The organism is Paenibacillus sp. FSL L8-0470 (assembly GCF_038008625.1).
Lineage (GTDB): Bacteria > Bacillota > Bacilli > Paenibacillales > Paenibacillaceae > Paenibacillus_AQ.
In genome coordinates this window covers 5,344,196-5,401,866 of record NZ_JBBOZM010000001.1, presented here as the reverse complement: position 1 = coordinate 5,401,866, position 57,671 = coordinate 5,344,196, and the positions used below count along the sequence as shown (strand labels likewise).

Genomic DNA, 57,671 nt, shown 5'->3' with positions numbered 1-57,671 from the left:
CTGGAGTTTGAATCGCCAGCTCCGGACCTGCCGGAAACGACATGGCCGCAGCTGCCTGCGTGCGATGATTTTGAAGGAGCAGAGCTGGCACCGGTCTGGAACTTCCTGCGCACGCCGCGCGGTGAATTCTGGAGCCTGAGTGATCATCCGGGCTTCCTGCGGCTGCGCCTGAAACCGGAGCGTCTCTCGGAAATAGGCAATCCCTCTTATGTCGGAAGACGCCAGCAGCATCTCAGCTTCAGGGCAGCGGTGGATATGACGTTCCAACCCGCCGCCGAAAGTGAAGTTGCCGGACTTGTGCTGCTCCAGAATGCGGACTACCACTTCCGGTGTGAATTGGGGCTGGAGGCCGGGGAGCCGGCACTGCAATTGATCGAACGCCGCGGCGGCAGTGAACAGCTGCTTGCTTCGGTGTCTTATCCGGGAGACAAGGTGCAGTTGAAGGTGGAAGCCAAGGGGCAGGACTACAGCTTCTATTATAGAAGCTCCGAAAGCGACAAGTGGACAGGACTATGCGGGAAAGCGGACGGAACAGTGCTCAGCACAGATCTGGCGGGCGGTTTTACAGGAGCCTATCTCGGCATGTATGCCAGTTCCCAAGGCGCGGAAAGCGCCAATTACGCCGATTTTGGCTGGTTCAGCTATGAAGGACTCGAATAGATTGGGAGGTACAGTTCAATGAGCGGCAATCGCAACAATGTCGATTATGCCCTGCCCGAGCTTCCGCAGATTCCGGCACGGACCTTCACGATTACAGATTATGGGGCAGAAGACGGCGGACTTTCGCTGTGTACCTCCGCTATTCAGGCCGCGCTGGACGCTTGCGCGTCTGCCGGAGGCGGCAAGGTGGTGATTCCTCCCGGCCTTTGGCGTACAGGGCCGCTTATGCTGCGCAGCCGGATTAATCTCTGTGCCGAGCGGGGCGCGCTAGTGCTGTTTGATCCCGATCCTGCCCTATACCCGCTGCTCTCTTCCCATTTCGAGGGAACATCCGGCTGGCGCTGCCAGGCCCCGCTGGACGGGGAGGGCCTGAGTGATGTGGCTGTTACAGGGGAAGGAATCTTCGACGGCAGCGGTGAAGGCTGGCGTCCGGTGAAGCGGTTCAAGATGACGGAGCTGCAGTGGAACAGTCTGACCGCCTCCGGGGGAGCGCTTGATTACAAGAGTGAAATCTGGTGGCCTTCCCGTGAAGCCATGGAGGGAGAGGCAGTCTGCCAAATGCTGCGGAAGAGCGGGGAGACGGGTATGGAGGCGTATCTGCCTGCCCGCGCGTATCTCCGTCCGGCGCTGCTCAGCCTGCGGAATTCCCGGCGGGTGCTGCTGGAAGGGCCGACCTTCCAGAATTCTCCGGCATGGTGTCTTCATCCCTTGGGCTGCGAGCACATTACCGTGAGGAATATCCGGGTGCGCAATCCGTGGTATTCGCAGAACGGGGACGGCCTCGATCTGGAATCATGCACGCACGCTCTTGTCGAGCACTGCAGCTTCGATGTGGGCGATGACGCGATTTGCCTGAAGTCGGGAAAAGACGAAGAAGGCCGCAGGTTGGGGATGCCCTGCCGGTATATTACGATCCGTCACTGTACGGTCTATCACGGGCATGGCGGAGTGGTAATTGGCAGCGAGATGTCCGGCGGTGTGCATGCAGTCAGAGTCAGCGACTGTGTGTTCATCGGCACGGACATCGGCCTGCGGTTCAAAAGTACCCGGGGAAGAGGCGGCATAGTGGAGGATATTGTCATGGAGAACATCCGCATGAGCGGCATACTCCATGAGGCCGTGTCTTTCCACATGTTCTATGAGGGTGTTGAAGGGTCGGAAGGATACAATGAGCAGCAATTCCCGGTTACCGAGGCGACCCCGCAGTTCCGGAATATTGCCTTGAAGAACATCGTCTGCCATGGAGCGGCAACCGCACTGCTCGTGAATGGACTGCCGGAGATGCCGCTTGCCGGACTGAGCGTCGAGAATTTCCATGCGGTGAGTGAGCGGGGAATTGTTCTTAGGCATGCTGACAGTCTTTCGCTGGACCGTATCCAGCTACAGACGGCTAAGCTGCCTAAGCTGCAAATGCATCAATGCAGCAATGTATCGCTTCTCCGATCAGAAGATCTGGAAATGGTGGAATGATAGTTATCCCTTGAATGGGGACGAAGGCTGCGATTTGACTTCTTTCCGATACTGCAGCGGGGTCAGCCCGGTCGATTTTTTGAACGTCTTATTGAAGTGGGAGAGATGCTCGAATCCGACGGCAGAAGCGATTTCCTGAATTTTACCTGCAGATCCCGCAAGGAGGCGTTCGGCTTCCCGGATGCGTATATGGACGATGTATTCACGAAAGTGAAACCCCGTCAGCCGATGGAACACCCGGCTCAAGTAAGAAGGGCTAATGAAAAAATGCCCCGCCGTCTCTTCTAGAGTCAGCGCTTCACGGTAGTGCTCGCGGATGTAAGTGGCGACATCCGTCACCAGATGATGAAGCGGATGTTTCGTCCCGCCGGTCTGCGAGGTACTCTCTGAACGCTGCAGCAGAATCATCAGCTCGGCGAATAGTGTGACTACCGAGATTTCGTAATACACCCTCTGGAGCCGGCATTCATCCAGCATCCGGTTCAGCAGGCTCTGCACCTCATCCTGCTCGCGCAGGGTCAGCCGGAACAGGCGGTATCTGCGGTTATGGAACCATTTGGATTCCTCCCGCAGCAGCTCCGGCAGCAGCTCCGGGTCGTAATTAATCAGCACCCGCTCAAACTCGGCGATTTCGGAGCTTGCGGTGGCATGAAGCTCCCGGCCTTGAATGAGAATAAGCTCACCCTTGTGCACCGTAACTACCCGTTCGTCCACAAAGTACACCCGTTCCCCCTCCGTCAGGTAGTACAGCTCGGTCAGCTCATGGCTGTGGGGGCGCGGCATAGCAGTGATGCCCTTGCGTTTCATGTGCTGAATACTGAACCGGCCTTCTTCAATATGATATTTGGGATTGGGGCTGCTCACGCTGTTCATGAATTTCCTCATCTCTCTCGAACCGTTACGGTTATTATAGAATAAACACAGGCTGATAGGAAAGGAGCCGCAAATGTTAATTACAGTATCGAAGAATGGCAATGAAGGGTACAGCAGTCTGCAGGAAGCGCTGGATTCCATTCCGAAGGGACATCCTTCGGAGGTAACAATCCGGATCAAACCGGGCATTTACGAGGGGAAAATAACAGTGGGTAAGGAATCGCCGCCGATTCTGCTGCTGGGGGAAGATCCCCATTCCACCGTCATCACCTGGTCTGACAATGCCCATACGCTGGGCCCGGACGGAGAGCCGCTGGGCACCTTCCGGTCCGGCACCCTGAATGTGTTCGCCGAAGGCTTCACGGCTGAGAATCTGACTATCCGGAATGCTTCTGGCCCGGGTACCGGTCAAGCGGTGGCGGCTTTCGTCGATGCCGGGCAGGCGGTGTTCCGGCGGGTGCGTCTGCTGGGCGATCAGGATACGCTCTATACCGGACAGGGCAGACAATATTATAACGAATGTTATATCGAAGGCGATGTGGATTATATTTTTGGTGCCGCTACGGCTTTATTTGATCACTGCCATCTGCACAATAAGCGATCCAGAGGTTATATTACTGCTGCTTCCACACCGGAGGGCGCCCCGTATGGTTATGTGTTCCTGGACTGTAAAATTACCGGCGGCGAAGGGGTAAGCGAAGTGTATCTTGGACGCCCTTGGCGGCCTTTTGCGCATGTTGCCTTCATCCGCACGGTCATGGATGGTTCGGTCATCGGGGAAGGCTGGCATAATTGGGGGCAGCCGGACCGGGAGATGAGCAGCCGGTATGAAGAATTCGGCAGCAGCGGAACAGGGGCGAATCCGGCAGCAAGAGCGCCGTGGTCCCGGCAGCTGACTGCAGAGGAAGCTGCGGAGTATAGGGTGTTGTCCGTACTGGACGGCTGGCATCCCGAAGGTTATTAAGCTATCCGCACACTGCGGATTGGATGAGGAGGATAACTTCGGATGGAACCACTGGAACAATACATGAAACAGCTGACCGATTCCGCACCGCGCAGCTCCGCTTTCCGTACGGACATTCCCTACGGGCAATGGCGGGCCGGGCTTGCCGCAGGCCTCGCCAGAAGGCTGGGCGGGTTCCCGGAGAGACCAGCCCAGCTTCAGCCCATTCTTATGGAGCGAACGGTCTGTAACGGCTATACAAGGGAACGGATTGAGATCACTACCTATGAAGGGCTGCGCATGCCGCTCTATCTTCTGATCCCGGAGCAGCCGCTGTCTTCTCCTGCGCCCGCCGTTCTTGCCATTCATGGTCATGGCTACGGCAGCCGGGAGATCACCGCCCTGCAGCCGGATGGCTCGGATCGTGAAGGGGATCCGGGGCTGCATAAGGATTTTGCCGTTTCATTGGTGAAACGGGGGTTCGTAGTCGCCGCACCCGAGCTGCTGGGATTTGGCGACAGGCGCCTTGTGGAGGACCTCACCAGCGGTGAGCCCGGGCGCAATTCCTGCTTCCGCCTGTCCTCGGCACTGCTGATGGCGGGTCAGACAATGGCTGGCTACCGTATCTACGAAACGATGAGGGCACTGGATTATTTGCAGACAAGGGAAGAGGTTAGGAGCAATAGAATCGGAATTATGGGCATTTCCGGCGGCGGATTGGTAGCAGGTTTCACCGCTGCGCTTGACGAACGGATTGCCTGTGCGGTTGTAAGCGGGTATGCCAATACGTTCGCGGACAGCATTCTGACGCGGAATCACTGCCTGGATAATTATATTCCCGCTATTCTGCTGGAGGCGGAAATGCCGGATCTGCTGGGCCTGATTGCGCCGCGCGGCTTATTCCTGGAATCGGGAGACGCTGATCATCTGTTTGGCCCGGACGGAGCAAAGCTGGCTTTGGCCAGACTGCAGCAGATTTACACTGCCTCGGGCAGGGGCGGTCAGGTCGAGGCGGACTTTTTTGCAGGAGGGCATGAGATTCACGGTGAACCGGCATTTGCCTGGCTGCTGAAGCAGCTTGCCGGAGCTGAAAGTCAAACTTAACTATATAGATTGAACTTAAAAACTTGAGATAAAGGAAAGGAGCAACGGAGGGGGATTTTGGAACTGGAGGAGTGGTAGCGTCCGCCTGAAAGCTTTCCGAAGGAAAGCTAGCATCGAAAGCATAAGCAGTCTTCGGATTTCTACCGCTACTAGCGGTTAAAATCAAGAAATTCTTACGACAAGAGCGGCCGGAAGTCCAAATATTCACCGTAGTTGCGACTGCTCCTGTACTCTAAAACCACAAGTTCAATCTATATAGATACACAAGCGACAGGAGGAATAGCGATGAGTATAACTGAAGCAACAACCGGACGTTGGTCCCGTAAAATCGCGGATACAATTCTCGGAGCCTGCAACGGGCAGGGGGAGAACGAATACGTGCTGGAACGCTGGGCCTATGTCCCAGGCATGCTGCTGATGGCTATGGCACGTGCCGGAGTCCAGCTCGCAGAGCCTGAATATCTCTCGTTTATGACGCGGCATATGGACAGCTTCATCCGGGAGGACGGCTCGATCCGTTCCTATACGCTGGAGGAATACAACTTGGACCAGATCAACCAGGGGAAAAACCTGTTCCGGCTGTATCAGCAAACCGGAGAGACGCGTTATGCCGAAGCAGCACACCTGCTGGCTGCGCAGCTTATCGGGCATCCCCGTACCTCCGAAGGCGGATTCTGGCATAAGAAGGTATATCCATTCCAGATGTGGCTGGACGGGCTTTATATGGCATCGCCCTTTCTTGCGGAATACGGCAAAGTTTTTCAGCGCCCTGAATTGATTGATGAGGCGGCCCATCAGCTGCTGCTGGTGGAGCGCAGAACCCGCGATCCCCGTACCGGTCTGCTCTATCACGGCTGGGATGAATCCCGGGAGCAGGAATGGGCCGACTCGTCCACCGGCTTGTCCTCCCATTTCTGGAGCCGGGCGATGGGCTGGTATGCGATGGCTGTGGTAGACTGCCTGGAGCATTTCCCGGTTACCCATCCGCAGCGGGGAACGATCATCGGGATCTTCCAGCGGATGTGCGGCGCACTAGCAGAGGTTCAAGACTCAAAGACCGGCCTCTGGTACCAGGTACTGGATCAGGCTGGACGGAAGGGTAATTATCTCGAAGCCTCCGGCTCCTGCATGTTTGTGTATGCGATGGCCAAAGGGCTGAGGCTGCGCTATCTGGAGCCCTCTTTTAAAGATGTCATGCTCCAAGGTTATGAAGGCATCCTGGCCCATCTGACCTCAGAGGATGAACAGGGTGTTCATTTGCACAAGATCTGCCATGGAGCGGGTTTGAGTAAGGACCGCAACGGCTCCTATGATTACTACGTTTCCGAGGCTATGGTGTCTGATGCCGCTATGGGAGTGGCGCCGTTTTTACTGGCTTCCCTGGAAGTGGAGGGGTATCGCGACAGCCATTAAAGTCCATCTGGAGGGAAGCTGCCGGTTACGCGCGGACAGCCGTCAAATCCCTGCATTATATGTGGGTATTGTTTTAGATATACCGGTACCATAATTATAGCTGCGGTCCAATCATTCGTGATGAATATGAATGGTTGGGCTGTTTTTTTATGATTTGGATATTACAAGGTGTCCCCAAGAGATTATTTTCCTTTAATTTGTCTAGTACATCTTTAATTTATCTCCTATGGGATTCAACATTATATTCGTTATATTAGATGTGCATCAAATCTAAAAAAGAGGTGATAAGGTTCAGGTTATTGTGAATGCGCTTGCAATTCCACCATTGCTGAATTAGGTGATCCAAGGATTAAACCAAAATGAGGAGAGTGGACAATGGTATCTTATGCCCGGACAAAAAAGCTTAAAAAACTGACCTCGGCGGTTGTAGGGGCAGCGCTTCTGGTTACATTGCTGCCGCAAACTGCCTTGGCGGGAGATACATGGCCGTTCAAGAATGAAAGCGCTCATGGCAAGAATCAACCGAGTGTTCACGGCTATACCAGCAATCAAATCGCGGACTGGAGTCCTGAAACAGATCCTTATGCAGCGCTTCTCAGATCCCGGGTACCCCTGCAGCAGCGTATTGCTCCATTTGCTGCTACACAGGCTAATCCCAAACTTAATCCCAAGGTGCAAATGATTACAGTCGCCGGGGATTATGGCAACGCCTTTATCGAGAATGCCCCTTACACCAACAAGTTTGCCCAGTATCACTTCAACTACTGGCAGTATATTGACTATTATTCCTACTGGCATGGCACGGCGACTGCCTATACACCGCCAGAATATTACGACGAACTGGCGCAGAAAGACTGGCAGCAGAAATGGTTTGAGTTCGGAATATTGAATATTCCCAACCCGACCTATACCGATGCGGCGCACAAAAACGGGGTGATGTCCCTGGCCGGGATATTTTTCTCCGACAATGACCGGGGACAGCAGACTTACAAGCAAATGCTTGTAAAGGATCCTACCGGAAAATTCCCGGTGGCGGAGAAATTGATCGAAATGGCGCATTACTTCGGCTATGACGGTTATTTCATCAATCAGGAGGAAATCAGCCCTAACAATGTAGCGCCAGCAGACATTTCGGATTACATCGCTTTTGTGAAGACGCTCCAAAAAAACGGGCTGTATATCCAATGGTACGATTCCCTCAATTCATCCACAGGTAAAAATGAATTTGCCCGAACGATCAATGACAACAACATCTCCTTTCTGTACGACAAAGCAGCCGGTGAGAACGTTGCAGATTCCTATTTCTTTGATTATGGCGTGGGAAATACACAGATTAACAGTGCGGCTGCGTACTTAAATAAACTGAATAGTTCGGCCGGAACTAACTTCAACTTGTTCGATGTCGGTTTTGCCGGTCTGGAAGCAGGCAGAGACCGGTTTAAAAGTGTTCAAGGGACGGCGCTCAATAATAAGCTGAACAACGGAATTCCCCGCCTAAGCCTTGCCACACTGGGGGCAGATTTCGTCCATGCCGGTCTGGATGAGGATATGGGGCTATCCTGGCCGGTTTCACACCGGTCGGAGAACAATTATCAATGGATGACCAACCTCCGGGAGCAGCTCTGGTGGTCCGGTCCGAATGTGGACCCAAAAAATACGGCGAAATCGGCAACAAACACCGTTGCAGATGTTTACGCGGATAACAGATACTGGCCGGGGATTGCTTCGGTCATCTCGGAACGTTCTGTGCTTAAGAATTCCAATTTCTACACCAATTTCAACACCGGGCACGGGCTGTCCTATTATGTGGACGGAAAGATCTCGAGTCCTGATGAGTGGTCCAACATGAGTCTGCAGGATGTGCCGGTAACCTGGCAGTGGTGGCAGGACACCAAAGGCAACCGGTTAACGGTTGATTACGACTACGGTACCAAATATGATATTTCGGGAACAAACCGCCTGAACTATCAACAGCTGGGAGGCTATAACGGGGGGAGTTCCTTGGCTGTGAACGGTAATCTCTCCAAAGAAAACTTCTTGCGTTTATACAAAAGCGAACTGATGTTGAACTCCGGCTCCAAAATGTCGGTCACGTACAATAAACCTTCTGCCGATGATCAGTCTGTAATGCAAGCAGGCATCATCTTCGAAGATCAGCCGGCGGTTGTGGTAAAAGTTCCCCTTCCGGACAGCGGGAAGAAAACTGCGGGCTGGGTGACCAAGGAGCTGGATTTAAGCGCATATGCCGGCAAAAAAATCGCCGCTTTCGGACTGGTCTTCACACCGGGTCAGAAAACCATAACCAACTATCAGGTGAACCTTGGCCAGATCCGGATTTATGACGGTTCGGCAGTCAAGCCTGCCCCTCCGGCCGGTCTGGAGATTACCCAACTGCTTCCCAACACGAATGAGATGTACGTGAAATGGAGTCTCAATTCTGATTATTCGAAGGTTAAGCAGTACAATGTGTATGTGAATGATGTCTATGTGGGCGGAAAGTACGACGAGACCTTTTATATTAAAAAGCTGCCTGCCAAATCCGGAGTGATTAAGGTGGTAGCGGTTGGAGCGGACGGACTGGAAGGTGAAGCCGCAACGGTATCCTTTGACCTGAATTCAGCAGTCTCGGGCATCGGAACAGAGGTCGGTGCTGACGGTAAATTCGTTGTCAAATGGACGAACCCGCAGCCGTCTTCCGGCAGTATTACAGTGACTGTGAATTCCATTAACCAGATTACGACTCCGCAGCCTGTAACCGCGCAAAAGGTATTGCCGGAGGGCAGCACGTCCGCATCTTTCGGGCAAATGCCGGTTAACGGTGATGAGTTTACAGTTACTCTGAAGACGGGTCAAACGAATACGGTTACTTATAACGGCAGGTTTACCGATACAATTTCTGAACCCTATGCCGCGAACTGGTCATGGACAGGAAATACACTGAACCTGCCGATGCCAAACAGCAGGGATTGGCGCTACCTTTATATTTATGAGGACGGTGTAGCCAAATCCTTCCCCACCACCTACAGTTCAGGAGATAAGCCGATGATTATCCGGGGAAGAACGACCAAAGCAAGCCTTTCCTTTACCTCGACCGCGCGTGTGGTAACGGCGGTTATGGAAGATTACAACGGCAACCGTTCAGAGCCGCTATATCTCCGGGGCAAATAGAACCTTGCCTTTGACGGGAATGGATTTTCTGAAATGAAGCAATCATCAAGGCGCTTGCCCCCCTGGCTTCAACAAGGGGAGGCGGGCGCCTCTTCAGTATCGAAGAAAGGGATATTTCTCCTGTGTTACAGAAAAAACGACATGATATACTAGACTTCGACAATATATACAGGAGGGTTGCTTATGCGGAGAGAAACCCTGTATCGCAGATATTTTAAAGATAATTTGTTTTTGCGTTTTACTCTGATTGTGTCCTGCATATTCGTTGCCAGCATTATAGTTTTTTCCTATCTCATGTTGATGCTGATATCACAATCTGCGGTGCAGAGGCAGATGGATATTCAACGAAAGACGATGGAGAGCGTCAGCAACTATGTGGAGCACAAGTACCAATCCGTCCAGGACATCATACGGGATGTATACCGGGATGGGGATCTGGCCAGCAACACCACCTTTCTGCTGGAAAATCCTTTCGGCGAATATGTCGAGCACCGCCTGGACCGTTTTTTTATCTCGAACCAGTCGAATTCCGACGTTGTGCAATATTTTCAGAATAAAATCGACGATGACCCGGATATCAGAAGCTTGATGCTGTATAGCGCCAACCAGCAGGTAATGTATTTTTACAGCAACCGCAGGCAGTTTGATATGGTGTCAACCAATGCCGCCCATTCGTTTATCCCGGATACGATGTATCTGGATGAGGCCAGCAATGTTTCCATTCCGAATATTTGGGTGCTTAAGAGCCTCGGTATGCAGCGGTCGCCGATGTTCTCGGTGCGCATTCCCATCAGCAATAAGGCATCGCTGCGTAATATTGGCCAGATGCTCGTATATTTTGATTCCGCTTCCATTTGGCAGAGCATGAAGAATTATCAGCAGGATTTCAAGGGCACCATTCTTGTGCTTTCCGCTCAGAACGATGTGCTATTTGATACCTCCGGCAAAAAATACGGTAAAAAATATCTGGAACTGCAAGAAATGACATCCGATGAGGATATTTCCCTTGACGGTATGGTGGCTACCCGCCTGACCCAGAGCCAAGCCGGTTATTCGGTAGTCAGCCTTATCTCCAAGCAAGAGCTAGAGGAAACGTACAGCAGTGCCCGCAATACGATCATTACCATAGCTGCCGTATGCATTTTGTTCGCGGTATTATTGCCGGCTATGTTCATTTCCAGTTTCGCCAAAAGGACACATCGCATTATCCGCTTTACCCGCAAGGTGAAGAACGGGGATCTCAATGCGCGAATCTCGGATAGCCGGGAAGATGAACTGGGGCAGATCGCCAAAAGCTTTAACGACATGCTGGACGAATTGAACCAGTATATTGATAAGGTGTTTAAAGCTGAAATCAAACAAAAGCGTACCGAAATCGCTACGCTTGAAGCGCGGGTGAATCCGCATTTTCTCTATAACACCTTGGAAGTCATCCGCATGCGTGCCGTTTCCAGCGGCGCCAAAGACGTGGGCGATATGATCTACAGCCTGTCCGTATTGTTCAAATCCTATGTCCGGCCCAAAGCCAGGTATACGTTCAAGGATGAACTGGAGGCATGCAAGATGTACCTGGAGTTGTTCCGGATCCGCTACACAGACCGCTTCGCGTATACCATCGAATGCGAGAAGGAGCTGGAGAATTTGCCGGTGCTGAAGATGACGCTTCAGCCGGTCATCGAAAATTATATTTTGCACGGAATGCGGACCGGGCAGAAGGATAACTGGATTAACATCAGCGTCTATCCACAGGAAGGAGTAATCCGTGCCGTCGTTAGTGACAATGGCCGGGGCATCGCGGAGGAGAAGCTGAGCCGGCTTCGGCTGGATCTGGAGCAAGACGACGGGCTATCCGAATCGGAGTCGTTTGGTCTGCGGAGCATTCATGACCGCCTCAAGCTAATGTACGGAAAGCCTTATGGCATTGAGCTTATGAGTGAAGAAGGAGCGGGAGCGGGTACCACAGTCATCATTACTTATCCCTATCCCGGCGAGGAGGAAATGAACCATGTATAAGGTGTTTATTGTGGATGACGAGCCGTTCATACTTACAGGCTTGCGCGACATATTGGATTGGGAGCTGCTCGGGCTGGAGATTGTCGGCCAAGCTGAGAACGGGCAGGAAGCGTTGGATATGCTTAGGGAAGTGCCTGCTGATATTCTGATTACCGATATCTCCATGCCTGTCATGTCAGGACTGGAGTGTATTCGTGCCGTAACGAAGTTCCGCCCGGAAATAAAAGTGATTGTGCTCAGCGGATATGATGAATTCATGTACGTCAAGGAGGGCTTGTCGCTGGGAATTGAGAACTATCTGCTCAAGCCGATCAACCTGGCAGAATTCCAGAGTACCCTGGAAACTGTCGTCGAGAAGCTGAATGTCTCCAGAGTAGATATGGAGTGGTCACAGTATACGGCATCCGTGCTCAAGGACAACATGCTGCTGCGCTGGATGCGGAATCAGATTGACCGGAACGAGCTGTCGGAGCGGCTGCAGCTGCTTGGCTTGCCGATCAATAAGCGGTTTATTCAAGTAGCCTTAATTCAGACAGAGATGGAAACGGAATCATTTCAGGTGAATACCGCTGCGCTGGCTGAGAGCAACCCTTGGTTCTTCACCTTCTGGGACGCCGATAATGATTTTGTGCTGGTACATAATTTTGAGGATAAAGACACCGGGCCTGCGGAAATGGATGCCCTTCTAAAGAGAATGATCGGCACCTGTCCTTCTGATCTGCGGATACGCGCTGCTGTTGGAGCGATAGAGGAAACGGAGACTGCTGCCCACCTAAGCTATGAATCAGCAAAACAGGCGCTGGAATTTTTGACCATCCATCCGGAGCGCAAGCTGATCTATTATGAACAATTGAAGGAGCGCAAGAAAGATTTAAAAGACAGCCTGCCGGAGGACTGGAACGAATATACGAAGTTAATCATCTCCAAGGATATGCCAGCGTTAATGGAGAGGATCGACTCGTATTTGTCAGAGGAGCGGATGGAAGGGATCACGCCTGACCTGCTTCAGGAGATCGCACTGGACTGGATTCTGTATTTCCGCATGCTGATCAAGGATATCCGAAGCGAGATGGAGCGGGAACTTATTGCGGATGTATTGACCTCCATCAGAACGGCGAATTCCCTTCCGGCGCTGTCTGTGGCTTTGAAGAATACAGCCAAAAAAGTCATTGAGCTGCTGGAGCGCGAGGTGAAAAGCCCGGTGGTCAATCAGGTGCTGAACTACATCGAGAAATCCTATGGCGAGGATCTGTCCCTGAAAAAGCTGGGTTATACATTCAATATTCATCCGGTGTATTTAGGGCAGCTATTTAATAAAGCGGTCGGTGAATCTTTTGCGGAATATCTGAATCGTTACCGGATTGAGAAAGCCAAGGAACAGCTGCGCTCGACGAACTGCAAGGTTCATGAAATCGCGAAAAATGTAGGTTATTGGGAGATGGGCTATTTTTACAAGCAATTTAAAAAGTATGTAGGCATTTCTCCGACTGAATTCAAAGGGCTGCTCTAACAGTTGCCCTTTATTTTCTTTATTTTATACATCAGTTTATATAGTTTATCTTCTATTTGAAAATGCTTTCATTCAATAAAATGAAGACAGAGCTTAAGGAAACAGGTTGCCGCTGATAACAGGCAAGACTGGATTCCCAAGCTAATAAAAAGGGAGGTACAGCAGATGAGCAAGAAAAAGAAAAGCTTCTCCTTATTGCTGACATCGTTGTTAGCGCTTTCTCTAACGTTAAGCGCATGCGGAGGCAATAACAACAACAAAACAACTGACACCAATGGGGAGAGCAAGGCGGGCAACAACACCGCGGCAGAAACGGGAAGTTCTGAGAAACCCGTAGAGTTGACCTGGTATACCATTGGAGCACCGCAGAAGGATTTGGACAAAGTGCTTGAGGAAGTTAACAAATACACGCTCGAAAAAATCAATGCAACCATTGATATGAAAATGATTGATTTCGGGGACTACACGCAAAAAATGCAAGTCATGGTCGCATCAGGCGAGCCTATGGATATTCTGTTTACTTGTTCCTGGGCTTTTGATTACGTGCAGAATGCACGTAAAGGTGCGTTTATGCAGCTGGATGAGCTGCTGGATAAACAAGGAAAGGGCATTAAAGATACGATTGATCCCGCCTTCCTTGAGGGCTCCAAAGTCGACGGCCATAATTATGCTGTTCCCGCGAATAAAGAGCTTCCCGCACAGGAAGTATACCGCTTCAATAAAGAATTGCTGGACAAATACAAACTGGATATCACAAACGTGAAATCGATGGAAGATCTGGAACCGCTGCTGAAAACGATCAAAGAAAATGAACCGGAAGTGACTCCATACGCAATGGTCAAGGACTTTATGCCGGTCATGCCTTTCGATTACATTATTGAGAAAATGCCTATGGCTGTATATATGGACACTAAGGACTACAAGGTTGTAAATATCCTGGAATCTCCTGAGATTAAAGAAGCCCTTAAAACGGTTCGCAAATTCTATAAGGCTGGTTATATCTCTCCAGAAGTAGCAACCACCTCATCGGTTGATGACTTGTACAAATCAGGCAAATGGTTCACGGACCGGGCGGCTACCCAGCCGTTGGCCGACAATCTGTGGTCCGCAAGCTACGGTTATCCGGTGGTCTCCACTCCAGCCGGTCAGCCTTACATCTATAACTGGTCCGTCATGGGCTCGATGCAGGCCATCTCCGCCAACTCCGAGCATCCTGAGAAAGCGATGGAATTCCTTAATCTGTTGAACACAGACCCTGTACTGCGCAATATGATTGATTCCGGTATTGAAGGCGTGCATTACGAGAAGGTCGGCGACAACATGGTCAAGAATCTGCCGGATGCGAAGAACTACGATATGCCTACTTTTTCACTCGGCAACATCATGATCAACTATTTGAATGAAGGCGACCCTGAGAATAAATGGGAAGAGTTCAAGAAATTTAATGATGCCGGCATTAATGCGCCGCTGCTCGGGTTCAACTTCGATACGTCGAAAATAACCAATGAAATCGCGGCGGTACAAAATGTTAAAGAGGAATTCTGGGCCCCGCTTATGACGGGAGCGGTAGATCCGGAAGAATATCTGGCCAAAGCCAATGAAAAGTTCAAGGCTGCCGGACTGGATAAAATTATCACTGAAGCTCAATCACAGCTCGATGCCTGGAAAGTAGCGAACAATAAGTAGAAACTTATTCAAGATCGGGCGGGTGATTAGACTTAGCCCGGTCTTTTGATTATGAAGACATTGATCTTTGCGGGATAGGAGGAATTAGTAATATGGGTAAAATTCGAAATACAACCCGAGATGTTGTGAGAAATAAAGTACTGCTGTTCATGGTTCTTCCGGGCACGTTATGGTTTTTATTTTTCTCCTATCTGCCAATGATCGGGACGGTCATTGCCTTTAAAGAATACCGGTTCAGCAAGGACGGGTTTTTGGCCAGCATCGTAAACAGCAAGTGGGTTGGCTGGGATAATTTCAAGTTCTTATTCACCACGAACGATGCGTATCTGATTACACGCAATACACTGTTGTATAACATGGCTTTTATCGTGGTGGGACTGATCTTATCGGTGCTGCTGGCGGTAGTGCTGTCTGAGATTGCCAATAAAAAGCTGGCCAAGCTGTATCAGACGGGAATGTTCCTGCCGTATTTTCTGTCCTGGGTGGTCGTGGGCTATTTTGCTTTCAGCTTCCTCAGCTCGGAGCGGGGATTGCTGAACGAAATATTCGGAAGCCACATTTCATGGTATTCAGAATCGAAATACTGGCCTTTCATTCTTATCTTCGTGTACTTGTGGAAGGCAGTAGGATATAACAGCGTAGTCTATCTGGCTGCGATCATGGGCATTGACAAGTCGCTGTACGAAGCGGCGATGATCGACGGAGCAAGCAAATTCCAGCAGATCCGCAACATTACGCTCCCCTTGCTCAGCCCGATTATCACCATTATGACCTTGCTTGCGATCGGGAAGATTTTTTATGCGGATTTCGGACTGTTCTATCAAGTGCCAAGAGATTCGGGGACGCTCTATAGCGTGACCAATGTTATCGATACGTATGTGTACCGCGGACTCAAGACGACCGGTGAGATCGGCATGAGCACAGCTGCGGGCTTGTATCAATCAGTGGTTGGTTTTGTTCTGGTCATTACCTCCAATTACATCGTGCGGAGATTCGATAAGGACAGTGCCTTATTCTAGGTCAATGAAAGGTCAATGAAGGAAAGTGAGGGAATCCTATGTCTGCAAATCCTGCTAAAGCGCGCAACTTCCATCAGCTGTCTAAAGGATGGAACATCATTTTTAATTGTATTGCCGGCGCTTTTGCTTTTCTTTGTATTTTTCCGTTTCTGTTTGTGGTGATCATCTCGTTCACCGATGAAGGAGCGCTCGCCCGGGAGGGCTACAAGCTAATCCCCTCTAAATGGAGCGTTGGGGCCTATCAATATATCTTTGATTCAGGTGACACTTTACTCCGCTCATACGGGGTGACTATCTTTGTAACGGTGATCGGCACCATTGTCAGCCTGCTGTTTATTGCGCTGTACGCCTATGCCATATCACGTAAAAGCTTTAAATACCGCAATTTCTTCGCCTTCTTCGCCTTCTTCACAATGCTGTTTAACGGGGGGCTGGTGCCGACCTATATTGTCGTGACCCAGTTTCTTGGATTGAAGGACAGCATTTGGGCTTTGATTCTGCCGTTGGCTGTCAATGCCTTTTATATTATGATTCTGCGTACCTTCTACAGCACCAGCGTGCCGGATGCCATTATTGAGTCTGGGAAAATCGACGGGGCCGGCGAATTCCGGGTGTTTCTTACCCTTGTTCTGCCGCTGTCTCTGCCCGGCCTGGCTACGATTGCACTGTTCAGCACGCTCGGGTACTGGAACGACTGGTTCAACGCCTTGCTTTATATTGATAATCCCGATCTGGTGCCGCTGCAGTCGATGCTGATGCGGATTGAGACCAGCATGCAATTTATCCTGCAAAACTCGCAAAACAGTTCGCTTAGTCTGGAGGCGCTGCGGTCGATGCCTCAGGATACATCGCGTATGGCCATGGTGGTGCTTGCCACAGGTCCGATCATTTTTGCATATCCATTCTTCCAGCGTTATTTCATCCAAGGACTTACCGTAGGTGCAGTTAAAGAATAAGACAGAACAGGAGAGCGGGTGTGGGGACAAAATGATTTACAAAGACCGTACGAAGCCGGTTAAGGAGCGGACAGCGCACCTGCTGGGGCTGATGACGCTGGAGGAGAAGGTGGGCCAGCTGATTCAGCTTTTCGGCTGGCAAACCTATGAATATACAGAAGGCAGAGTGGAGCTGGACGAAAGCTTTAAACGTCAAGTCCGGGAAGGCGGCATTGGCTCCCTGTACGGAACCCTGCGGGCCGACCCCTGGACCGGCGTTACGCTGGAGACAGGACTGAGCCCGCGTGCCGGGGCCGAGGCGGTTAATGCCATTCAGAGCTATGTGCTGGAGCATTCCCGGCTCGGAATTCCCATGCTGATCGGGGAAGAGTGTTCCCATGGACACATGGCCATAGGCGCAACCGTCTTTCCCGTTCCGCTGCTTCTCGGCAGCACTTGGAATGTGGATATTTACAGGGAGATGTGCCGGGCAACCGCGCTGGAGACCCGTGCCCAAGGCGGAACGATTACGTATTCGCCGGTGCTGGATGTGGTGCGTGATCCCCGCTGGGGCCGTACCGAGGAATGTTTTGGAGAGGACCCTTATCTTATCGGCGAGTTCGCCGCCGCTTCCGTTGAAGGGCTGCAGGGCGATGCACTGGATAGCGAATCCAGTGTTGGCGCTACGCTGAAGCATTTTGTTGCCTATGGCAGCTCGGAGGGCGGCAGGAATGCAGGTCCCGTGCATATGGGGAAGAGAGAGCTTCTGGAAGTGGATATGTATCCCTTCCGCAAGGCAGTCGCAGCCGGTGCCGTGTCAATCATGCCTGCCTACAACGAAATTGATGGAGTGCCTTGCACCAGCAATACTGAGCTGCTGCGGGACGTGCTGCGTGGAGAATGGGAATTCGACGGCATGATCATCACCGATTGCGGTGCCATTGACATGCTGGCTTCCGGCCATGATACGGCAGCGGACGGTGAAGAGGCTGCTGTTCAGGCCATTCGGGCCGGTATTGATATGGAGATGTCTGGCGAGATGTTTGGCCGTCATCTGCTGCAGGCCGTCACTTCCGGCCGTCTGGAAGAGTCGCTGCTGGATGAAGCCGCAGCCCGTGTGCTGGACCTGAAATTCCGGCTGGGCCTGTTTGAACAGCCGTTCGCCGATCCTGATCGGGCGGAGCGGGTCATTGGCAGTCCAGAGAATGCCGGTCTGGCGCGTACAATCGCTGCAGAAGGTATTGTACTGCTGAAAAATAACGGTGTCCTTCCGCTGTCCAAACGTGGAGGCACGGTCGCTGTCATCGGGCCCAACGCCGATGCCGGCTATAATCAGCTCGGCGATTACACCTCGCCGCAGCCTCCATCCAAAGTGGCAACCGTTCTGGATGGCATCCGGCATAAGCTCTCCGCAGAGCCGGAGCGGGTAAGATACGCGCCGGGCTGCCGCATCAAGGACCCTTCCCCCGAAGGCTTTGACTTTGCAGTGGAGGCGGCGGCCGGGGCAGATACGATCATCCTCGCACTGGGCGGGTCCAGCGCACGGGACTTTGGCGAAGGAAGTATTGATTTAAGAACCGGAGCCTCTAAGGTTACGCAGAATGTTCTCAGCGACATGGACTGCGGGGAAGGCATTGACCGGATGTCGCTTCAACTGTCCGGTGTTCAACGGGAACTTGTGAAGCGGCTGAAATCTCTCGGCAAACCTATAGTGGTCGTCTATATCAATGGCCGGCCCATCGCCGAGCCGTGGATAGATGAGCAGGCGGATGCGATTCTTGAAGCCTGGTATCCGGGACAGGAAGGCGGCCATGCCATCGCGGATATTCTATTCGGCGATGTGAACCCTTCGGGGCGGCTGACTGTATCCGTCCCCAAGGATGCAGGGCAGCTTCCCGTTCACTATCTGGGCAAACGGTCCCGCGGCAAACGTTATCTGGAGACAGATTCGCAGCCGCAATATCCCTTCGGCTTCGGGCTAAGCTACACCGAATTCAGTTATACGAATTTGCGGGCAGAGCCCGCTGTTATTCATGCGGACGGGACTGCCGAAGTGACGGTGGAAGTGGAAAATACCGGCCGGTGCAGCGGAGCGGAAGTGGTTCAGCTGTATATTTCCGATCTTGTCAGCAAGGTAACCCGGCCGGCCAAGCAATTGAAAGGCTTCCGCAAAATCCGGCTGGAGCCGGGTGAAAAGCAAGTGGTTGCTTTTACGGTCAACGCCGAGCACTTGAGCTATATCGGACCGGAGTACACACCAGTGGTTGAATCGGGAATATTCAGAATTGGAGTTGGCAGAAATGTCAACGATACGCTCAATATTGAACTTGCGGTGGTGGAGGAATAGACATGGAACGAATCAATCGGTTTATCCGCGAATTGGCCGAGCGGCAATGGCTTGAATACAAGGCTATTGAGGATTGGCAGGTGTATTCCACGGAATATCGGCAGCCGGGAGATTATGACACGCTGCAGGTGTTCCCGGGGAGTGAATCCTTTGGATTGTTTCCCAGTGTGCAGGGGACGACTTATATTCTCCGCACCACCTTGGAAATTCCCGCGGAATGGCCCGGGATGGGCATCGGACTCATCTTCAAATCCGGTGGAGAAGGCCTGCTGCGCCTTAACGGAAGGTCCTGGCAGGGACTGGACCGCAACCATACCTTCGCAACATTGAACCCGGAGGTGGCTGGAAGAAGTCCAAAGCTGGAGATCGAATTGTATGATCCCATTCCGGAGCCGGACGATCCGCTGAACAAGCAGGCGGTGATTCAGCCGCCGATCCGTTCCCTCACCACCGCGCTAGTGAGGATTAACCGGCCTGTGCAGTCCTTAATGTATACTGCGACCGTAATCCGTGATTCGGCGCTGCTGCTGCCGGAGCAGGATTTCCGGCGTGCCCGCTTAATGGAGGCGCTGAACCGGGCCATGGATTCATTTGTCCTGTTGCACCTTGAAGAGGTAAAGGACGGCAGCCTGATCTGCGGCATCGAACAAGCGCTGATCGAAAGTGTCCGGAAAGTCGGCGGCAACAGTGAAGGCTTGATTCATATGGTAGGGCAGTCGCACATTGATATCGCCTGGCTGTGGCCAAAGCGGGAAACCGTCCGCAAGGCCAGCCGGACCTTCTCGACCGTACATTCGCTGATGGAGGAATATCCGCATTACCGCTATGCCCAGAGCCAGCCCCAGCTTTTTGCTTATCTGAAAGAGAATGATCCTGAACTGTACAGCAAAGTGAAGGAGCGGATTCGGGAAGGACGCTGGGAACTGGTAGGGGGCATGTGGGTGGAGCCGGATTTGAACATTCCCAGCGGCGAATCCCTGATGCGTCAAATGCTCTACGGCCAGAGTTTCTATCAGGAGGAGTTCGGACAACACTCCGAGATTGAATGGCTGCCGGACACCTTCGGTTATTGCGCTTCGCTGCCGCAAATATTGAAACACGGCAGAGTGCGTTATTTCATGACGACCAAGCTCGGCTGGAATGATACGAACCTGTTCCCTTACGATTTGTTCCATTGGGTCGGTATTGACGGCACCTCAATGCTCTCTTATATGAACCATGGTGTGAATGAGAATACCCTGCCTAAGGATATCCATGACCACTGGCAGTCTTACCGTGAAAAGTCAGCCCACAGCGAGCAAATGCTGCTGTACGGGCATGGCGACGGAGGCGGCGGGGTTACTAGAGAGATGCTGGAATATATTGACCGTTCTGAGCTGATGGTAGGTCAGCCAGCTTCAGCTTACAGCACCGCAGCCGGATTCTTCGCGGGAATTGAGCAAGCCCGGCGGGAGCTGCCGTCTTGGCAGGGAGACCTGTATCTGGAGCTGCACCGTGGAACGTACACGACACACTCCCGGAATAAGCGCAATAACCGCAAAGCTGAAATTCTGTACCGGGAAGCGGAATTATGGCAGACCCTTGCAGGCAGCCTCCTTGAGCCGGACCGGTCCGGAGAAGTGGGACGTGCGCTGCATAAGGGCTGGAAGCTGATATTGCTGAACCAGTTTCACGATATTATCCCGGGCTCATCCATTCCAGAGGTCTATCAGACCTCGGTGAAGGAGTACCGCAGTATTTTCAGCCTAGGCGAAGGCAGCCTGGAGTTGGCTATGGAAGCGGTGATTGGCGGAATCGATACACGCGGGGAGGGCGCCCCGTATGTGGTGCTGAACAGTCTGGGCTGGCAGCGGGACATGATTGTTGACATACAGACTGGGATCAAGGAAGACAGCTTCCTGTCGGCCTATCAGGAGGATGGAACCAGGCTGGAATCGGAGACCCTTGTCATTGATGCTAAAAACATCCTTCGCATCCGTGTGCCTGAAGTTCCCCCGTTTGGGTACAAGACAGTCTGGTTGAGAGAAGTAGAACAGTCAGCGGAAATCGACCGGAACTGTGCGGCTTCCTTTGAAGATAGCTGGGAAACCGCATTTTACCGCCTGAAGTTCAATGAACGGGGGGAGATCGCCAGTCTATACGATAAACAAGGCGGGCGTGAGATTGTCAAACCGGGAGAGCAGGCCAACCGCTTTCACTTCTTCCATGACCGTCCTATTCTATGGGACGCCTGGGACATTGACAGCCGCTACGAACAGCAGCCGGCCGGAGAGGCCGTTCTGCTGGAGAAGAAGCTGATCTCCTCAGGGGAGATCTGTGATGTGCTGGGCTTCCGCTGGAGTATCGGCCAATCCGAAATCGAGCAGGAACTGGTTCTCTACCATCAAGACCCGCGGATTGATTTCAAGACCAAAGTGGTCTGGAACGAAGCCCATAAGTTGCTGAAGGTAGGTTTCCCGATAGATGTAATGGCCACCAAGGCGACCTATGAAATCCCATTCGGTGCGCTGGAACGGGTAACACACCGAAATACAAGCTGGGAACAGGCACAATATGAGGTGTGCGGGCATCGTTTTGTGGATGTGGCGGAGCATGGCTACGGCGTCAGTCTGCTGAACGACTGCAAATACGGGTATGACGTACAGGGCAGCACGATTCGGCTGTCGCTGCTGCGCGCGCCGAAATGGCCGGACAACACGGCGGATCTCGGCACCCACGAGTTCACCTATTCACTCTATCCGCATGCGGGAGATTGGCGTGAAGCCCATACCCTGCGCAAGGCTGCCGAGCTGAATCTTCCGGCACATGCGGCTGCATGTGCACCAGAAGAAGGCAAGCTGCCGGCTTTGGGCTCTTTGATCGGCTATAGCGGGAATCATGTAGTGCTGGACACGGTCAAATTGTCGGAAGACGGGAGCGGCAGCATTCTGCGGCTGTATGAATCAGCGGGTGGCCGTGAAACGGTTGAGATCAGCTGGCCGCTGCCGCATGCGAAGGTATGCCTGTCCAATGCACTGGAGGAAGAAACAGAGGTACTTCATGAACAAGCAGGGGGTCTCCAACTGGAATTTGCTCCTTTCGAAATCAAGACGATTAAAATCATTCATTCCTAGACTAGGCAGAAGGAGAGATTCATATTGGAACAATTCAGACTTCCTCATATTTTGATGCCGGAGCTGCCGCTGCCTCCGTCGATTGCGGCGGTACTGGCGGAAGCCGATCAGAAGCTGGCACACCGGCCGAAGCTGCGGCAGCTGTTCCGCAACTGTTTTCCTAACACTCTGGAAACGACAACCAAGCTGCTGGAGGACGGGACCACCTTCGTCATTACGGGTGATATTCCGGCAAGCTGGCTGCGTGACTCGGTCGAGCAGGTCATTCATTATGTGCCATTTGCGGGCAATGATCCCGAGCTCCAGCGTATCATCGGCGGGCTGATCAAGCGCCATATTCAATACGTTCTGATCGACCCTTACGCCAATGCGTTTAATGAAACGGCGAATGACTGGCATTGGAATGCCGGAGATGTGACGGAGATGTCGCCATGGGTCTGGGAGCGCAAATTCGAAATCGACTCGCTGTGCTTCGTGATCCGGCTGGCCCATGCGTATTGGGAAGAGACGAAACAGACCGGCTTCTTCACGGCGGATTTCAAAAAAGCGCTGCGGGTCATTACCGATCTGTTCAAGCGGGAACAGCATCACTTCGAGCAATCCCCGTACCGCTTCACCCGCAATAACGGGATTCCCGAGGATTCGATCCGCAACGGCGGACTGGGCATGCCGGTCAATTATACCGGGATGATCTGGTCCGGCTTCCGCTCCAGCGACGATGCCTGTGATTTCCATTACAACATTCCGGGCAATATGTTCGCGGTTGTGGCCTTGCGGCAGATGCAGGATTTCGCCGAATGGGTCTTCCGCGATCTGGATTTCCTGGCGGAGCTTAAGGCGCTGGAGCAGGAGGTCGACCATGGTATTAAGCTGTACGGCATCTACCGCCATCCGGAATTTGGACCGATTTATGCATACGAAACAGACGGATACGGCAACTACAGCCTGATGGACGATGCCGGAACGCCGGGCCTGATCTCCATTCCTTACCTTGGCTACGTGAAGAACGACGACCCGGTATACCAGAATACGAGACGTTTTGCGCTCAGCAAGGAGAACCCTTTCTATTTCGAAGGCAAGGTTGCCAAAGGCATCGGCAGTCCGCATACACCGCCGGGCTATATCTGGCACATGGCGCTGTCGATGCAGGGATTAACGGCAGACAACAAGGAAGAGAAGCTGGCGATGATCGAGATGCTGGAAGCAACCGACGCCGATACCGGATACATGCATGAAGGATTCCTGGCAGATGACCCGCATATCTTTACCCGCAAGTGGTTCGCCTGGTCAAACAGCCTGTTCTCGCAGCTGGTCTGGCAGGCGTTAAGAGAAGAAATCTTGTAACTGAAAAGGAGACATGATCATGACTACAATTATTGGAGACAAATTGTCAAATATCCCTTGGCAGGATAAGCCGGACGGCATAAATGCACCCGTATGGCGGTATAACGCCAATCCGATCATTGAGCGCAATGCCATACCGAGTTCCAACAGTGTATTTAATTCGGCCGTCATTCCCTTTAAGGACGGGTTTGCCGGCGTATTCCGCTGCGATTCCAAATCCGTCAGCATGGATATTTTCGCCGGCTTCAGCGAAGATGGCGTGAACTGGAAGATCAATCATGAACCCATCGTGTTCCAAGGAGACCCCGAAATAATTACGCGGGAGTACCGTTACGATCCCCGGGTTTGCAAGATTGATGACCGTTATTACATCTCCTGGTGCAACGGCTATCACGGGCCAACCATCGGGCTTGCCTATACCTTTGATTTTCAAACCTTTCACCAGCTGGAAAATGCCTTCTTGCCCTATAACCGCAATGGTGTATTGTTTCCGCGAAAGATCGGCAGCCATTATGCCATGCTCAGCCGTCCGAGCGATACGGGGCACACGCCTTTCGGAGATATTTTCTACAGTGAAAGCCCTGATCTTACCTTCTGGGGCAAGCACCGCTATGTAATGGGCACTGTTAATGGGGATGCATCCGCCTGGCAGTCCAAAAAAATCGGCCCGGGCCCCATTCCGATTGAGACCGACAAGGGCTGGCTGCTGATCTACCACGGCGTAATCAATACCTGCAACGGGTTTGTCTACCGAATGGGCTGCGCGCTTCTCGATCTGGACGAACCTTGGAAGGTAAAGGCACGTTCGCGCAACTATATTCTCGGCCCGGAAACCTTGTATGAATGTGTGGGCGATGTGCCGAATGTAACCTTTCCATGCGCGGCGTTGACGGATTCGGCCACGGGCCGGATCGCCATCTATTACGGCTGCGCCGACACCGTGACCGGACTCGCCTTTACCACCGTGGATGAGCTGCTTGAGTATATGGAGGAATTCCCATTGAAGGCTGAGGTGTAGCACACTTGAACAAACAACAAACGGCGCATATCATTTCACATACCCACTGGGACCGGGAATGGTATTTGCCCTATGAGCGGCATCATATCCGTCTCGTCCAGCTTGTGGACAGCCTGCTGGACAAACTGGAGCAGGACCCGGACTTCAAAAGTTTTTTCTTTGACGGTCAGACGATCATTATCGAGGATTATCTTCAGGTCCGCCCGGGCAACCGGGAGCGGCTGGAACGGCATATCCGCGAGGGGAGAATCTTTATCGGGCCCTGGTATATTCTCCAGGATGCCTTTCTGACCAGCCCGGAAGCCAATGTGCGCAATCTGCAGATCGGCCATAAGGACGCCCGCGTGTATGGGGAGGTTTCGCGGATTGGTTATTTTCCCGACACCTTTGGCCTGACGGGACAAATTCCCCAGCTCATGGCGCAGGCCGGAATTACTAACGCATTCTTCGGGCGCGGGGTCAAGCCGACGGGATTCAATAACACCGTTTCCGACGACGGTTATGAATCCTCCTTCTCCGAGTTGCTCTGGGAAGGTCCGGACGGCTCGAAGGTGCTGGGAATCCTGTTCGCCAACTGGTATTCGAACGGGAATGAGATTCCGGTCGATCCGGCGGAGGCGAAGGTATTCTGGGACCGGAAGCTGTCCGACGCCGAACGATTCGCGGCTACGGATCAGCTGCTGTTCATGAACGGCTGCGATCATCAGCCGCTGCAAACCGATTTGCCGGAGGCAATCCGTACAGCGCAGAGGCTGTATCCGCAGACGGCTTTTGTCCATTCCAACTTTGCGGACTATGTAGGAGCTGTGGCAGCCGCTGCCCTGGACCGCGGCCTCTCCACGGTCAAGGGCGAGCTGCGGAGCCAGCGCACCGATGGCTGGGGGACGCTGGTCAATACCGCTTCGGCCCGGGTGTACCTGAAGCAGATGAACCAGCGCGGCCAGGCGCTGCTTGAGAAGGTGGCGGAGCCGCTAGCTTCCATCGCCAGGCTGCACGGCGGGGAGTATCCGCATCATCTGTTTACTTACGCCTGGAAGACACTGCTGCAGAACCATCCGCATGATTCGATCTGCGGCTGCAGCGTGGATGAAGTGCACCGCGAGATGGTGACCCGCTTTGATAAAAGCCGCCACATCGCCGAAGGCATTGTGGAAGGCAGCATGCAAACCATCACCCAAGCGGTTGATACTTCCCTGTTCTCCGGATTTGGCGAAGACGCCCTGCCGCTTGTAGCGGTCAATACAAGCGGCTGGAGCCGCACGGGCACGGTGAGCGTGGAGCTGGACGTAACCCGCCTGTATTTGCGCGAAGGTCTGCCGCTGGAAGTAACGGCCAGCCGGATGAAAGCGGTAGACCTGGACGGCCGGGTGCTGATCAACGAACGGGGGACAGAAGTTCCCTGCACCGTCGAGGATCTGGGCCTGTCGTTTGGCTACGATCTGCCGGACGACAGGTTCCGGCAGCCGTATATGTGCCGCAAGGTAAAGCTGACCTTTGAGGCTGCGGACGTTCCGGCGCTGGGTTGGCGCAGCTACGCATGGGTACGTCTTCAAGAGGGCAAAGGTTCCCCGCTTACCGGAAAGGTCTCCCTGCTCCAAGGAGAGCAGGTGCTGGAAAACGCAAACCTGCGTGTAGAAATCATGGCGGACGGTTCCTTTGCGCTGACGCATAAGCCGAGCGGCAAGGTGTACCGTGATCTTGGCATTTATGAGAATACCGGCGATATCGGCAACGAATATATGTTCAGACAGCCGGCAGGTGAAACGCCGCTCACTACCCAGGGCTTAGCGGCCGGCATCCGCGTGATTGAAGACACGCCGTACCGGGCTTCCGTAGAAATTACCCATGAGTGGGCAATTCCGGCTGCAGCCGACTCCCTTCTGGAAGACGAACAGCGTTCGCTGGTCTACTATCCCGAGCGGCAGGCGCAGCGCTCCACGGCAACCGTGCTGCTTAAGCTGCACACGGTGCTGAGGCTGGAGCAGGGCGGCAAAGGTCTGAAGATCGAAAGCTTTATCAGCAATACGGCGAAGGACCATCGGTTGCGGATGCTGTTCCCGACCGATCTGGCCGCGTCCACCCACCGTGCCGATTCCATGTTCGAGCTGGCCGAACGCCCGAACGAGCCGGCGCCAGAGTGGCTGAATCCCAGCAATACACAACATCAGCAGTCTTTCGTGGATGTGGCGGAAGCAGGCGCAGGACTTGCGGTAGCCAATCTTGGGCTGAATGAATATGAAATTCTGCGCGACGGCCGTAATACGATAGCCGTAACCCTGCTCCGCTGTGTCGGTGAGATGGGAGACTGGGGCTGGTTTCCTACGCCGGAAGCCCAGTGCCAGGGCGAACAGACAGCGGAAATGCTGCTCATTCCGCATGACGGAGACGTTGTGTCCTCCGGTGCTGCCGCCGGGGCTTATCAGTTCCAGATTCCTTGGATCACCGCCCAGGCGGAGCTGCAGCCGGGAACCCTTTCTGCCGTTTATTCACCACTTCGCTGGAGCGGCAAGACTGCTGCCTTGTCCTCGCTTAAAGTGAATGAGGACAGCGGGGACTTGCTGATCCGCTGGTTCAATATGGAGGGCAAGCCGTGTGAATTGCACTTGGAGACGGATATACCGAATACGGGATTTTACAAATCCAATATTTTAGAGGACAAATCGGCACTCCTGGACTGCGGCAGCTCTGTTGCACTGGAGCTGCCGGTTGGCGGACATGAAATTGTGACCGTGGGAATCGGCCTCGGCTGAATCCAATGATCCTTCTCACTATAGAAACCCAAAAAAGTTAAAAAAGCAGCGATCCTCTTGTTACTGGAGGATCGCTGCTTTTGTTTTGTCATTGGCCGCTCCGCATGAAGGTTGCGTCCGGGTCTTACTTGCCCTGGCTCTGAGCACGAACGGACCGAGTTGCACTTATTTGGGGCTTTTAGCCTGTTACAGGAGGACAACGGACTCCAGCGCAGTTATTTCTCCCTGCTGGCCGTTTTTAGAGAGAATGCAGAGCAGATAAGGTCGCCTGGGTCCGCAAAAGAGAATAAACAGGGATTTTACTCTCCATAGCGCCCCCTGGGTCCGGTACGAGTAAACGAACCCGCTGCGGGCTTTTAGGGCCTACTTTCAATCCACCTTTCCCGGTTTCACCAGCGTCCACAATCAACACTTTTATATCTGGACTTGTATCTGTAGAATCAAGTGGGGGGTTGTTCTGTCTAAGGACACATGAAGGACATATCACTCGATTAAGCTGAAAAATATAAAAATGGTTTGAGGGCGGGGACTATATTGAAAAAGAAAGTTCTTCTCGTTGAGGATGAAAGCCGCATTCGTGAGCTTGTTTCCGATTATTTCATAAAGAACGACTGGGAAGTACAAGAGGCGGATAATGGAAAAGATGCATTGAGCTGGTTTGATTCGCTGCAACCGGATCTGCTGATTCTGGATATTATGATCCCCAAGATGGACGGCTTTGAAGTGTGCCGGGAAATCCGCAAAAAGGCAGCGATACCCATCATATTGTTGACGGCCAAATCCGGAGATGAAGATAAAATTCACGGTTTTGAACTGGGTGCGGATGATTATGTGACGAAGCCGTTTAGCCCAAAAGTACTGATAGCCCGGGCGAATGCGCTAATGAAACGGGTCGAAGGAGGCCATTTGCCGGAATCCAGCATCGTAAAGTTTGGTTCCGCAATGTTTAATACGCTGGCTCATCGGCTTGAGGTTGCTGGTGCAGAAATAGAGCTTACCCCTAAGGAATATGATTTGTTATGGCTGTTGATCCGAAATAAGGGCATTGTAATCTCAAGGGACACGATCCTTACCCGGATATGGGGGATTGAATTCGAAGGCGATTCCCGTGTAGTGGACAGCCACATCAAAAAACTGCGAAGTAAGCTGGGGTATGAGTCACGCTATATTCGCACGGTGATTGGCACCGGGTACATATTTGAGGACGAGGCATGAAAAGATGGGGAATTACCTTTAAGCTGTTCGTAATGACAGTAGTGTTTTTTGTCTGCTTTTACGGGATGGTGATTTTGAGCCAGCTGTTTTTCTTTGACGGCTTCTATCAGCAGCAGAAAGAAAACCGCGTGGAGAAGCATCTCAAGAGCTTTGGTTCAAGCTACACAAGTGAGTCGTGGGATACGAGCAGGACTTCTCAGGAGCTTGCCCGCTTCATGCTGCGCAATAAAACGCAGCTGGTTATTATGAAGCTGGACGGCAAAATGAAATCGGAAGACCCGTTTCATATGAAGGTTATGAATGAAGACGGCCAGATCATAGCTGTTTCTTTATCCCTGTTCATGAATCAGTATGGAGATGAGTTTAGCGCAGCAAATATTAAGCTGGATGATCCGTTGACCATTCAGGGAGACCAGCTGATTGAAGGAGATGTCTACTCACCGGAGCTCATATTCCCCACTAGCATAAAAAAGCAAGGGTCCGCAGCCATTGGGGATGAATCAGAGGGAGGAGACACTCAATTTTCCGGTATTGTCACGGAGATCGTTTTACCGAATCTGAAAATATGGAACCCGCGTCAGGGCATCCTGTTTGAGGCCTTGGACGAGTGGTTTCCGTTGTCTGAGGCCCGGGTGGAACAATTCAAAGGGCTACAAATGCAGAAAGCGGATTGGACAGCTCCTTGGGGTGGGATCCGCAACTCTGTGATGATTCTGCCTGTGCAGCAACGCAACGGAGATATTGATCTGTTATTCACTGTCACCTCCTTACAGGAGGTTAAGGATTCGAATGATGCGCTGCGCTGGTTCTTTTTATATCTCGGAATCGGAGGCTTTGTATTTATTCTAATACTGTCCTACTTCTATTCTAAAATGGTAGCCCGTCCACTGATCAAGCTGAACAAAATTGCCAAACGTATGGTTTCCCTGGACTTTACAGGACATCCCTCCATCCGGCAGAAGGATGAACTGGGGAGCTTGTCCAATAGCATGTTCACCTTATCACAAAGTTTGGATTCTGCCTTGAGTGAGTTGAGGGAGGCCAATCAGCAGCTGGTCGAAGATATGGAGCGCAAACAAAAAATGGAGACCATGCAGCAGGACTTTTTTGCCAATGCCTCTCATGAACTGAAGACGCCTCTAAGCATTATTAAAGGATTTGCCGAAGGATTAGAAGACGGAGTAAGTGCGGCTAAACAGGATTACTACATTAAGGTCATTATTGAGGAATCTGAAAAAATGGGATTTCTTGTGAATGATATGCTAGATTTGTTCAGATTGGAGTCGGGGACAACTAAACTCCGGAAGACCTCCTTCATGCTGACGGAACTGACGGAAAAGGTAGCGGACAGGCTGATTCACTTTCTGCAGGAAAAGCAGCTGCAAGTGATGATAATTCCTGCTAATGAATTGCCGGTATACGCGGATGCGGGCTGGATCGAACAGGTTATTCTTAATTTTCTAACCAATGCAATCAGGCATGCTGAAGATGGAAGTACCATAACCGTGAATGTTCAGAGCGATGAGAAGTCTACTGTATTCTCTATTCATAATAAAGGTGAGTCGATACCCGAAGATCAGCTGGGGCAAATCTGGGAGCGGTTCTACAGGGTTGAGCCTTCCCGGAGCCGACTGACAGGTGGAACGGGACTGGGGCTTTCCATTGCAAAGCGGATACTGGATATGCATGGCTGTAGTTATGCAGTGGAAAATATCGAGGAAGGCGTCAAATCTATGATTAGATTTGAAGGCTAATCCCACCAATACATGTACTGTAGCGAAAGGAGTAAGACAGCATGAAATGGAATTGGCTGCCTTCAATGTTTACTTTGGCAAATTTGGGAATTGGAGCATTCTCTTTGCTCTTCACAATTCAAGAACGATATAGTTTGGCATTAACCATGATATTGTTAGCGGCTTTGTGTGATGTAATGGATGGTTTGCTGGCCCGGTGGCTGCATTGTACCAGCGATTTCGGCAAGCAATTGGACTCACTGGCAGATATCATATCCTTTGGATTGGCTCCTGCGTTTCTGATTTTGTTGTACAAGCTGGAAAATGTTCAGTGGCTGGGGACCCTGGCTGCAGTTGCTTTCCTGATTTGCGGCGCACTGCGGTTGGCCAGATTTAATATATCAGCTTCTTCGAAGGGTTTCGTTGGGATGCCGATTACTGCTGCAGGGGTGATCCTTTCGATGATCTCTTTGCTGGATGGACGGATGAAACCGGAATACATAGTCGTATTAATGTTGATGCTGTCTATAATGATGATCAGCCGGCTTCCCTTCCCTTCTTTCAAAAAAAACTTCAACAGGAAGTGAAATATTGATGCCTTGGATGATGGAGTTAATTTCACATTACGGTTATTTAGCAATTTTTGCTCTTTTGGCGCTTGGAATTCTTGGACTTCCCGTACCTGACGAAGTGTTGATGTTGTTTGTAGGGTATTTGTCGTCCATTATGGTTCTGAATTTCACACTTTCGGTACTGATCGGCTGCATAGGGTCCATAACAGGAATGATGATCAGCTACACCATTGGTCTGCGGCTGGGACAACCGGTTGTGAATAAATACGGCAAGTGGATTGGGCTTACCCCGAAGCGGTTTATCAGAGTCAAGGGATGGTATATACGCTTTGGAATTTGGACGGTTGCTTTTGCCTATTTTATTCCGGGGGTCAGGCATGTTGCCAGTTATATTTCCGGCATCAGTGCCATGCCCTTCAAAAAATATGTATGGATATCCGTTGCATGTGCGCTGACCTGGTCACTCCTTTTTGTTTCAATTGGCTACTTTATAGGTGCCAAGGCTTCTTTCTCCTAAACCATAATACTCCTTTTCAGGGCTTGCCTAATCACAAGTTCTGGAGAGGGTTTTTTTTTGGAATTGAGCCCTAGGGGGGCTTGACAGCTGTTTTGAAAGCGGTTATATTTATCTCGTAAACAATACGTTATATAACGTTATACAAAGGAGAGAATCAAATGAATGTACATCAGGTTGTTGAAGCTATTCATGGAAAAGTGAACAAGGGGATTTCAGAGGTTTATTTTGTAGCCTGCGGAGGTTCGCTGGTTGATATGTATCCCTCAAAGTATTTTCTTGAAAGCGAAGCGAAAAAACTGGTAGCGGGTCTATATACGGCTAACGAGTTTGTTCATGCTTTGCCTAAACGTCTGGGCAAACAATCGGTAGTCATTGTTTGTTCTCATGGCGGAAATACGCCGGAATCGGTGGCTGCTGCACAAGCTGCCAAAGAGAAGGGCGCACACACCATTGGCTTAACCCATAATCAGGAGGCCGCGTTGCTTAAATTTTCCGATTATTCTTTCCTGTATGAATGGGGAGATGACAGTGACGTCAAAAATAATCCGATGGCTATCATTCTGGAGCTCGCTGCAGAACTGTTGCATGTGGCTGAAGGTTATGCACATATTGACGCTTTTCAAAAAGGCTTGCAAACCATTAACGGTATTATTAACCAGGGTAAAAAGCAGGTTGCTCCACGAGCCCGTGTATTTGCCGAAAAGTACCGCAACGAGGAGTTATATTATATCCTGACAAGCGGAGCTTCTTATGGTCATGCTTATGGATTTGCGATCTGCTCTCTGATGGAAATGCAGTGGCTTCATGCAGCGGCTATCCACTCCGGCGAATTTTTCCATGGTCCGTTCGAAGTAACCGATAAAGAAACTCCATTCATCTTAATGATTAATGAAGGCCGCACCCGTGAGCTGGATGAACGCGCACGCACCTTCCTGAATCAATATGCTGAAAAAGTCGAAGTGATTGATGCTAAGGAGCTTGGCTTAGGTGTTACTGCCGACGAAGTCGTGGAATTCTTTAATCCGGTATTGTTCTACAGTATTATCTGCGTCTACCGCGAGGCATTGGCCGAAGTAAGAAGTCATCCGCTGGAAACCCGCCGTTATATGGGGAAAGTAGCCTACTGAACGGGAGTGTAAACCATGAGAGTATTAGGGATTGGCGATAATGTGGTCGACAAGTATGTTCATCTGCGTATGATGTACCCCGGTGGCAACGCACTCAATTTCAGTGTTTTCGCCAAAGGAGAGGGTGCGGATGCGGCCTTCCTCGGCGTGTTCGGTGATGATGCTGAGGCAAGGCTGGTAGAGAATACATTGCAACAGCTGGGGATAGATACCTCGCACTGCAGACATCACAGCGGTGAAAATGGATGTGCACGCGTAACGCTGGAGAACGGGGAAAGAGTCTTTCTCGGCAGCAACGAAGGCGGGGTTACCCGACTTCATCCCATAGAACTTAGTGAAGACGATAAGGAATACATCCGCGGATTCGATATTGTCCATACGGGTCTTTACAGCCACACCGGGCACCTGCTTACTGAGCTGAATGATCTGAAGATTCCACTTTCATTTGATTTTTCCGATGACTTTGAGGAAGAGCAAGTAGAACGTTATATAGGAAATGCCGATTTTGCCTTCTTTTCCTGCAGCCATATGACGGATGAAGAGACGCAAAGTTATATTCGTTCCAAACGCAAGAGAGAGGGTCAGGTATTAGTTGCAACACGAGGCGGAGACCGGTCTATCGCCTATGATGGAACAGCCTTTTATTATCAATCGCCGGAGTTCATCCATGCTGTGGATACGATGGGAGCAGGGGATTCCTATATTACAGCCTTTTTACTAAGCATGATTAAGGACGGGGATATTCAAGCCGCAATGAAGGAAGGTTCGAGATTAGCTGCCAAGAGCTGTCTGGTAGAGGGTTCATTTGGATTCGGAGCCCAATATTAATGGGAACACTTATCTTTGCTTGTGAAAAAGAGAATCGTTTGTTACTCTAAAGAAAGAGTAATATAACGTTATATAACAAGTGAGGGTAAACCATGTTAAATGCAGAAAACGCTGAGCCATTATACATTCAATTGAAAAATGCGGTTCAATCCGCAATCGCCAACGGCAGCTTTAATCAAGGGGATAAAATACCTACTGAAATTGAGCTGGCCGAGACCTATAATGTGAGCCGGATTACTGTGCGTAAAGCGATAGAGGAATTAGTGAGAGAAGGATATTTGACGAAGCGGCAGGGCAAGGGCACGTTTGTGAATAGGCCCAAGATCGGCCGGAAGATTGAGCATATCATCAGTTTTACGGCTGCCTGCAAAGCGAATGGAGTTTCATCGCATAGCGTAGTCACGGAAAGAAAAAAGGTGAAGGCCGATTCAGATACCGCAGAGCGGCTGCAAATCCAGCCAGGTGAGTCTGTGCTGTATATTCAGCGCCAGAGATATGCCGGCGAACAACCGCTGATGCTGGAAAATAACTATTACCCGTTTGACCGTTTCGCTTTCTTAATGGAGGCCAATCTTGAAGGCTCGATATATGAGCTGCTGCGCAGCGAATACAATATTGATCCGAACCAGCCGGGAGAGACGATATTACAAATTGTCTTGGCTGACGAACCTCAGTCGAAATTACTTGAAGTTCCGATCGGCCAGCCTTTGTTTTACATGAACACCATTATTTACGACCAGTATAGTAAGCCGGTTCATGTAGGGAAGCAGTTCATTATTGGTGACCGTTACCAATTTACTTTGTAATTCATTAGAGTCAGCTGGAATTTTAAATACGTAAAAGCTACTGTTTCTTCCGATGATGGAGAAGCAGTAGCTATAGTATAACGTTATAAGTCGTATTATAAATTTGAACTAAGGCGGAGAGATCATGGGAGCAGTTAAACATGGTTTTGCAGAAAGAGTACTAATGTCTAGTGCCGTGTTTACAGGAAAAGAGGAGGATGCCTTGCCTGGATTCATCGCCCTGCAAGGGGAACGGATTGCCGCGGTCGGCGATCCGGCAGAGGCAGAAGCCTGGATCGGACCGAAGACGATTGTCCATCATCTGAGGGATGCGTTGATTATGCCTGGTGTGCATGATAATCATGTGTTTTTTACCGGATATATGTCCTTGCACCGTGGCGTGGATCTGACAAATGCAGCCTCTATAGAAGATGCCTTGCAATTGCTTATAGAAGAAGCGGAACAACAACCTGAAGATCAAAATGTATACGCTTACGGCTGGAGCCGGGAGTTATGGGGAAAGCTCCCAGAGCAAAGTATATTAGATATAGCTTTTCCTCAAAGGGCCGTCATTGCCATGAATCGGACGAAAAATTATTGCTGGATGAACCAAATCGCCCAGGATAAATATCGGTTCACCCCTGATCATTGCAGTGCCGAGGCGCGTGCCAGCTTACTGTATGAAATGATGCAGGATCGGGAATTAGTCAAAAAAGAGTTTTTGGATTTCACCCGGATGCTTGCCAAGCGGGGTGTAACCTCCATCAAAGATATAGGCTTTGACCAGCACAGCGGTTTATTGCCGGTTCTTGAAGAACTGGAAGCTGCCGGGGAACTGCCGCTGCGGTTTCATTTTGCGCTGGAACCTGTGCTGCAGCCGATTGATATTCCCGCCGGAATTCAATATAAAGAACGCTATCAAGGGGAGGTTCTCCGCTTTCAGGGATTCAAGCTGATGATAGACGGTGTTGTGGCTGATCATACAGGGGATATGCTGGAGCCTTACGCAGATCTGCCGGGAGTAACTACTTTGCAGCCGGTTGACTATGACGTAATTGAAGCTGCAGTATTTGAAGCAGACAGGCATGGAATCAAGTGCTGTCTTACGGCTGAAGGGGATGCAGCAATTCGCAGAGCTGTAGATATGCTCGAAACCTGCCGTCAACAGCAGGGGGATCATCCAATTAAACATTCTATAAGTGATTTGGAATACCCTCACCCCGATGATTTAAAACGGATGGGGGAAAACGGGATTTTCGCCGAGGTATATGCCCAGATCCTGCTGTTAAATCCCTCCTATGAAGATGCGTATATGGCGGCTGTGGCTGGAAAAGCGAATGAAAGCCGGTTCTATGATTACCGGTCCATGCTGGATGCGAACATCCCCATTACCATTGGCACTGATTTACCGTTGTTCCTCACTAGTGTTCCTGATTCGATCTACGCGGCCACTTTCCGGTTGTTTCCTGACGGGTCACCACCTGAAGGCTGGAATGTTGAGCAGGGAATGCCAGCATCTGAAGTCTTAAAGGCATGGACCCTTAACGGGGCCAGGCACTGTGGTATGGAAGAGAGCACGGGAACCTTAGAAGCGGGGAAATATGCCGACATTGCTGTATTTGACCGCAATCTTCTGGATACAACAGCTGCCGATATCAGAGACGCACAAGTCGTATTAACTATTGCTGCCGGGAAAATCACCTACGACGCTACTAGGAATGAGGGATAAAATGGAAACCTCTAAACGTAAAATAAAATGGTCTCTGCCTCATAGTTATACATTGATTTTCTTGATTATAATAGCGATTGCCGGTTTGACTTGGGTTGTCCCGAGCGGTCAATTTGACCGGCAGGAAATCATTGTAGATGGTTCAGCCAAGACAACGATTATCCCGGGAACCTATCATTCCGTACCGAAAGTCAGTGAAGAGGGCGATTTGCGGCAGGGACTTGCGCAAATCGCCAGTGCACCAATGGAAGGCATTATCAATGCTGTTGATGTGGTTGCCTTCGTACTTATTGTAGGCGGAGCCTTTGGGATTATTTTGCAGACCGGTGCGATTGACCGGGCGCTGATGGCCTTGGCCGGACGGCTCAAACAAAAAGGGATATTGCTGATTCCGATAGCGATGGTTATTTTCAGCCTTGGAGGTTCCACGTTCGGAATGAGTGAAGAAATAATACCTCTTTACGCCATTTTTATTCCTTTGATGTTTGCACTCGGTTTTGACTCCATTACGGCCATCCTCATCCTTTATCTTGGAACACAGATCGGTTATATCGGCTCCACCGTTAATCCGTTTTCAGTATTGATTGCGCAAGGCGTAGCGGGAGTGCAGGGCAATCCACAGCTATGGCTGAGATTTATTGAATGGATTGTTTTCACTGCGATATCAATCGGTTTTACCATGTGGTATGCGCAGCGGGTGAAGAAAAATCCGGAGAAATCTCCTGTATTCCAGAATGACATTTTAAATCGTCAGCACTTTATTAAAGAGAACTCAGACATAAAGGTGAGCTTCACCCATCGGGATAAACTCATCATTGGCGGCTTTATCGCTACCTTGGGGTTGATTGTGTGGGGAATTATGACCAAGGGCTGGTATATGACCGAGATCGGCGCCCTTTTCTTCGCACTTGGTATTTTCTCGGGTGTGGTCACCAAGATGAATCAGAAGGAAATCGCTGAGAATTTCGTAAAGGGCTGTGGCGAATTCATCTATGCGGCGGTCATTATCGGGCTGGCCCGGGGAATTCTCGTCGTTGCTGAGAACGGCATGATTATCGATACGATCCTGAATGCACTGGCAAACCTGCTTGAAGGTCTGCCAAACTATTTGTTCACTACCATCATGCTGGTCGTGCATAATATTATCACGTTCCTGGTGCCCTCTTCCTCCGGTGAGGCCGCTTTAACGATGCCCGTGCTTGCCCCATTGGGCGATCTGGTCGGTGTCAACCGCGAAGCGGTAGTAACCGCTTATCAATTTGGAAACGGGTTGACCAACCTCATTTCCCCAACAGGTGGAGTATTATTAGCAGGACTGGCAATCGCCCGGATCAATTTTGGGCAGTGGCTCAAAGTCATCCTTAAGCTGTTTCCAATCTTGTGGCTGGTGGCTGCAGTCTTTGCCGCGATATCTTCAGCTGTGGGAATGTAAGTACTGTATAGATTGAACTTATAATTCTTCTGTTTCCGGATTGGTCGTGACTACAGAGAATGTTTGGACTTCCGGCCGCTGTTAGGTTTGGATTTCCTGAATTTAACCGCGAATCGCGGTAGAAATCCAAACCTAAAGGCGGACGCTGCCGCTCCTACAGTTCCAAAATTCCCCTCCGCCACTTTTCCCTTTTGTGTAGTTATTAAGTTCATTCTATATGGGGGTGTCCCAAAAGTCGATTTTCTATGACCAGGTCTAATCTTCTTCTTTCTAAAAAACAGAGCAGCGATTCTCCCGTTATTGGGGAATCGCTGCTCTTCAGTTTTGCTCCATTGAAGCTTGCTTCAGCAAAAATATACATAATCTATGTGTTCACCAACAAAATCTGCAATATTTTGATTTTCCCTTTTTTGATATATTGTGAACCCAACACTCTCATACATTCGTTGAGCAGGGATTAGGTCATTATTTGTGGTTACAATGATTTTTCTTACATTATCTTGGGTAATTCTATTGACCGCTTCTTGAAGCTGTATTTTACCATAACCATTGCTTTTGTGTTTTGAAGCAATGCAATTATGGCCAATTTCCGCATACTCAGGCATATTTCTCGGGTCCCATGAAACAAATCCGATGGCTTCATCGTTTAGTGTTGTGATAAACCCGTATTTATCTGCAATTTGCAAATTGTCAAAGAAAAAGTTGTCAAAAACTTGCCAATCAGAATTACTACTTTGCTGATATCTGCAATCAAATAAATATGTATCTTTCAATAATTCAAAGAGTATTCCTCGATTAAAGTCGCTCACTTTTTTAAATTCAATACTCATGTACTAATAACCCCCATTTTTTTAAAACGTCCTTCTCCATGTAAAGATCTTAAGTTCAATTTATATTAGGCAAATCATTAAAATCTGGATTGGGCAGCGATTGAAACAACGGTCCGTTCGCGGAGCGTCCATCCAAGTGCTCAAGTTGATCCTGCTTTTTCCCGATAACCTTTACGATAAAGAGCAGGTGTGATCTCTTCGAATTTTTTGAAGATTTTAATGAAATAACCGGGTTCATTGAAGCCCAGCTCATCACTGATTTGAGAAACGGGCATATCGGTCACTTCGAGCAGCTGCTTCGCCCATTTCACCTTAAGCCTTGCCAAATAAGTGGTGAAGTTTTCCCCTGTTTCCTTCGCAAAAAGTCTGCTGAAATAGCTGGGACTGATGTGACATAGCTCAGCCATATGACTTAATGTTATATTTTCACTTTTGTTATTGTAAATATAATCCCAGGCGGGTTTAAAGATCGGATTTGTACAAATACTCATATCAGAGGATGTGTTTTTAAGGTAGGCATCCGCGATGGCATTGGTCATTTCTTTTTTGATCGACTCAATATTTTTAATGGTGTAGCCGGGCAGAATAGTGGAGAGGTTTAGGGCTTCATCGTTTCCGGCAGCCTTCTCGAACATTTCGACCAGCAGATTTTTGTTGAGTGCCTCTTCGATAATATAGTTGCATAGGAGAAACAGCATGTTGGATATTTTCACGACTTCTTCATAGGTCATCGTTGGTATATCATCGTAGTATGCCTTCAATTGATTTCCTTTGAGCAGATGTGATGATTTGTTTGGCGAAGATACAATTTGCTCCAGATCTGTACCGTTCTCAGGATCGGAAAGCTTGACCTGCCCCGCCATCACAGCACCCAGGTATTTATCATCCACAGTGATCGGAATCGCAATATCTATAATATTAAAGTGGCATAGATAAACGTAAGGTGCATTTAATCGAACTGCTTCAAGCCCGCCGCGGGAATCACACTTCTGGCAAAACGGCAGCAGCTCCGGATCCTTCCGCACATTCTGACAGAAAGCCTGGCAGCTGCTGTGGCTGGTCACAGGGATTCCCTTGTAATCAACCGTCAAAATAGCCAGCTTGGTAACGGTAGCCAAGGAATCCTGAAGCCGCTTCCATTTTTTGAGATCCAAAAATTTGCTTATATTTAAGGACTCTTGCATCAAAAAAATCACCCCTCGATTTAAAATCGTATAATAAGGACCTTCTTTATGGCAAGAGGATACCATTGTTACTGCACAGTGCAAATAATTACGATTAAGAATTATAATTATTGGTTATGATATTCCACTATCAAGATCAATATCCTGCTTTATACTCTAATTAAATAATAAAATTTGTTATAAAAAACAGGAGGCGTTAGATTCATGAGAAAAGCATTCATTAGTCCAACTAAATATGTTCAAGGTGAAGACGAGTTATTAAATCTTGGCTACTTTGTAACTTCATTTGGTTCCTCCGCTTTGTTGATTGCCCATCCGGATGATGTGAAACGGGTAAAGGATAAGCTCGATGCTACGTCTAAGAAGTTTAACATCACCTTTGTTGAAAGCGGTTTTAAGGGAGAGTGCTCACGTCAGGAAGTCACCAGATTACAGGCTATTGCGACAGAGAAGGGCTGTACCTGCACAATCGGCCTGGGCGGAGGCAAAGCGATTGATGCGGCCAAATGCGTCGCTCAGGGAGAAGCTCTGATCATTTGCCCGACGATTGCTGCTACCGATGCACCTACCAGCCATTCAGCCGTGCTGTATACACCGGAGGGGGCTTTTGATGATTATGCCTATTTCAAGCAAAGTCCAAGTGTTGTTTTGGTAGATACGACGGTGATAGCCAATGCGCCTACACGCTTTCTTGTGGCAGGGATGGGGGACGCTTTGTCCACCTATTTTGAAGCAAGAGCGACCTCCAAGTCTTATTCGAGAGTGAACGCCAGTCTGCCCATGGGCTCAAGAGAAGGCTACTGTGCCCCTGCTGTAGGAACGAACGCAGCGCTCGCCCTCGCAACCCTATGTTATGAAATGCTGCTTAAAGACGGGGCGAAAGCGAAGATAGCCAGTGATAGTAATGTGGTTACACAGGCGCTGGAGAATATCGTGGAGACTAATATTTTATTGTCGGGTCTTGGTTTTGAAAGCGCAGGCTTGGGCGGCGCACACGCGATCCATGATGGTTTAACGATTCTGGAAGGAACACATTCTTACTATCACGGAGAAAAGGTTGCCTTCGGCACACTTGCCCAACTGGTGCTGGAGAATGCCCCGACGGAGGAATTGCATCAGGTTCTGGATTTTTGTCTGGAGGTAGGGTTGCCTGTGTGCCTGGCGGATATCGGCGTAGATCATATTACAGCTGAGGAACTGCTTCAAGTCGCTGAAAAAGCCTGCATTCCTGAAGAATCCATTCATGCGATGCCGTTCCCTATCACTGTAAAGGAAGTTGCAGCTGCGATTGCCGCGGCAGACAGAATTGGCCAAAACTACAAAACAGCCCGGGAGGCCTAATCCATGAAGAAGATCATCAATCAGCCGGAGAACACGGTCATTGAAATGTGCAATGGCATTGCCATGGCTCATCCGGAGCTTGAATTTGTGAGGAAGTATAAAATCATTAAGAAAAAAGAAATCAATGAAAATAAGGTCAGCCTGATTAGTGGCGGTGGCAGCGGACATGAGCCTGCACATGCAGGATATGTGGGGAAAGGCATGCTGGATGCGGCGGTATGCGGAGATATTTTCGCCTCCCCGTCCCAGATCCAGGTATATCAGGCCATTCAGGCAACCGCCAGCAAAAAGGGTACCTTGATGATTATAAAGAATTACAGCGGTGATATGATGAATTTCAAGAACGCAGCTTTTTTGGCTGAAGAAGACGGGATTGAAGTCGATTATGTCCGGGTAGAAGATGATATTTCGGTACAGGACAGTTTATATACGGTAGGGCGCCGGGGAGTAGCCGGAACTGTACTGGTGCATAAAATTGCCGGGGCGGCGGCAGAAGAGGGCTGGAGTCTGGCGCAGGTGAAAGCCGCTGCGGAGAAAGCGGCTGCAAATGTCCGCAGCATCGGTTTCGGATTAACCTCATGTACGGTTCCTGCCAAGGGAACCCCCACCTTCGAAATTGCTGAGGATGAGCTGGAATATGGCGTCGGCATTCATGGGGAGCCGGGAATCCGCCGCGAAAAAATAGCAACTGCCGATAGTCTGGCAAAACGTATGGTGGAGGCACTTTTAGCGGATTTAAAGATCGGGGGCGAAGCTTCTTCCGAGATTGCACTACTCGTTAACGGATTTGGGGGAACTCCGCTGCTGGAGCTGTATCTGTTAAATAACGCCGTGACCCGGGAATTAGCAGAGAAGAAAAATATTAAGATTTGTAAAACCTTCGTCGGAAACTATATGACAAGCATTGATATGGCCGGAGCCTCCATCACCCTTATGAAATTGGACGAAGAACTGAAAATGCTCTTATTCAAGGAAAGCGATACCCCTGCCTTCAAAGTTTCAGGGCCTACGGAAAGCGTTCCGTATGTTGATATTGCCCAGGACAATCTCACAGAATCATCCGTATCCTTTGGGACAGAAACACCTGAAGCATATGCCAAGATCAATGGCGATACCTTTACACTCCATAATTTCGTCTATCTGTTAGACAAGATGAGCGAAATCATTATTAGAAATGAAGTTCCGTTCTGTGAACTGGATTCACATGCGGGTGATGGCGATTTCGGGATGAGTATTGCCAAAGGATTCCGGCAGTTGAAGCGGGAGTGGAAAGATATTCTGGCACATAGCCAAGCGGACATAGGAAGCTTTATGAATGCTTGTTCACTGGTTATTATGGAATATTGCGGAGGGGCTTCCGGACCGATCTGGGGTTCTGCATTCCGTTCAGCGGGTAAGGCTGTTGGTGCGAAAACAGAAATAAGTGTTTCTGAATTTGCTGACATGATGCAGGCCGCTGTACAAGGCATACAAACAGTCGGTGAACGTTCATTCGGGCGTGGAGCCGTGGTGGGGGACAAAACCTTGATCGACGCTCTTGTGCCTTGTGCAGATTCCTGGTCGAAGAGCAGTCAGGCCGGAGATGATTTCAAAACCGCTTTTGTGAAGGGGGCCGATGCAGCCATTGAAGGAGCCAAAAAGACAGAAGCTATTGTGGCACGTATGGGACGCGCAGGCACTGTTGGCGAAAGAAGCATTGGATATCCGGATGCGGGTGCCTATGCGCTTGGGGTTATTTTTAAGGAGCTTTCGGATCAATTGAAATAAAAAGATCACGTTCTCAAAAGGTATCAGCGTTAGATCTCTTAGCGCTGCTATACCTATTACGAGTATTGATAACGCTTACATTTAAGGGGCTGTGATGATGTAACCCCATAAGTTCAAGACAAAGGAGCTATCTATAATGAGTAAAATGGTTTCGCAATTCAAAAAACCACAGGGCTTGCTGGCCTTAGCCTTGAGTCTGATCATTCTTGGAAGTCTGATCGCCAATATGTTTAACACTTCATTTTACTCGGTGAACGTGAAAGAAATTAAATTCAAGGGTGATCATGGTACACTTTCCGGGCTGCTCTATACACCCGATGGGGCTGGTGCAGAGGATCCCAGGCCGGTAATCATAACGACACATGGCTATCTGAATACTAAAGAAATGCAGGATGCTCCGGCGATCGAAATGTCCAGACGGGGTTATATTGTCCTGGCGCTTGATATGTATGATCACGGTGATTCGCGCTGGGAAAGTGACATCCCCGTGAAGGACTTATTCGGCACCTTCTGGGTTTATTCCCAATTTGACGCGTCCAAGTACATTTTTGAACAGGATTACACCAAAAAAGATGATAAGGGTAACGCTTATGTCGCGGTCAGCGGCCATTCGATGGGCGGATTCTCCTCATTGGTAGCTATGTACATGGATGAACTGACCTCGCTACAGACCGGACAGCGCATGATTTATGCCGGGATTTCTGCGGGTGCCGATTTCTCTTACGCCTCCGCGGTTGCTCCTCAGGATCAGATTCAAGCTGCTTTTGGCAGCCGGACGGTAGGCATGATTGCGGGGAAATATGATGAGTTCTTCTTCAATAAGTCGGATGCTGAAAAGAGTGCCACCGAGAAGAAAGTACAGGGGACCGTTACGGAAAAGGATTTTGCGGCAACGATCTCGGGCAAAGGATTCCTTGGACTTGCCGCGGACAATCCGGCTGCAGAGACGGGAAAGTTCTACACTGTAGAATCTGGAGAATTGAAGCTTGAAGATAAGGTCGTTCGTCCAGCGCAGAGCGGTGAGCATATCTTATTTACACCTAGCCAGACTCACCCGTGGAACCATTTTTCCAAAACTGCAACCGCCAGCTTTATTGATTTTTATGCCCATGCCTTTAAAGGTGTGACCTCACCCAACCAGACAAACGCTGATCTTGGTTCAGGCAATCAAATCTGGTGGATGAAAGAAACGGGCAATGCTATAGCATTGGTGGGCTTCTTTCTGCTACTGGTTCCCTTGATCAGCTTGCTGCTGAAAGCTCCATTCCTGAAGCGTTCGGTCACGGCTTCCACAACCACGGTAAGCGCGCCTTCAACCGGGATGCAGAGAATCGCCTATTGGGCAGCCATTGTGTTCTCGACGTTGTTTCCGGCCATATTGTTCCCTACGTTAATGGATAAGCAAGCGGATGGACTGAATGTTCTGAGTGTAATTTCCATGATCCTGCTAATCATTTGTTTGGCCGCAGCGGCCGCAGGCTTTATTCTGGCCAACAGCCAGAAGGCGAACCCGGATGTCCGCGCCAAAATGAAAAACATAGGCATAGGAAGTGCGTTGCTGGCGGTAATTTCGCTGGGTTTGTGGATCGTCTTTGAAAAATCAAGTCGTATTCTCTCGACCAGTTCTTACTTTAACGAACCTACAACAAATCAGATTGGATATTGGGCGCTTGTCTCCGGTCTCATTATTGCCTTTATAACCTGTGCGTTCTACTATTTCTCGAAAAAGCAGGCGGGTACGAAATTCAGCAGCTATGGGATCCATCTGAACTCTATTACCATCATCGCCAGCTTGTGCACTGCCATTGCAGCTGTGTTCGTTGGTTATCTGCTGCTGTTCGCCGTGCAGGCAGTAGCTGGCACAGATTTCCGTCTTTGGACCTTTGCTGTACGTACCTTTGAAATCGAGCATTTGATCACCGGGCTTCGGTATATGCCGTTTTTCTTTATTTACTACTTTGTCAGTGTTGTTGCACTAAATGCCAATACAAGAGGGCAAAGAAGGGGATATCTGCTATCCATTATTCTGAATGTGGGCGGACTTATTCTTTGGATGGCAGCTCAATATGGCAAAGATTTCATTACGGGTGTTGCACTTTATCCAGGGCAATCCTTAAACGGTATTCTGCTGTTCGCCATGGTGCCGCTTCTCCTAATAGCTGCTGTATATGCCCGGAAGATTTTTGAGAAGACCAACAATGTGTGGCTGGCCTCCTTCTTGAACACCATTCTGTTCACCATGATTACCGCAGCGAATACGGCAATGTTCTGGAATCTGGTTTAGATCAACGCGAGACAAAATTAAAGGTGGTCCCGGGCTATTAGCGTAGCTGCGGGACTTTTTTTAAAATATAAAAATTTATATGCTTCACGCTATAAATCATCCTTCTATTTCCCGCTGAAACGGATACTGTCCTTTTGAGGACGGCGACCGTTTCTACTTGGTGTTTTAAAGAAAATGGAATGAATTTAAAGATTTTACACTGGTGTTTGGAGGATGATTTTGATAGGTTAAGCCGTAAGAACAGTTCATTACCAGCAGATTATTGTTAACGCTATCATTTTTGTCCGGAGCAGTGCCTGACACTTTGTGTAAAAGGAGACCTGAATCGCATTTATAATGGAAAGTGTAAAGCGATGAGTGAGACAAAGAGGGGGGATGATGTATATGCCCGAATATAAAAAAACCATTTTTATACGGTTTATCATGTCTTATACGATCCTGTCTGTTGTACTGATCGGCATCATGGGAGGGTATTGGTATACCCAAACCAACGGAATCATGGAGGATGAGATTGTTAAAGACAATCAGAACCGGCTGAATTCCGCTAAGGATTATATCGAACAGACAGTACTTAAGAAATACGAAGATAATCTGCAAAACAAAGCGCTCTCCATCCGGTTTATCCAGGAAAATTTCAATTTGAATCTGCTGCTCAACAAGAGCTGGGAGGGGAATTTAAGCCGTATCGCTTCCTTTCGGCAGGATCTGGATTTTTACAGGATCGAAAATGAAGGGCTCAGCAATGTCACCGTTTATTTTCCGGCCAATAATTATGTGGTGGATTCCAGTCAATTTTATATGAAGACTGAGAATTCGGAGGAAGCGGCGTTTATCTTAAAGCTGAACAGGGTGAAGCCTAAAGAATGGCTGTTCCGGACATTGGCGGATGGAAGTCAGGTCATGACCTACGTGATTAAACTGCCTTATGAGACACCGGGTGTGCCGACCATGGGGTACTTTTTTATCGATGTAGGCATGGAGTATCTTCAGACGGCGGCAGCCCAAATGCTCAGTTCTGCGGCTGACCGGCTGTATATCTTTAGCCCTTCCGGGCAGGCCGTTCTTCATACGGGGGAGTATGATGAAGCTTTAGGCGGATTGCTGAAGGAAACGATTCAAAACCGGCGGAACGGCAAACAGATCACCGAGGAGTCAGAAGGCAAAGCCGTCCTTTCGTATCTAGAGCCGGCCCATTCGGCGCATGACTGGACATATGCGATGTACCGCCCGATGAATTCTTTTGTACTTTCTTCCGAACAGTTGAAGGAAAGCCTTTTCATCAGCTGCGGGGCGGTCGTGCTATTTGGTCTTTTAATGTCATTTTTTTTCTCCAAGCAATTGTATATTCCGGTGAAAAAACTGGTAATGCAGATTAAAGGGTTGCAGTCGCCGGGTTCTGTCACGTTATGGGGCAATGAATATGCGTTTATTGGCAGCACCTTTAATTTATTGGAAGAGAAAATAGTGAATCTGGAAACACAGGCCAGAAAAAATGATTTGAAAAATCTGCTGCTCGGGGTAAACCTGGAAATGGAGGTAGAGTCCTTCATCAGGCTGGATTACAGCTATTGCACAGTTTATCTGAATAACCTTGAAGAGGGAACTGAAGGTTTTAAAAGCCAATATGAGCGGATGGACCACTGCTTGCCTAGCGTAGTTGTCGCCTTGAATGAGCAGGAAGCGGCTATTATTTATTATATTCCGCGGGCTGAGCCGGAACAGGAAAGGGTTATATTTGCCGATCTGCAGCAAACTCAGTCTTCAGAGCAAGCGTCAAGCTTCGGGGCAGCCATCGGTACGATAGTGAACAACCCGGAGGAAATCGCCGACTCCTACCAGATGGCCAAACAGGCGGACCGATATCATTTTTTATACGGGAAGGATTCCATTGTTGCCTATTCCAGTATCGTTGAGCTGAATACGGCGCCTCATCTGTTTCCTTACGATCATTTCAAAAATGCGCTGCAGGCGGGAGACGAGGATAGCGTGAACAGCTTCCTTGATCATTTTCTGCAGACTCTCCAGGAAAGCAAGCTGCAGATTGAGGCGGTGGAACTGGCCTTGCTTCAGCTGATTATGCAGTTGTATCAATCCGTAATTGAGCTTAAGCTGCAGCACTTTCTGCCGCACTCGAATATCTTTGATGAATTAAAGAAAGACACGCTCACCGGTACGGTTGAAGGGATACGGGTGCTGTCCATGCAGATTACCGAGCATCTGAAATATTCGGGTAACCATGCGCATACGGATCTGATCCGTACCCTGAAGAATTACATTGAAGACCATTTACACGAGGATTTATCCCTGCAGATCCTTTCAAAGGAAGTATCACTTGCTCCAGCTTATATTTCCACACTGTTCAGTGAGGGGACAAAGGAGTCTTTTACGGAGTATGTAACCCGGCTGCGTCTGGAAAAAGCTGCGGATCTGCTGCGTTGCCAGCCCCGCCTTTCGGTGTCGGTGATCGCCTCGCAGGTCGGGTATCGTAATCCCCAGTATTTTCACAGCAAATTTAAGACGCGTTTTGGTGTCACGCCCGTCCAATACCGGAACTCGCAGCTGGCGGCCCTCGATACCTTGTTTTTAGAGAACGAATAGTAAGAGAATGATAAGTTAAAATAAGATGATGATAGGGCTGTTGGCTGGAGCATCTGGTTATGCTTTCCAGTCAACGGCCTTTTTTATGCCTTTAAGGGCAGAAGTGAAAGATTTTATAAAGATTCGAATGAAGTTGCAATGGAAAAAGCGCTTTCAGGACCCTAAGATGGGAATGTGGTTTGAGGGATTTTGGATTTTGGAAAGGAGCAGTCAACATGAACCCGGTGAATCGTCCGGAAATTGACGGAGGGAAGAGATTGTACCCTGCCCGGCCGTCGAGAATTGCAGCAACCTGGAGAGAGTACAAAAAATGCAGATACTTGTTTCTGCTGCTCGCTCCGGTGATGATTTGGTACGCAGTGTTTGCCTACGCCCCGATGTACGGTATTCAACTGGCTTTTAAGGATTTTAGGATTATGGATGGCATCTGGGGCAGCCCGTGGGTCGGCCTCAAACATTTCGAGTTCCTGTTCTTTCAGTCCCCTGATTTTCTGCGGATTTTGAAGAATACGGTTACGATCAGTTTTCTGCATATTGCCTTCGGCTTTCCCGCACCGATTATACTCGCGCTGCTGATCAACGAGATCCGCTCAAGCAGCTTCAAAAGGGTTGCGCAGTCGCTGACGTATCTGCCGCATTTTTTTTCCTGGGTCATTCTCTCGGGAATTCTGATCACCTTGCTGTCCCCGTCGAGCGGTGTAGTGAATTACCTGCTGCAGCTTGTAGGACTAGAGCCGATTTATTTCCTGGGCAATCCTAATTATTTCCGCTTCACGCTGGTAACCTCGGGGATATGGAAAGAAGTGGGCTGGGGGACGATCATTTATTTGGCCGCGCTCGCCGGAATACAGCCCGAAATGTACGAAGCTGCCGTCATGGACGGAGCCAGCCGCTGGAGGCAGACCCTCAGTATTACACTTCCGACGATTTTACCGGTCATTATCCTAATGTTTATTCTGCGGATTGGCAGTGTGCTGGATGCCGGATTTGATCAGATTCTTAACCTCTATTCACCTGCGACCTATAGTGTGGCAGATATTCTGGACACCTATGTTTACAGGGTTGGCTTGCAGAACTTCCAGTTCAGCCTGACGACGGCGGTCGGCTTGTTCAAGAATGTGATCGCTTTTGCTCTGGTGTTGACTACGAACTTTGTTTCTAAAAAGCTGGGACAGCAAGGCATCTTTTAAACGGAAAAACCGGATAGGAGGATAAGACAGTGAAACATAGTTTGGGTAGTACCCTTTTTCAGGCCTGTTTAATTACTTTTATGATCATCTTATGTATCGTCATGTTGTATCCATTCGTCCATATGCTTTCCATATCGTTCAGCACACCGGCGGAAGCTTTGAGACTGGGAATCCATTTGTACCCGCAGAAGGTCTCATTATTCGCCTGGGAGAAAGTGCTGGGCAATCCTGATATCTGGACGGGGTTTGGAAACACACTTTTTCGTACCGTAGTTGGCACCATTTGTTCCATCTTGTTCATGTCATTTGGTGCTTACCCGCTCTCCCGTAAATACTTGCCGCACCGCAATGTGTACACAATGATTATTGTGTTCACGATGTTTTTCAGCGGAGGGATGATTCCTTCGTATTTCCTGATCAAGTCCCTGGGACTGCTGGATTCGCGCCTGGTCTATATTATTCCTGGTCTCATCAGTACCTTCTCGATGCTCATTCTGCGCAATTTCTTTCAGGAGATTCCCGACGAGCTTGAGGATTCGGCTAAAATTGATGGTGCCAATGATCTGCGCATTCTGTTTCAGCTTGTGCTGCCGTTATCGCTGCCCGTCATTGCGACATTGTCGCTATGGTCGGCGGTGGGACATTGGAACGCCTGGTTTGACGCGGTTCTCTACATACAGGACCCCTCCAAGCAGGTGCTGCAGACCTTCCTGAGACGGGTGGTTATCACGGGAGAGAATCTCTCCCTGTTTGCGAACGATGTTAAGGGCTCTGAACTGGGTTATGGAGAGCCGATTAAAGCGGCCACCCTGATGTTCACGGCGCTGCCGATCATTATTGTCTATCCGTTCCTGCAAAAGTATTTTGTCAAAGGAACCATGGTGGGATCGCTTAAAGGTTAACCGGTGTTTGCTCAAGCTGTCTTTCACGGCGGTTTGATGAAATTATAAAATTGCTAACGATCAAAAGGGAGGCTATTAGAAATGAATAAAAAGAAGCTTGTCACCGGTATGCTGGGGCTGGCCATGTCAGTATCGCTGATTGTGAGCGGTTGCAGCAGCAATGGGAACAACAAGGCGGCTAAAGAAAACAATGCAGGAGAAGCCGCAAATGCCGGCAAAGAAGCACCGATTGAAATTACACTCGCCAACAACTGGAACAAACCGAAAGCGGACAACAATTATGTCCAGAAGTTTCTGGAGCAGAAATTTAATGTCAAGTTTAAGAATGTTACCTTTGAGACGGCAACCTGGAAAGAACAATTTAACGTAATGCTGGCCTCCGGTGAAATCCCCGACATTATATCCGTGGACGGCACTGTAGGCGATATGGTGCAATGGGCGGATCAGGGCATCCTTGCCAGCATTTCCAAAGAGGAGATTAAGCAATACATGCCTAAATATACGGCGGATGTGGAGAGCGTTGATCCCAACGCCTGGGACCCTGGCAGTTACAACGGGAAAAACTGGGGTGTGCCAAAGGTATGGGGCGAAGGTGCAACGGGCTTTGTTCCCGCCTTCAACGGACAATGGCTGAAGGCCGTAGGATACAACGAGCCGCCCAAAGATCTTACGGAGCTTGAAGATGTTCTGACCAAATTCACGAATAATGATCCTGACGGAAACGGCAAAAAAGACACGTATGGCCTAACAGGACGCGGCAAGGATGCCCAGGCACAGCTGTTCAATACAGTGTTCGCGGCTTACGGTGTTGCTCCTTACCAGTTTAAACTGGACGCCGATGGCAAAGTGACCTATGGTGCGGTTACGGAGGAAGCACGCAATGCGCTGAAGCTGCTGAATAAATGGTATAAAGCAGGGATTATCGACCCCGAGTTTATTACGGACGGCAACGGCGAAATTCAAACCAAATTCATCAGCCTGCGCACCGGACTTATCGAGACCGGAATGTGGCATCATTTATATGATGACGGTTACTTTGGCCTGGTCTCTAAGGATAAGGGCATTGAACTGGTTCCAGGGGTCCCGTTCACCGGTCCGGATGGCAAGAAATATGCCATGGCAAACGGAGCATTGCAGCCGCCGCTGTTATTCGGCGCACAGCTTGAGAAGGATGAAGCCAAACGGATCAGAATTTTGCAGATTCTTGAATATGTCACTAGCGATGATGAAGGTTATCTGACCACAGCCTTTGGAGAAAAAGGAAACTCTTATAATCTGGAAGGTGATCTGGCAGTAATTACAGAAGCGGCAACGGGAACGGAATTAATGAGTGAGTTAGGTACCGGCTTCTACAATCCTTTTGGCGGCAAGGTCAATTCGATGATGAAGCACCACTATTCCCCGGAAAAGCTTACTTACAAGGAAAAACTGACAAATGTGGAGGGACTGACGGTCCTAACCGATCTGATGCAGTCAACGGTGATGACAACAAAAGCGCAGTATGAGGCCATCCTGAATACACTTCAGGCGCAGTATTATATCAAGGCCATCTCCGGCGAATCCAATACGGATAAAGACTTTGATGATTTCCGGTCCCAGTGGCTCAATTCCGGCGGCCAGACGGAACTTGATGAAGCACAAAAGATTTATGAGGAACGCAGTAAATAAAATGAACTTATATAGATTGAACTTAAAACTTGAGGAAAGGGAGCGGAGCGACGGAGGGGAAGTTTGGAACTGGAGGAGCGATAGCGACCGCCTTTGTCTTCGGATTTCAACCGCGTACAGCAGTCTAAATCAAGAAATCCGAAGACAACAGCGGCCGGAAGTCCAAACATTCCCCGCAGTTGCGACTGACCCTTTACTCTAAACCTCTCAGTTCAATCTATATAGTGTGAGCAACGGAAGACCGGCTTAAGCGGTACACGGAGAACGTGCCCGCTTCTATGCCGGTCTCCTCATTATGCCGGAGGGAGTCTAACATCATGCAGGAAGCAAATACAGAGCTGGTAGTATATCCGGTGCCGGAAGGTGCCGCTGGAAACCCGGATTTCTCGGTGAAGGTCCGCAGGCCGCAGGGGGAATGGCAGCCCTTGTTCTGCCACAATGTGAAGGTCGATATGCATGAAGTGCGCAATGCCTCCATGGTCTCGTTTGATTGTTCCGGGCCGGTGGAACTGGAGATTGTGAAGAATGACGGAATCGTTAAGGAAGCTGTTGTACGTCCTCTATCAGCGGATATAAACTGTGAATGCGAAAGGAATGTGATACTGCTCCGGCTGGATGGCCCGCGGCAGCTATCCTTGGAAGCGGACGGGGAACGGTTCCACAACCTGCATATTTTCGCCAATCCATTGGATGAGAATATCCCGGCTATCGCCGGTTCGGAAGTGCTTACTCTGGAACCGGGAACCCATGTCACGGCAGAAATCCAGGAGACCCTGGCCAGTTTGCCTGCAGATGAGAAACCCAAGGTGGTTTATTTTGCACCCGGCATTCACCGCCTGGATTCAGCCCGGCTTGAATTACCTTCCAATACAGTGATTTATATCGCGGGCGGGGCCGTGGTTTATGGCGGTTTTATTTGCAGTCATGTCCATGATGTGCAGATTTGCGGCAGGGGGGTTCTGTATATGTCGGATTTCGAGAAGACGACCTATTACCGCGGTGTGGAAATCAGCTATTCCCGGAACATCTCCATTGAAGGCATTACGGTTATTGATCCGCCCCATTATACGGTTCTGCTGGGACAATCAGAGCGAATCGACATCCGGAATATCAAAACCTTCAGTACCCGCGGCTGGTCTGACGGCATAGATATGATGGCTTGCACGGATGTGAAGATCGACAGTGTATTTCTCCGCACCTCAGATGATTGTATCGCCATCTATGCTTCGCGCGGCGATTACCAGGGCGATACCCGCAGAGTTGCCGTTACCCGTTCGATTCTTTGGGCGGATGTTGCCCATCCGGCCAATATTGGGACGCACGGCAACCATGAAGGCAATGGGGATGTGATTGAAGATATTCTATTCCACGATATTGATATCCTTGAACATCACGAGCCTCAGCCGGACTATTGGGGATGTCTGGCGATCAATGCGGGTGACAATAACACGGTACAGAATGTTACTTACGAGGATATACGCATTGAACCTTTTGAACTCGGAGAGTTGTTTAACGTGAGAGTGCTTCAGAACCTCAAATACAATCCAGCTCCCGGTAAGATCATCCGGAATATTCTATTCCGAAATATATGCTATTCCGGCAGCAGCACTAATCCATCCCATATAGCAGGCTATGATGAAATCCGCAGGGTAGAGAACGTGAGGTTTGAGAATGTAACGATAAATGGCAGGCTATTGGATCTTTCGCAAGATGTTGTTATCGGAGCATATGTGAGTCAAATAAAATCCTGATCTAACTACAAAAACAAGTCCATGTTTCATAGTATATACTCGTTTGATGTTATAAGCGGAAGCTTTTGGTTAACTCATCTATATTCCCATTCCGGGAAACTTCCCAAAAAGGGAAAATCTCAAACACTCCTTTTCCCTTTTTGGGAAAGGGTGTTTTTTTGCTGCCGCCGTTCATTCGACTGGATAACCCGTCTGACAGCTATAATTCAAGGAAACCGGCCTGGAAAAATAAAAATAGAGAATTCTGCAAAGTTGGCACGAAATTTGCTCTGTATATAGGTGAAGGCCAAATCAAGAGGAGGGATTCACTTGCATATTTCAAAAGAATTGCTTGGCGGGATGTACCGGAAGATGTTGAGTATCCGGAAATTTGAAAAGACTGCATCCACCTTTTTTGCTGAAGGAAAAATACCGGGCTTTGTTCATCTGTACATCGGGGAAGAAGCAATAGCCGTCGGGGCATGCGCCAATCTGCGGGATGACGATTATATTACGAGTACCCACCGGGGGCATGGGCATATCGTGGCCAAGGGCGGGAATCTGAAATATATGATGGCAGAGCTGTTCGGCAAAGAAACCGGATACTGTAAAGGCAAAGGCGGTTCGATGCATATTGCAGATGCGGAGCTGGGCATTTTGGGTGCCAATGGAATTGTTGGTGCAGGCCATCTGATTGCAACCGGGGCGGCTTGGAGCGCTCATTATAGAGGAAGCGATCAGGTCAGCGTGTGCTTTTTCGGAGATGCTTCCACGAATCAGAGCACATTTCATGAAGCGATGAATTTAGCGAGTTTATGGAAGCTGCCAGTAATTTTTATATGTGAGAACAATCTGTATGGGATATCGGTCAGCCAGGCCAGACATCAGACGATCAAGGATATTGCCAAACGTGCCGAGGGCTATTGCATGCCTTCCCTTACGGCCGACGGCAACGATGTGGTTACGGTGTATGAACATGTGCAAGAGGCGGTACAGCGGGCGAGAAATGGTGAAGGTCCTACCTTGCTGGAATTCAAAACATACAGACAGCACGGACACTTTGAAGGTGATCCGGGAGCATACCGACCGAAGGAAGAAGTAGAGGCCTGGCTGCTAAAGGATCCTATTCCCAGATTTGAGGAGTACCTTATGGAGCACAAGCTAATGACGACAGATGAGTTGAAACAGATCGGGGATGAGGTTGACGGGGAGATTCAGGAGGCGCTTGATTTCGCTTTTGCCAGCGATTCTCCGGCTCTGGAATCTTCGGTTCAAGGTATTTATTCCGATATCGTTGAGGAGGCGCGCAGCAGATGAGAAAAATGACCTATGGTGAAGGAATCCGTGAAGGTATGCGCAGCAAAATGCTGGAGGACCCGAATGTGGTATTGCTTGGGGAGGATGTCGGGCCGTACGGAGGAACCTTCGGGGTAACAAAGGGGCTCTGGGAGCAATTCGGTGAAGAGCGGGTACGGGATACCCCGATTTCCGAAGGAATTATTGTCGGAGCTTCCGTAGGAGCAGCAGCAACAGGGCTGAGACCTGTTGCCGAGCTGATGTTCATTGACTTTCTGACCTTCGGCATGGACGGACTGGTGAATCAGGCTGCGAAGATGCGATACATGTTCGGCGGCAAAATCTCCGTGCCGCTCGTACTGCGGCTGCCGGCAGGCGGTGGAATCAGTGCGGGGGCACAGCACTCCGGATCACTGGAGGCCTGGGTGACGCATGTTCCGGGACTTAAGGTGGTCTATCCTTCCAACGCCCAGGATGCCTGGGGGATGATGCTGACTGCGATTGAAGATGACAATCCGGTGGTGTATATCGAGAGCAAGGTTCTGTATTCCAAGAAATATGAGGTGGACGAGAAGGTTGCCGCGATTCCTTTTGGCGTAGCCAGCATCAAGCGGGAAGGAAGCGACGTTTCCATTATTACGTATGGCAAGCAAGTGGATGATGCGCTTAGTGCTGCAAAAGCTCTGGCGAAAGAGGGAATCGAAGCAGAGGTAATTGATCTGCGCTCGCTTTATCCGCTTGACCAGGAAGCGATCTTCGCCTCAGTCGCCAAAACGCACCGGGCGCTTGTTGTAACCGAAGAAGTGAAGCGGGGCGGGTTCGGGGGTGAACTGTCCGCCATGATCTCCGAGCTGTGTTTTGACGAGCTGGATGCTCCTGTTGTGCGAATCGGTGCACTTAATACTCCCGTCCCTTATTCTCCGGCGCTGGAAGCCTATGTTCTGCCAAATACGGATGATATTATTCAGGGCATCAAGAGCATGTTCTAATCAGGCTCAGGAAATGTCAGTAAGCAAACTTGCGGAGGTGTACAATGGCTGAACTTATCGTTATGCCCAAATTAGGGCTCACTATGACCGAGGGGACAATCTCCAATTGGCGAAAAGCTGAAGGGGACACCGTGGCCCAAGGGGAAATCCTATTTGATGTGGAGACCGACAAAATCTCCAATGAAGTTGAAGCAAAGGTTGGTGGTGTACTGCGGAAAATCATTGTAGAGGAAGGCACTGTTGAGATCTTCCAGCCGGTTGCTGTCATAGGCAATGCCAGTGAGGATATTTCCGCTCTGCTCGGTGGGGGCGGGATGCCGGCAGTTCCCGCTCCTGAACAGGGCAGAGCTCTGGCTGATACCGGAGTAGCTACGTCAGATTCCAGTGAAACGTCGCTTCATGCTGCCGGGGGCAGAATCAAGGCTTCGCCGTATGCGAAGAAGACAGCCGGGTTGTTGTCCGTTGATCTGCAGCAGGTGAAAGGGAGCGGGCCGCAGGGCAGAATTACCGAAGGGGATGTACGTAAGTATGCCGCAGAAGGCGGCAGCAGATCCGTAGATAAATTGAAAATATCTCCGGCGGCGGCTAAGGAAGCGGCGGCGCTTGGAATTGATCTTTCCGGGCTCCATAAAGAAGGGAGAATTATGAAGGAAGACATCCGCTCCTTCGCAGCAGCCTCCAATCAGACAGCGGTACAGACCGCAGTACAGGCCGCCGTGCAGGAAGTCAAACGTGTGCCGATGAACAGCATGCGCAAAATCATCGCCAAACGAATGCTGGAAAGCCAGGCGGTTTCTCCGACTGTGACCTACAATATGAAGCTGGATACAACGGCCCTGGGTGCGCTGAGACAGCAGCTGAAGGAGACGCTCAAGGTTACTTATACAGATTTACTGGTCAGTATTGTAGCCAGGTCCCTGCTGGAGTTTCCACTTCTGAACTGCTCCATTGAGGGAACCGAGCTTGTCATGAGAAATTATGCCAACATCGGCGTAGCCGTGGGACTGGATGAAGGACTAGTTGTTCCTGTGGTCAAGAATCCCGCGCAAAAAGGGCTGGCAGAAATATCGCAGGAAGTGAAACGGCTGGCGGCAGGAGCCAGAAATAACAGCTTGACCTCCGAGCAGATGACGGGAGGCACCTTTACCATTACCAATCTGGGAATGTATGGAATGGAGTCCTTCACACCGATTATCAATCAACCTGAGGTTGCTATTCTGGGCGTCAATGCCATAGTGAATACTCCGGTCGCAGTCAATGGAGAAGTTGTCATCCGACCCTTGATGAACATCAGCCTGACCGCTGACCATAGAGCAGTGGATGGAACGGTTGCAGCGCAATTTATGCAAAAAATCAAAGCCTATGTAGAGAAACCGGCACTGCTGCTGCTGTGAGAAGCGTATGCTTCCGAAGTCAGTTTTGCGAAGTGAAATAAGAAAGCCTAAGCTATCAAAACTTAGGTGTATGCTTCCGAAGTGAGTCTTGCGAAGTGAAATAAGAAAGCCTATGCTATCAAAACTTTTAGGAGGACAACAATGAGGATCGTTGTGCTTGGAGGCGGCCCAGGCGGATACGTGGCCGCAATTAGGGCTGCGCAGTTGGGGGCGGAAGTTACACTTGTGGAGAAGAAGGCGCTGGGAGGGACCTGCCTTAATGTCGGCTGTATACCCACCAAGGTGCTGCTTCATACCTCGGAGCTGTATACACACCTGAAGCGGGATGCCAAGGAGCTTGGTATTGAAGCGGGCGAGGTCTCAGTGAACTGGGGCCAGTTGCAGAAACACAAAGATAAGATCATCAGAATAAACACTGGAGGCATCGAGACACTGCTCATAAAAAACAAGATTGCCAAGCTGAGCGGCTCAGGCAAATTTACAAGTAGCAGCGAACTGGAAGTGACTGCAGCCGATGGCAGTGTCCGGGCGCTGGGCTTTGACCGGGCGATTATCGCTACCGGCTCAGAGCCCTCGATCGTGCCTATTCCCGGTGCAGAACTGGAAGGGGTTATAACAAGCGATGAAGCACTATCGCTCCCTGCGGTACCGGAGCGCCTCTGCATTATTGGCGGCGGGGTAATCGGCTGTGAGTTCGCCAGTGTCTACAGCAGCTTGGGCTGCAAGGTTACGATTATCGAGATGCTGCCCGAACTGATCGCGGTCATGGACCGTGATATTGTGCAGTGCCTGCGGAAGGAATTCGCAAGCACTGGCATTGAGATGCACACAGAGACGAAAGTGGAGAGAATCGAGCAGACGGCGGCAGGATTGCGGGTACTCACTTCCACCGGTAACGGCCATCATGTCATAGAGGCGGACAAAGTGCTGCTGTCCATTGGCCGGCGGCCGGTGACTACGGGCCTGGGACTGGAGGACATCGGGGTGGAGATTAAACGCGGTGCAATCCAGGTCAACCGGAATATGGAGACCAGCATACCGGGCATCTACGCTATCGGGGATTGCAACGGAGGAATCATGCTGGCACATGTAGCCTCCGCAGAAGGGGTGAATGCTGCGGAAGCGATTATGGGTAAGCCATCGCCGATAGATTTCAGAACAGTGCCTGCCTGTGTCTACACACGGCCCGAACTG

40 protein-coding genes (2 of these 40 running past the window's edge) are annotated in these 57,671 nt (G+C 50.0%); 37 read left to right on the top strand and 3 right to left on the bottom strand.

Annotated elements, in window-relative coordinates; genetic code table 11:
- Together NST99_RS24730 and NST99_RS24725 are read left to right on the top strand one after the other, a co-directional pair.
- Positions 1–660, top strand: partial view of a glycoside hydrolase family 43 protein gene (locus NST99_RS24730; RefSeq protein WP_341097743.1) — the 3' end only. It extends 906 nt beyond the left edge of the window; only the last 660 of its 1,566 coding nucleotides appear in the window; the start codon falls outside the window, past its left edge; the stop codon is at positions 658–660.
- 18 nt (positions 661–678) lie between these two features.
- Positions 679–2,130 carry a glycoside hydrolase family 28 protein gene (locus NST99_RS24725; protein ID WP_341095136.1) on the top strand — a complete coding sequence of 484 codons (1,452 nt, stop codon included), beginning with the start codon at positions 679–681 and terminating at the stop codon, positions 2,128–2,130.
- 3 nt (positions 2,131–2,133) lie between these two features.
- On the opposite strand, the gene NST99_RS24720 is transcribed toward NST99_RS24725, so the two are convergent.
- Complete coding sequence (locus tag NST99_RS24720) at positions 2,134–3,003, bottom strand: AraC family transcriptional regulator (RefSeq protein ID WP_341095135.1); 870 nt, start codon at positions 3,001–3,003, stop codon at positions 2,134–2,136.
- Positions 3,004–3,076: 73 nt separating this feature from the next.
- Here NST99_RS24720 and NST99_RS24715 point away from each other — a divergent pair, with 73 nt between their 5' ends.
- The 23 genes from NST99_RS24715 to NST99_RS24605 all read left to right on the top strand — a co-directional run bounded on the left by NST99_RS24715 (position 3,077) and on the right by NST99_RS24605 (position 37,304).
- Positions 3,077–3,967 carry a pectinesterase family protein gene (locus NST99_RS24715; protein ID WP_341095134.1) on the top strand — a complete coding sequence of 297 codons (891 nt, stop codon included), beginning with the start codon at positions 3,077–3,079 and terminating at the stop codon, positions 3,965–3,967.
- A gap of 42 nt (positions 3,968–4,009) precedes the next feature.
- Positions 4,010–5,050: an alpha/beta hydrolase family protein gene (locus tag NST99_RS24710; RefSeq protein WP_341095132.1), complete on the top strand. Its 1,041-nt coding sequence runs from the start codon at positions 4,010–4,012 to the stop codon at positions 5,048–5,050.
- Positions 5,051–5,335: 285 nt separating this feature from the next.
- Positions 5,336–6,463, top strand: coding sequence for a glycoside hydrolase family 88/105 protein (locus NST99_RS24705; RefSeq protein WP_341095130.1), 1,128 nt, complete (start codon positions 5,336–5,338; stop codon positions 6,461–6,463).
- 375 nt (positions 6,464–6,838) lie between these two features.
- Positions 6,839–9,631, top strand: coding sequence for an endo-beta-N-acetylglucosaminidase (locus NST99_RS24700; RefSeq protein ID WP_341095129.1), 2,793 nt, complete (start codon positions 6,839–6,841; stop codon positions 9,629–9,631).
- A 333-nt stretch (positions 9,632–9,964) separates the two neighbouring features.
- Positions 9,965–11,644, top strand: a complete 1,680-nt coding sequence (locus NST99_RS24695; RefSeq protein ID WP_341095126.1) for a sensor histidine kinase — start codon at positions 9,965–9,967, stop codon at positions 11,642–11,644.
- Positions 11,637–13,154, top strand: coding sequence for a response regulator transcription factor (locus NST99_RS24690; protein WP_341095124.1), 1,518 nt, complete (start codon positions 11,637–11,639; stop codon positions 13,152–13,154). Before NST99_RS24695 ends, NST99_RS24690 begins: the two co-directional genes overlap by 8 nt.
- Before the next feature lie 165 nt (positions 13,155–13,319).
- A complete protein-coding gene (locus tag NST99_RS24685) occupies positions 13,320–14,840 on the top strand; it encodes an ABC transporter substrate-binding protein (protein WP_341095122.1) in 1,521 nt (506 codons plus the stop codon).
- Positions 14,841–14,932: 92 nt separating this feature from the next.
- Entirely contained in the window at positions 14,933–15,859 is a 927-nt protein-coding gene (locus NST99_RS24680) for an ABC transporter permease (RefSeq protein ID WP_341095121.1), read from the top strand.
- Between the two features lie 38 nt (positions 15,860–15,897).
- The gene (locus tag NST99_RS24675) at positions 15,898–16,815 is read left to right on the top strand and encodes a carbohydrate ABC transporter permease (RefSeq protein ID WP_341095118.1); all 918 of its coding nucleotides are present in this window, start codon (positions 15,898–15,900) and stop codon (positions 16,813–16,815) included.
- 31 nt (positions 16,816–16,846) lie between these two features.
- Positions 16,847–19,141 carry a glycoside hydrolase family 3 N-terminal domain-containing protein gene (locus NST99_RS24670; protein WP_341095117.1) on the top strand — a complete coding sequence of 765 codons (2,295 nt, stop codon included), beginning with the start codon at positions 16,847–16,849 and terminating at the stop codon, positions 19,139–19,141.
- Positions 19,142–19,143: 2 nt separating this feature from the next.
- Positions 19,144–22,254, top strand: a complete 3,111-nt coding sequence (locus NST99_RS24665; protein ID WP_341095115.1) for an alpha-mannosidase — start codon at positions 19,144–19,146, stop codon at positions 22,252–22,254.
- Between the two features lie 24 nt (positions 22,255–22,278).
- Positions 22,279–23,598, top strand: a complete 1,320-nt coding sequence (locus NST99_RS24660; RefSeq protein WP_341095113.1) for a glycoside hydrolase family 125 protein — start codon at positions 22,279–22,281, stop codon at positions 23,596–23,598.
- 19 nt (positions 23,599–23,617) lie between these two features.
- Positions 23,618–24,616, top strand: coding sequence for a glycoside hydrolase family 130 protein (locus NST99_RS24655; RefSeq protein WP_341095111.1), 999 nt, complete (start codon positions 23,618–23,620; stop codon positions 24,614–24,616).
- 5 nt (positions 24,617–24,621) lie between these two features.
- Positions 24,622–27,366, top strand: a complete 2,745-nt coding sequence (locus NST99_RS24650) for an alpha-mannosidase (protein ID WP_341095108.1) — start codon at positions 24,622–24,624, stop codon at positions 27,364–27,366.
- A gap of 534 nt (positions 27,367–27,900) precedes the next feature.
- On the top strand, positions 27,901–28,581 hold the full coding sequence (locus tag NST99_RS24645; protein ID WP_076114419.1) for a response regulator transcription factor: 681 nt from the start codon (positions 27,901–27,903) through the stop codon (positions 28,579–28,581).
- On the top strand, positions 28,578–30,335 hold the full coding sequence (locus tag NST99_RS24640) for a sensor histidine kinase (protein ID WP_341095106.1): 1,758 nt from the start codon (positions 28,578–28,580) through the stop codon (positions 30,333–30,335). The genes NST99_RS24645 and NST99_RS24640 overlap by 4 nt, the downstream gene beginning before the upstream one ends.
- A 41-nt stretch (positions 30,336–30,376) precedes the next feature.
- A complete protein-coding gene (gene pssA / locus NST99_RS24635) occupies positions 30,377–30,901 on the top strand; it encodes a CDP-diacylglycerol--serine O-phosphatidyltransferase (RefSeq protein ID WP_341095104.1) in 525 nt (174 codons plus the stop codon).
- Positions 30,902–30,908: 7 nt separating this feature from the next.
- Positions 30,909–31,403, top strand: coding sequence for a DedA family protein (locus NST99_RS24630; RefSeq protein ID WP_341095103.1), 495 nt, complete (start codon positions 30,909–30,911; stop codon positions 31,401–31,403).
- A 158-nt stretch (positions 31,404–31,561) separates the two neighbouring features.
- Positions 31,562–32,530 (top strand): SIS domain-containing protein, encoded by a 969-nt coding sequence (locus NST99_RS24625; RefSeq protein ID WP_341095101.1) that lies wholly within the window; start codon positions 31,562–31,564, stop codon positions 32,528–32,530.
- 15 nt (positions 32,531–32,545) lie between these two features.
- Complete coding sequence (locus NST99_RS24620) at positions 32,546–33,358, top strand: fructoselysine 6-kinase (protein ID WP_341095099.1); 813 nt, start codon at positions 32,546–32,548, stop codon at positions 33,356–33,358.
- A gap of 92 nt (positions 33,359–33,450) precedes the next feature.
- Positions 33,451–34,164: a GntR family transcriptional regulator gene (locus NST99_RS24615; RefSeq protein ID WP_341095098.1), complete on the top strand. Its 714-nt coding sequence runs from the start codon at positions 33,451–33,453 to the stop codon at positions 34,162–34,164.
- Between the two features lie 124 nt (positions 34,165–34,288).
- Positions 34,289–35,872 (top strand): amidohydrolase, encoded by a 1,584-nt coding sequence (locus tag NST99_RS24610; protein WP_341095096.1) that lies wholly within the window; start codon positions 34,289–34,291, stop codon positions 35,870–35,872.
- On the top strand, positions 35,862–37,304 hold the full coding sequence (locus NST99_RS24605; protein WP_341095094.1) for a YfcC family protein: 1,443 nt from the start codon (positions 35,862–35,864) through the stop codon (positions 37,302–37,304). The genes NST99_RS24610 and NST99_RS24605 overlap by 11 nt, the downstream gene beginning before the upstream one ends.
- 344 nt (positions 37,305–37,648) lie before the next feature.
- Here the strand turns inward: NST99_RS24605 and NST99_RS24600 are convergent, their stop codons facing one another.
- Both NST99_RS24600 and NST99_RS24595 read right to left on the bottom strand, forming a co-directional pair.
- On the bottom strand, positions 37,649–38,134 hold the full coding sequence (locus NST99_RS24600) for a GNAT family N-acetyltransferase (protein WP_341095092.1): 486 nt from the start codon (positions 38,132–38,134) through the stop codon (positions 37,649–37,651).
- A gap of 140 nt (positions 38,135–38,274) precedes the next feature.
- Complete coding sequence (locus NST99_RS24595; protein WP_379141098.1) at positions 38,275–39,318, bottom strand: PocR ligand-binding domain-containing protein; 1,044 nt, start codon at positions 39,316–39,318, stop codon at positions 38,275–38,277.
- Between the two features lie 204 nt (positions 39,319–39,522).
- Here NST99_RS24595 and NST99_RS24590 point away from each other — a divergent pair, with 204 nt between their 5' ends.
- From NST99_RS24590 to lpdA, 12 genes are all read left to right on the top strand, one after another.
- Positions 39,523–40,659 (top strand): glycerol dehydrogenase, encoded by a 1,137-nt coding sequence (locus NST99_RS24590; protein ID WP_341095089.1) that lies wholly within the window; start codon positions 39,523–39,525, stop codon positions 40,657–40,659.
- A 3-nt stretch (positions 40,660–40,662) separates the two neighbouring features.
- A complete protein-coding gene (gene dhaK, locus NST99_RS24585; RefSeq protein ID WP_341095088.1) occupies positions 40,663–42,426 on the top strand; it encodes a dihydroxyacetone kinase subunit DhaK in 1,764 nt (587 codons plus the stop codon).
- Positions 42,427–42,562: 136 nt separating this feature from the next.
- Positions 42,563–44,710 carry an alpha/beta hydrolase family protein gene (locus NST99_RS24580; protein ID WP_341095087.1) on the top strand — a complete coding sequence of 716 codons (2,148 nt, stop codon included), beginning with the start codon at positions 42,563–42,565 and terminating at the stop codon, positions 44,708–44,710.
- Positions 44,711–45,133: 423 nt separating this feature from the next.
- Positions 45,134–47,308, top strand: coding sequence for a helix-turn-helix domain-containing protein (locus NST99_RS24575; protein WP_341095086.1), 2,175 nt, complete (start codon positions 45,134–45,136; stop codon positions 47,306–47,308).
- Between the two features lie 215 nt (positions 47,309–47,523).
- Positions 47,524–48,498: an ABC transporter permease gene (locus NST99_RS24570; RefSeq protein ID WP_341095084.1), complete on the top strand. Its 975-nt coding sequence runs from the start codon at positions 47,524–47,526 to the stop codon at positions 48,496–48,498.
- Positions 48,499–48,527: 29 nt separating this feature from the next.
- Positions 48,528–49,400, top strand: a complete 873-nt coding sequence (locus NST99_RS24565; RefSeq protein WP_341095082.1) for a carbohydrate ABC transporter permease — start codon at positions 48,528–48,530, stop codon at positions 49,398–49,400.
- An 81-nt stretch (positions 49,401–49,481) separates the two neighbouring features.
- Positions 49,482–51,068: an extracellular solute-binding protein gene (locus tag NST99_RS24560; protein WP_341095080.1), complete on the top strand. Its 1,587-nt coding sequence runs from the start codon at positions 49,482–49,484 to the stop codon at positions 51,066–51,068.
- A 317-nt stretch (positions 51,069–51,385) separates the two neighbouring features.
- Entirely contained in the window at positions 51,386–52,819 is a 1,434-nt protein-coding gene (locus tag NST99_RS24555; RefSeq protein WP_341095078.1) for a glycosyl hydrolase family 28 protein, read from the top strand.
- Positions 52,820–53,158: 339 nt separating this feature from the next.
- Positions 53,159–54,115: a thiamine pyrophosphate-dependent dehydrogenase E1 component subunit alpha gene (locus tag NST99_RS24550; protein ID WP_445745043.1), complete on the top strand. Its 957-nt coding sequence runs from the start codon at positions 53,159–53,161 to the stop codon at positions 54,113–54,115.
- Positions 54,112–55,083 carry an alpha-ketoacid dehydrogenase subunit beta gene (locus NST99_RS24545; protein ID WP_341095075.1) on the top strand — a complete coding sequence of 324 codons (972 nt, stop codon included), beginning with the start codon at positions 54,112–54,114 and terminating at the stop codon, positions 55,081–55,083. Before NST99_RS24550 ends, NST99_RS24545 begins: the two co-directional genes overlap by 4 nt.
- 44 nt (positions 55,084–55,127) lie before the next feature.
- Positions 55,128–56,477, top strand: coding sequence for a dihydrolipoamide acetyltransferase family protein (locus NST99_RS24540; protein ID WP_341095073.1), 1,350 nt, complete (start codon positions 55,128–55,130; stop codon positions 56,475–56,477).
- Positions 56,478–56,618: 141 nt separating this feature from the next.
- A protein-coding gene (lpdA, locus tag NST99_RS24535; protein ID WP_341095071.1) for a dihydrolipoyl dehydrogenase crosses the window boundary here: on the top strand, positions 56,619–57,671 show its 5' portion. It continues 336 nt past the right edge of the window; 1,053 of the gene's 1,389 nt are visible here — the first part of the coding sequence; its start codon is at positions 56,619–56,621; its stop codon lies beyond the right edge, outside the window.

What these genes read in the sequence shown, in the direction of transcription:
- NST99_RS24725 (WP_341095136.1), top strand. Translation starts at nt 679, where the DNA reads ATGAGCGGCAATCGCAACAATGTCGATTATGCCCTGCCCGAGCTTCCG.
- NST99_RS24615 (WP_341095098.1), top strand. Translation starts at nt 33,451, where the DNA reads ATGTTAAATGCAGAAAACGCTGAGCCATTATACATTCAATTGAAAAAT.
- NST99_RS24590 (WP_341095089.1), top strand. Translation starts at nt 39,523, where the DNA reads ATGAGAAAAGCATTCATTAGTCCAACTAAATATGTTCAAGGTGAAGAC.
- NST99_RS24610 (WP_341095096.1), top strand. Translation starts at nt 34,289, where the DNA reads ATGGGAGCAGTTAAACATGGTTTTGCAGAAAGAGTACTAATGTCTAGT.
- NST99_RS24655 (WP_341095111.1), top strand. Translation starts at nt 23,618, where the DNA reads ATGACTACAATTATTGGAGACAAATTGTCAAATATCCCTTGGCAGGAT.
- NST99_RS24580 (WP_341095087.1), top strand. Translation starts at nt 42,563, where the DNA reads ATGAGTAAAATGGTTTCGCAATTCAAAAAACCACAGGGCTTGCTGGCC.
- NST99_RS24620 (WP_341095099.1), top strand. Translation starts at nt 32,546, where the DNA reads ATGAGAGTATTAGGGATTGGCGATAATGTGGTCGACAAGTATGTTCAT.
- NST99_RS24695 (WP_341095126.1), top strand. Translation starts at nt 9,965, where the DNA reads ATGGATATTCAACGAAAGACGATGGAGAGCGTCAGCAACTATGTGGAG.
- NST99_RS24555 (WP_341095078.1), top strand. Translation starts at nt 51,386, where the DNA reads ATGCAGGAAGCAAATACAGAGCTGGTAGTATATCCGGTGCCGGAAGGT.
- NST99_RS24630 (WP_341095103.1), top strand. Translation starts at nt 30,909, where the DNA reads ATGCCTTGGATGATGGAGTTAATTTCACATTACGGTTATTTAGCAATT.
- NST99_RS24575 (WP_341095086.1), top strand. Translation starts at nt 45,134, where the DNA reads ATGTCTTATACGATCCTGTCTGTTGTACTGATCGGCATCATGGGAGGG.
- NST99_RS24600 (WP_341095092.1), bottom strand. Translation starts at nt 38,134, where the DNA reads ATGAGTATTGAATTTAAAAAAGTGAGCGACTTTAATCGAGGAATACTC.
- NST99_RS24545 (WP_341095075.1), top strand. Translation starts at nt 54,112, where the DNA reads ATGAGAAAAATGACCTATGGTGAAGGAATCCGTGAAGGTATGCGCAGC.
- NST99_RS24540 (WP_341095073.1), top strand. Translation starts at nt 55,128, where the DNA reads ATGGCTGAACTTATCGTTATGCCCAAATTAGGGCTCACTATGACCGAG.
- NST99_RS24715 (WP_341095134.1), top strand. Translation starts at nt 3,077, where the DNA reads ATGTTAATTACAGTATCGAAGAATGGCAATGAAGGGTACAGCAGTCTG.
- dhaK (WP_341095088.1), top strand. Translation starts at nt 40,663, where the DNA reads ATGAAGAAGATCATCAATCAGCCGGAGAACACGGTCATTGAAATGTGC.
- NST99_RS24690 (WP_341095124.1), top strand. Translation starts at nt 11,637, where the DNA reads ATGTATAAGGTGTTTATTGTGGATGACGAGCCGTTCATACTTACAGGC.
- pssA (WP_341095104.1), top strand. Translation starts at nt 30,377, where the DNA reads ATGAAATGGAATTGGCTGCCTTCAATGTTTACTTTGGCAAATTTGGGA.
- NST99_RS24720 (WP_341095135.1), bottom strand. Translation starts at nt 3,003, where the DNA reads ATGAACAGCGTGAGCAGCCCCAATCCCAAATATCATATTGAAGAAGGC.
- NST99_RS24550 (WP_445745043.1), top strand. Translation starts at nt 53,159, where the DNA reads ATGTACCGGAAGATGTTGAGTATCCGGAAATTTGAAAAGACTGCATCC.
- NST99_RS24700 (WP_341095129.1), top strand. Translation starts at nt 6,839, where the DNA reads ATGGTATCTTATGCCCGGACAAAAAAGCTTAAAAAACTGACCTCGGCG.
- NST99_RS24625 (WP_341095101.1), top strand. Translation starts at nt 31,562, where the DNA reads ATGAATGTACATCAGGTTGTTGAAGCTATTCATGGAAAAGTGAACAAG.
- NST99_RS24675 (WP_341095118.1), top strand. Translation starts at nt 15,898, where the DNA reads ATGTCTGCAAATCCTGCTAAAGCGCGCAACTTCCATCAGCTGTCTAAA.
- NST99_RS24605 (WP_341095094.1), top strand. Translation starts at nt 35,862, where the DNA reads ATGAGGGATAAAATGGAAACCTCTAAACGTAAAATAAAATGGTCTCTG.
- NST99_RS24670 (WP_341095117.1), top strand. Translation starts at nt 16,847, where the DNA reads ATGATTTACAAAGACCGTACGAAGCCGGTTAAGGAGCGGACAGCGCAC.
- NST99_RS24710 (WP_341095132.1), top strand. Translation starts at nt 4,010, where the DNA reads ATGGAACCACTGGAACAATACATGAAACAGCTGACCGATTCCGCACCG.
- NST99_RS24595 (WP_379141098.1), bottom strand. Translation starts at nt 39,318, where the DNA reads ATGCAAGAGTCCTTAAATATAAGCAAATTTTTGGATCTCAAAAAATGG.
- NST99_RS24560 (WP_341095080.1), top strand. Translation starts at nt 49,482, where the DNA reads ATGAATAAAAAGAAGCTTGTCACCGGTATGCTGGGGCTGGCCATGTCA.
- NST99_RS24640 (WP_341095106.1), top strand. Translation starts at nt 28,578, where the DNA reads ATGAAAAGATGGGGAATTACCTTTAAGCTGTTCGTAATGACAGTAGTG.
- NST99_RS24680 (WP_341095121.1), top strand. Translation starts at nt 14,933, where the DNA reads ATGGGTAAAATTCGAAATACAACCCGAGATGTTGTGAGAAATAAAGTA.
- NST99_RS24685 (WP_341095122.1), top strand. Translation starts at nt 13,320, where the DNA reads ATGAGCAAGAAAAAGAAAAGCTTCTCCTTATTGCTGACATCGTTGTTA.
- NST99_RS24665 (WP_341095115.1), top strand. Translation starts at nt 19,144, where the DNA reads ATGGAACGAATCAATCGGTTTATCCGCGAATTGGCCGAGCGGCAATGG.
- NST99_RS24705 (WP_341095130.1), top strand. Translation starts at nt 5,336, where the DNA reads ATGAGTATAACTGAAGCAACAACCGGACGTTGGTCCCGTAAAATCGCG.
- NST99_RS24570 (WP_341095084.1), top strand. Translation starts at nt 47,524, where the DNA reads ATGAACCCGGTGAATCGTCCGGAAATTGACGGAGGGAAGAGATTGTAC.